At 67.2% G+C, this 54,523-nt stretch carries 53 protein-coding genes; 33 read left to right on the forward strand and 20 right to left on the reverse strand.

Annotated features, from left to right (window positions below):
- The coding region (locus tag ACI1US_RS11030) for an RCC1 domain-containing protein (RefSeq protein WP_461640432.1) at positions 1-2,352 on the reverse strand (2,352 nt) is incomplete at its 3' end.
- 176 nt (positions 2,353-2,528) lie between these two features.
- Here ACI1US_RS11030 and ACI1US_RS11035 point away from each other — a divergent pair.
- Entirely contained in the window at positions 2,529-4,250 is a 1,722-nt protein-coding gene (locus ACI1US_RS11035; protein ID WP_461640434.1) for a long-chain-fatty-acid--CoA ligase, read from the forward strand.
- A gap of 225 nt (positions 4,251-4,475) precedes the next feature.
- On the opposite strand, the gene ACI1US_RS11040 is transcribed toward ACI1US_RS11035, so the two are convergent.
- A complete protein-coding gene (locus ACI1US_RS11040) occupies positions 4,476-4,919 on the reverse strand; it encodes a TFIIB-type zinc ribbon-containing protein (protein WP_461640436.1) in 444 nt (147 codons plus the stop codon).
- A 112-nt stretch (positions 4,920-5,031) separates the two neighbouring features.
- Positions 5,032-6,222: a PucR family transcriptional regulator gene (locus ACI1US_RS11045; RefSeq protein WP_461640438.1), complete on the reverse strand. Its 1,191-nt coding sequence runs from the start codon at positions 6,220-6,222 to the stop codon at positions 5,032-5,034.
- A 213-nt stretch (positions 6,223-6,435) separates the two neighbouring features.
- Between ACI1US_RS11045 and ACI1US_RS11050 the strand changes: the two genes are divergently transcribed.
- The 6 genes from ACI1US_RS11050 (at position 6,436) to ACI1US_RS11075 (ending at position 13,153) form a co-directional block, all read left to right on the forward strand.
- Positions 6,436-7,788 carry an MFS transporter gene (locus ACI1US_RS11050; protein WP_416549933.1) on the forward strand — a complete coding sequence of 451 codons (1,353 nt, stop codon included), beginning with the start codon at positions 6,436-6,438 and terminating at the stop codon, positions 7,786-7,788.
- The gene (locus ACI1US_RS11055) at positions 7,785-8,186 is read left to right on the forward strand and encodes a RidA family protein (RefSeq protein WP_416549932.1); all 402 of its coding nucleotides are present in this window, start codon (positions 7,785-7,787) and stop codon (positions 8,184-8,186) included. The genes ACI1US_RS11050 and ACI1US_RS11055 overlap by 4 nt, the downstream gene beginning before the upstream one ends.
- A complete protein-coding gene (locus ACI1US_RS11060; protein ID WP_416549931.1) occupies positions 8,183-8,821 on the forward strand; it encodes an RraA family protein in 639 nt (212 codons plus the stop codon). Before ACI1US_RS11055 ends, ACI1US_RS11060 begins: the two co-directional genes overlap by 4 nt.
- Before the next feature lie 102 nt (positions 8,822-8,923).
- A complete protein-coding gene (locus tag ACI1US_RS11065) occupies positions 8,924-10,618 on the forward strand; it encodes a thiamine pyrophosphate-dependent enzyme (protein WP_416549930.1) in 1,695 nt (564 codons plus the stop codon).
- Between the two features lie 20 nt (positions 10,619-10,638).
- Complete coding sequence (locus ACI1US_RS11070) at positions 10,639-11,907, forward strand: M20 family metallo-hydrolase (protein WP_416549929.1); 1,269 nt, start codon at positions 10,639-10,641, stop codon at positions 11,905-11,907.
- Positions 11,908-12,067: 160 nt separating this feature from the next.
- Positions 12,068-13,153 (forward strand): FUSC family protein, encoded by a 1,086-nt coding sequence (locus ACI1US_RS11075; RefSeq protein WP_461640441.1) that lies wholly within the window; start codon positions 12,068-12,070, stop codon positions 13,151-13,153.
- Positions 13,154-13,365: 212 nt separating this feature from the next.
- On the opposite strand, the gene ACI1US_RS11080 is transcribed toward ACI1US_RS11075, so the two are convergent.
- Positions 13,366-14,721, reverse strand: coding sequence for a D-alanyl-D-alanine carboxypeptidase family protein (locus ACI1US_RS11080; RefSeq protein WP_461640443.1), 1,356 nt, complete (start codon positions 14,719-14,721; stop codon positions 13,366-13,368).
- A gap of 6 nt (positions 14,722-14,727) precedes the next feature.
- A complete protein-coding gene (locus tag ACI1US_RS11085; RefSeq protein ID WP_461640445.1) occupies positions 14,728-15,981 on the reverse strand; it encodes a hypothetical protein in 1,254 nt (417 codons plus the stop codon).
- A gap of 188 nt (positions 15,982-16,169) precedes the next feature.
- On the opposite strand from ACI1US_RS11085, the gene ACI1US_RS11090 reads away from it, so the two are divergent.
- The 3 genes from ACI1US_RS11090 (at position 16,170) to ACI1US_RS11100 (ending at position 20,148) form a co-directional block, all read left to right on the forward strand.
- On the forward strand, positions 16,170-17,339 hold the full coding sequence (locus ACI1US_RS11090; RefSeq protein ID WP_461640447.1) for an acetyl-CoA C-acyltransferase: 1,170 nt from the start codon (positions 16,170-16,172) through the stop codon (positions 17,337-17,339).
- Between the two features lie 560 nt (positions 17,340-17,899).
- Positions 17,900-18,874, forward strand: coding sequence for a quinone oxidoreductase family protein (locus tag ACI1US_RS11095; protein ID WP_416549928.1), 975 nt, complete (start codon positions 17,900-17,902; stop codon positions 18,872-18,874).
- A 71-nt stretch (positions 18,875-18,945) separates the two neighbouring features.
- Positions 18,946-20,148 carry a cobalamin-independent methionine synthase II family protein gene (locus ACI1US_RS11100; RefSeq protein ID WP_416549927.1) on the forward strand — a complete coding sequence of 401 codons (1,203 nt, stop codon included), beginning with the start codon at positions 18,946-18,948 and terminating at the stop codon, positions 20,146-20,148.
- Between the two features lie 248 nt (positions 20,149-20,396).
- Here the strand turns inward: ACI1US_RS11100 and ACI1US_RS11105 are convergent, their stop codons facing one another.
- A complete protein-coding gene (locus ACI1US_RS11105; protein WP_416549926.1) occupies positions 20,397-20,753 on the reverse strand; it encodes a VOC family protein in 357 nt (118 codons plus the stop codon).
- Between the two features lie 28 nt (positions 20,754-20,781).
- Complete coding sequence (locus ACI1US_RS11110) at positions 20,782-21,831, reverse strand: lipoate--protein ligase family protein (RefSeq protein ID WP_416549925.1); 1,050 nt, start codon at positions 21,829-21,831, stop codon at positions 20,782-20,784.
- Between the two features lie 166 nt (positions 21,832-21,997).
- Between ACI1US_RS11110 and ACI1US_RS11115 the strand changes: the two genes are divergently transcribed.
- Positions 21,998-23,206 carry an MFS transporter gene (locus tag ACI1US_RS11115; protein ID WP_461640500.1) on the forward strand — a complete coding sequence of 403 codons (1,209 nt, stop codon included), beginning with the start codon at positions 21,998-22,000 and terminating at the stop codon, positions 23,204-23,206.
- A 50-nt stretch (positions 23,207-23,256) separates the two neighbouring features.
- On the opposite strand, the gene ACI1US_RS11120 is transcribed toward ACI1US_RS11115, so the two are convergent.
- Positions 23,257-24,144 carry an alpha/beta fold hydrolase gene (locus ACI1US_RS11120; protein ID WP_461640451.1) on the reverse strand — a complete coding sequence of 296 codons (888 nt, stop codon included), beginning with the start codon at positions 24,142-24,144 and terminating at the stop codon, positions 23,257-23,259.
- Positions 24,145-24,184: 40 nt separating this feature from the next.
- On the opposite strand from ACI1US_RS11120, the gene ACI1US_RS11125 reads away from it, so the two are divergent.
- From ACI1US_RS11125 to ACI1US_RS11170, 10 genes are all read left to right on the forward strand, one after another.
- Positions 24,185-25,138, forward strand: a complete 954-nt coding sequence (locus tag ACI1US_RS11125) for an alpha/beta hydrolase (protein WP_461640453.1) — start codon at positions 24,185-24,187, stop codon at positions 25,136-25,138.
- A gap of 65 nt (positions 25,139-25,203) precedes the next feature.
- Positions 25,204-26,148 carry a 2-hydroxyacid dehydrogenase gene (locus ACI1US_RS11130; protein WP_461640455.1) on the forward strand — a complete coding sequence of 315 codons (945 nt, stop codon included), beginning with the start codon at positions 25,204-25,206 and terminating at the stop codon, positions 26,146-26,148.
- 156 nt (positions 26,149-26,304) lie between these two features.
- Positions 26,305-27,690, forward strand: coding sequence for a glycine--tRNA ligase (locus ACI1US_RS11135; RefSeq protein ID WP_416549922.1), 1,386 nt, complete (start codon positions 26,305-26,307; stop codon positions 27,688-27,690).
- Between the two features lie 12 nt (positions 27,691-27,702).
- Positions 27,703-28,848 (forward strand): lysostaphin resistance A-like protein, encoded by a 1,146-nt coding sequence (locus ACI1US_RS11140; RefSeq protein ID WP_461640457.1) that lies wholly within the window; start codon positions 27,703-27,705, stop codon positions 28,846-28,848.
- A complete protein-coding gene (locus ACI1US_RS11145) occupies positions 28,848-30,287 on the forward strand; it encodes a hypothetical protein (protein WP_461640459.1) in 1,440 nt (479 codons plus the stop codon). Before ACI1US_RS11140 ends, ACI1US_RS11145 begins: the two co-directional genes overlap by 1 nt.
- Before the next feature lie 109 nt (positions 30,288-30,396).
- Positions 30,397-30,762: a YtxH domain-containing protein gene (locus tag ACI1US_RS11150; protein WP_461640461.1), complete on the forward strand. Its 366-nt coding sequence runs from the start codon at positions 30,397-30,399 to the stop codon at positions 30,760-30,762.
- Entirely contained in the window at positions 30,759-31,277 is a 519-nt protein-coding gene (locus tag ACI1US_RS11155) for a phage holin family protein (RefSeq protein ID WP_461640463.1), read from the forward strand. Before ACI1US_RS11150 ends, ACI1US_RS11155 begins: the two co-directional genes overlap by 4 nt.
- On the forward strand, positions 31,274-31,537 hold the full coding sequence (locus tag ACI1US_RS11160; RefSeq protein ID WP_461640465.1) for a DUF3618 domain-containing protein: 264 nt from the start codon (positions 31,274-31,276) through the stop codon (positions 31,535-31,537). The genes ACI1US_RS11155 and ACI1US_RS11160 overlap by 4 nt, the downstream gene beginning before the upstream one ends.
- 197 nt (positions 31,538-31,734) lie before the next feature.
- Positions 31,735-32,517 (forward strand): uroporphyrinogen-III synthase, encoded by a 783-nt coding sequence (locus tag ACI1US_RS11165; RefSeq protein WP_461640467.1) that lies wholly within the window; start codon positions 31,735-31,737, stop codon positions 32,515-32,517.
- A gap of 2 nt (positions 32,518-32,519) precedes the next feature.
- Positions 32,520-32,939, forward strand: a complete 420-nt coding sequence (locus ACI1US_RS11170; protein ID WP_461640469.1) for a hypothetical protein — start codon at positions 32,520-32,522, stop codon at positions 32,937-32,939.
- 56 nt (positions 32,940-32,995) lie between these two features.
- Here the strand turns inward: ACI1US_RS11170 and ACI1US_RS11175 are convergent, their stop codons facing one another.
- Both ACI1US_RS11175 and ACI1US_RS11180 read right to left on the reverse strand, forming a co-directional pair.
- Positions 32,996-33,571: a nitroreductase family protein gene (locus ACI1US_RS11175; protein WP_461640471.1), complete on the reverse strand. Its 576-nt coding sequence runs from the start codon at positions 33,569-33,571 to the stop codon at positions 32,996-32,998.
- A gap of 81 nt (positions 33,572-33,652) precedes the next feature.
- Positions 33,653-34,552 (reverse strand): LysR family transcriptional regulator ArgP, encoded by a 900-nt coding sequence (locus tag ACI1US_RS11180; RefSeq protein WP_461640473.1) that lies wholly within the window; start codon positions 34,550-34,552, stop codon positions 33,653-33,655.
- 139 nt (positions 34,553-34,691) lie between these two features.
- Between ACI1US_RS11180 and ACI1US_RS11185 the strand changes: the two genes are divergently transcribed.
- Positions 34,692-35,255, forward strand: coding sequence for a LysE/ArgO family amino acid transporter (locus ACI1US_RS11185; RefSeq protein ID WP_461640502.1), 564 nt, complete (start codon positions 34,692-34,694; stop codon positions 35,253-35,255).
- Positions 35,256-35,497: 242 nt separating this feature from the next.
- Here the strand turns inward: ACI1US_RS11185 and ACI1US_RS11190 are convergent, their stop codons facing one another.
- A complete protein-coding gene (locus tag ACI1US_RS11190) occupies positions 35,498-36,544 on the reverse strand; it encodes a threonine aldolase family protein (protein WP_461640475.1) in 1,047 nt (348 codons plus the stop codon).
- Positions 36,545-36,722: 178 nt separating this feature from the next.
- On the opposite strand from ACI1US_RS11190, the gene ACI1US_RS11195 reads away from it, so the two are divergent.
- The 4 genes from ACI1US_RS11195 to ACI1US_RS11210 all read left to right on the forward strand — a co-directional run bounded on the left by ACI1US_RS11195 (position 36,723) and on the right by ACI1US_RS11210 (position 41,725).
- Positions 36,723-37,448, forward strand: a complete 726-nt coding sequence (locus ACI1US_RS11195) for an AAA family ATPase (RefSeq protein ID WP_461640477.1) — start codon at positions 36,723-36,725, stop codon at positions 37,446-37,448.
- 104 nt (positions 37,449-37,552) lie between these two features.
- Complete coding sequence (locus ACI1US_RS11200) at positions 37,553-39,730, forward strand: ATP-dependent Clp protease ATP-binding subunit (protein ID WP_461640479.1); 2,178 nt, start codon at positions 37,553-37,555, stop codon at positions 39,728-39,730.
- 74 nt (positions 39,731-39,804) lie between these two features.
- The gene (locus ACI1US_RS11205; RefSeq protein WP_461640481.1) at positions 39,805-40,710 is read left to right on the forward strand and encodes a glycerophosphodiester phosphodiesterase; all 906 of its coding nucleotides are present in this window, start codon (positions 39,805-39,807) and stop codon (positions 40,708-40,710) included.
- 43 nt (positions 40,711-40,753) lie between these two features.
- Complete coding sequence (locus ACI1US_RS11210; protein WP_461640483.1) at positions 40,754-41,725, forward strand: aldo/keto reductase; 972 nt, start codon at positions 40,754-40,756, stop codon at positions 41,723-41,725.
- A 595-nt stretch (positions 41,726-42,320) separates the two neighbouring features.
- On the opposite strand, the gene upp is transcribed toward ACI1US_RS11210, so the two are convergent.
- A complete protein-coding gene (gene upp, locus ACI1US_RS11215; protein WP_416549788.1) occupies positions 42,321-42,953 on the reverse strand; it encodes a uracil phosphoribosyltransferase in 633 nt (210 codons plus the stop codon).
- 56 nt (positions 42,954-43,009) lie between these two features.
- Here upp and ACI1US_RS11220 point away from each other — a divergent pair, with 56 nt between their 5' ends.
- Positions 43,010-43,444, forward strand: coding sequence for a nucleoside deaminase (locus ACI1US_RS11220; protein WP_461640504.1), 435 nt, complete (start codon positions 43,010-43,012; stop codon positions 43,442-43,444).
- A gap of 79 nt (positions 43,445-43,523) precedes the next feature.
- On the opposite strand, the gene ACI1US_RS11225 is transcribed toward ACI1US_RS11220, so the two are convergent.
- The 6 genes from ACI1US_RS11225 to ACI1US_RS11250 all read right to left on the reverse strand — a co-directional run bounded on the left by ACI1US_RS11225 (position 43,524) and on the right by ACI1US_RS11250 (position 49,099).
- Complete coding sequence (locus ACI1US_RS11225) at positions 43,524-44,666, reverse strand: ABC transporter ATP-binding protein (protein WP_461640485.1); 1,143 nt, start codon at positions 44,664-44,666, stop codon at positions 43,524-43,526.
- Positions 44,656-45,534 (reverse strand): ABC transporter permease, encoded by an 879-nt coding sequence (locus tag ACI1US_RS11230; RefSeq protein WP_461640487.1) that lies wholly within the window; start codon positions 45,532-45,534, stop codon positions 44,656-44,658. Before ACI1US_RS11230 ends, ACI1US_RS11225 begins: the two co-directional genes overlap by 11 nt.
- Positions 45,531-46,376, reverse strand: a complete 846-nt coding sequence (locus tag ACI1US_RS11235) for an ABC transporter permease (protein WP_461640489.1) — start codon at positions 46,374-46,376, stop codon at positions 45,531-45,533. Before ACI1US_RS11235 ends, ACI1US_RS11230 begins: the two co-directional genes overlap by 4 nt.
- Positions 46,377-46,436: 60 nt before the next feature.
- The gene (locus tag ACI1US_RS11240) at positions 46,437-47,564 is read right to left on the reverse strand and encodes an ABC transporter substrate-binding protein (RefSeq protein ID WP_461640506.1); all 1,128 of its coding nucleotides are present in this window, start codon (positions 47,562-47,564) and stop codon (positions 46,437-46,439) included.
- 288 nt (positions 47,565-47,852) lie between these two features.
- Positions 47,853-48,122, reverse strand: coding sequence for a DUF4031 domain-containing protein (locus ACI1US_RS11245; RefSeq protein ID WP_416549920.1), 270 nt, complete (start codon positions 48,120-48,122; stop codon positions 47,853-47,855).
- 14 nt (positions 48,123-48,136) lie between these two features.
- A complete protein-coding gene (locus ACI1US_RS11250; RefSeq protein WP_416549919.1) occupies positions 48,137-49,099 on the reverse strand; it encodes a cation diffusion facilitator family transporter in 963 nt (320 codons plus the stop codon).
- 135 nt (positions 49,100-49,234) lie between these two features.
- Here ACI1US_RS11250 and proC point away from each other — a divergent pair, with 135 nt between their 5' ends.
- Positions 49,235-50,086, forward strand: a complete 852-nt coding sequence (gene proC / locus ACI1US_RS11255) for a pyrroline-5-carboxylate reductase (RefSeq protein ID WP_416549918.1) — start codon at positions 49,235-49,237, stop codon at positions 50,084-50,086.
- Between the two features lie 6 nt (positions 50,087-50,092).
- Here the strand turns inward: proC and ACI1US_RS11260 are convergent, their stop codons facing one another.
- Together ACI1US_RS11260 and ACI1US_RS11265 are read right to left on the reverse strand one after the other, a co-directional pair.
- Complete coding sequence (locus ACI1US_RS11260) at positions 50,093-50,758, reverse strand: potassium channel family protein (protein WP_416549917.1); 666 nt, start codon at positions 50,756-50,758, stop codon at positions 50,093-50,095.
- Positions 50,751-52,118 carry a TrkH family potassium uptake protein gene (locus tag ACI1US_RS11265; RefSeq protein ID WP_416549916.1) on the reverse strand — a complete coding sequence of 456 codons (1,368 nt, stop codon included), beginning with the start codon at positions 52,116-52,118 and terminating at the stop codon, positions 50,751-50,753. The genes ACI1US_RS11260 and ACI1US_RS11265 overlap by 8 nt, the downstream gene beginning before the upstream one ends.
- Positions 52,119-52,259: 141 nt before the next feature.
- Between ACI1US_RS11265 and ACI1US_RS11270 the strand changes: the two genes are divergently transcribed.
- From ACI1US_RS11270 to ACI1US_RS11290, 5 genes are all read left to right on the forward strand, one after another.
- Complete coding sequence (locus ACI1US_RS11270) at positions 52,260-52,724, forward strand: ArsR/SmtB family transcription factor (RefSeq protein WP_416549915.1); 465 nt, start codon at positions 52,260-52,262, stop codon at positions 52,722-52,724.
- A gap of 101 nt (positions 52,725-52,825) precedes the next feature.
- Positions 52,826-52,924 (forward strand): 30S ribosomal protein bS22, encoded by a 99-nt coding sequence (locus ACI1US_RS11275; RefSeq protein ID WP_005504750.1) that lies wholly within the window; start codon positions 52,826-52,828, stop codon positions 52,922-52,924.
- Between the two features lie 288 nt (positions 52,925-53,212).
- Entirely contained in the window at positions 53,213-53,506 is a 294-nt protein-coding gene (locus ACI1US_RS11280; protein ID WP_461640494.1) for a glutaredoxin family protein, read from the forward strand.
- 91 nt (positions 53,507-53,597) lie between these two features.
- Positions 53,598-53,900: a Dabb family protein gene (locus ACI1US_RS11285; RefSeq protein ID WP_461640496.1), complete on the forward strand. Its 303-nt coding sequence runs from the start codon at positions 53,598-53,600 to the stop codon at positions 53,898-53,900.
- A gap of 2 nt (positions 53,901-53,902) precedes the next feature.
- On the forward strand, positions 53,903-54,523 hold a 621-nt coding region (locus ACI1US_RS11290; protein ID WP_461640498.1), incomplete at its 3' end, for a sugar diacid recognition domain-containing protein.

The raw sequence follows: 54,523 nt of genomic DNA on the forward strand, positions 1-54,523 counted from the left end.
ACCGGCCGTGAGGAAGACATCGCTCGTTACCGGGGAAGCAAAGTCGTATACGACGCCGTCGGAGGCCCAACCCGTAAAAGTGAAGCCCGCCCGCACCGGATCAGCGGGGCGCGAGACCGGTTCGCCGCTCGGGACCTCCTGAGTGAATGACTCACTGCCATTGTGGGGATCGAACGTGACTGTGTGCGTTTCAACAATGGCTTCGTGCCACCCTGCGACGAGCGATAGGTCCCGCTCGACGGGTGCGCCAAAGTCGTAGATCGCTCCGTCCAAGGTCCAGCCGGTGAAGGCGTAGCCGTCCCGTGTTGGTGTATCTGCAGGAAACACGACCTTCCCACCCGCCTCGATCGATTGCTGTGGGAAGGTGCCGGATCCTCCCGCAAGGTCGAAGTTCACTTCAAAGGTGGGCAGAGCCGCAGCCCTCCAATCGGCAAACACGATCGTGTCACTGACGATCGGTGCAGAAAAATCGAACGGGACGCCGCTCGTGTCTATCCACCCAACGAACTCGAACTTGCTCCGCTCCGGCGCGTTTTCGGGCTCAGTGACGGTTCCGCCGGACAAGACGGATTGCGCGTCAACCGGGCTGCCGCCGGTCGAGTCGAATGACACGGTGCGGGAAGGAACACGCAATTCTGCGGGGAGTGTACGTGCAGTCCCGAGCACATTTCTGGCGACTGCTCGGTAGAGCACTTGCTCGTGTTGTGGCGCCACAGACACCGAGAGCGTCTGCCCATCGTCTGAAACGCGCACCGCGGAGTCCTCGCTGGTTGGAAGCCAGGTTCCCCCGCCATCGAGTGAGAATTCCCATGCCAACTCAGGCGACGGGCTTCCGCTGGGGTGAGTGGAGAATTCCGCTTCTGCACCCAGCTGGGACTCCTGCGAAACGAGGGCTGTGACGTGGGGCGCATCCCCATACAGGTATGCCTGTGGGAGCGAGACGGGCTCTTGTCGATCGCCGTTGACAGTCCACTCGACCCCCACGTCGACTGGACCGTACTTCTCGCCTGCTGGGGTCTGAGCCGAGACAACGCCGGAATCACTCTCCGTGATGTGTGACCCAGGGCGATCGCCAAATGTGACTCCAGTGACTGTGCTCTTCATCTCCGGAGGGAGCACTGGCGAAGGGGCAGCGAGATCAGTGCGGGTGCCGTCACCAAGCTGGCCGAAGGCGTTGCTTCCCCAGCTGTAAGAGAGCCCGTCGCTCCCGCGTGCGAACGATGTGCCGGATCCGGCAGAGATTCCCACAAAGGTGACGCCGGTGGGAGCCTGGACCAGCACAGGAGTCGGACTACCGGAAGGCGAGGTCGTCCCATTGCCGAGTTCGCCGTGGCTATTTGACCCCCACGCGTATATCTGCCCGTCAACGGTCAGCGCTAACACGTGGCTCCCTCCTGAGACGACACGTTGAAACAGGACACCCGGTGGAGTGGCCGCACGCACAGGCACCTGGCTTTCCCACTCGTCGCTCCCATTGCCGAGCGTGCCTTGGTAGTTCGAACCCCAGGAGTAGAGCTTGCCATCTGTACCGAGAGCGACAGAAAACTCCCAGCCTGCGGCGACTTGGGTGTATTTCACGCCGGGTGGCGTTGCGACCTTGGTCGGACGATCCAGCGGGCGCGGCAGGCTTGATGTGCCGAGCAGACCTGCGCTGTTGGTGCCCCAAGCGTACGTATTGCCGTCGCTTCCGACGGCAAGGGTGTGTTCAGCGAGTGCGCTCAAATCGGTAAAGGTGACGCCCGCGGGCATGAGTACCGGAACCGGTGTGGCCCGAATGTACGTGAACGATCCATCGCCCAGCTGGCGACTCGCGTTGGTGCCCCAGGCGAACGCGTTTCCCGACTCGTCGATACCAAAGGCGTGATCCTCGCCCGCGATGACTCTGGTGAACTTCGTGCCGGTGGGGAGCTTGACTTCGGAAGGAGCCTGAGTGCTCCCGCTTGTCGAGCCATTGCCGAGCGCTCCGTGTTGACCGCTGCCCCAGGCGTAGGTCTTTTCATCGCTGCCGACGGCGTACGACGTGAAGCTGCCCACTGCGACGTCGTCGAACGTGACGCCCGCTGGTGTTTGGGAGCGTACCGGGACGACTTGTGACCCCGGTTCTGCTGAGCCAACCTCGCCGTCGCCGTTGCCGCCCCATCCGTAGATCTTGCTGTCGTCACCGATGGCAAGCGAAGAGTGGTTACCGCCGCTGATGCGCACAATCTTGGGTGGATCTGGCGGCGACGGTGCGTCGAACGTGACGGTCTGGCCGCCTCGGAGCGGGCCTTCGGCCGGCGCAAGCGCTGCGGAGGCAGCTGCCGGTGAGAAGGCGAGGAGTATCGAAAGTGAAGCCCCAGCCAGTGGTGTCATGACCCGTTGTCGTCGCATCCCCGCGCCCCAATTCCTGTTCAACAGACTCGCAATGCCAATCGTACCTTTGTGGATCTTCTGCCTCGGCTTTCGCAATGCCTGGTTGCTGTCGCATCGCGGATGCCGCCCTGGGGCTTCGGGGATCGCCGCCGGAAACCCCAGATACCCTTATACCTATGCACCTCAACGAAACACGTGCCTGGAATCGCTTTTACGCCAAGGGCACTCCGATCGACATCGAGCCGGTGACGGGCTCCCTCGTGGACCTGCTCGACGAGCGCTGCGCCCAGTGGGCCGACCGCGACGCGATCAGCTTCTTCGGCCGCACGGTCACCTACCGCGAGCTCGGTGAGCGCGTCTCCCGCGTCGCGCAGGGCCTTGCTGACCTTGGCGTCGGTGCGGGGGATCGCGTTGCCCTCATCATGCCGAACGCACCGCAGCACGTCATCGCGTTCTACGCGGTGCTGCGGCTCGGCGCGATCGTTGTGGAGCACAACCCGCTCTACACCCGCGGCGAGCTCGAGACACAGTTCGCAGATCACCGCGCAGAGGTTGTCATCGCCTGGGATAAGGTGGTGCCCACCGTGCAGTCGCTGCCACGGGAGCTCGGGATCCGCACCGTCATCGCCGTCGACGTGACCCGCGCAATGCCGTTCGCGACCCGGGCCGCGCTCCGCCTTCCGATTGCGAAGGCGAAGGCCTCGCGCGCGAAGCTCACGGGGCCAACGGAGGGTGCGATCCACTTCGCCGACCTCGAGAAGGCACCACCGATTGCGGCGAGCCACCCGCGCCCCGGCCGCGACGACGTCGCATGCCTGCAGTACACCTCGGGCACGACTGGTACGCCGAAGGGCGCGATGATCACCCACGGCAACCTCTGGGCAAACGCCCGCCAGGGTGCCGCGTGGATGCCAGACTTCACCCGCGGCGAGGGCAGCATCTACGGGTTGCTGCCGATGTTCCACTCGTTCGGCGTGCTGCTCTCCGTTATCTACTCGGTCGAGACGGGCTCGCGCGCCGTGCTGTTCCCGACCTTCGACCCCGAGCTTGTCTCGCAGGCGGCGAAGCGCTTCCCGCCGACGTTCGTGCCGGCGGTTCCCCCGATGTTTGACCGGCTCGCGCGCGTCGCCCGCGACGGCAAACTCGATCTCACGGGCGTTGTCTACGCGATCTCGGGTGCGATGACGCTCACTCCCGCGGTCGTGAAGCGCTGGGAGGCGCTCGCGGGCAGCATGCTCAATGAGGGCTACGGCCTCACCGAGACGAGCCCGGTCGCCCTCGCGAACCCTTTCAGCGACGCCCGCAGGATCGGCGCGATCGGCATCCCGTTCCCGTCGACCGACATTCGGGTGGTAGATCCCGAGGAGCCCACCCGCCAGGTCGCCCTCGGCGAGGTCGGCGAGCTGCTCATCGCGGGCCCGCAGGTGTTCAAGGGCTACTGGAACCGGCCCGAGGAGACGGCGGCGACGCTGCTCGAGGGCGGTTGGCTGCGCACGGGGGATCTCGTCGTCCAGGATGACGACGGCTTCGTGACCGTGGTGGACCGCAAGAAGGAACTCATCATCACGGGCGGCTTCAACGTCTCCCCGAGCGAGGTTGAGCGCGTCGTGAACACGGTGCCTGGCGTCGCGGAGTCCGCGGTCGTCGGGATCGCCCGCGGCGGCGGTGCTGAAGTGGTGACCGCAGTCGTCGTGCTCGAGGAGGGCGCCTCGTTTGATGAGGCAGCGGCACGCGAGGCCGCACACGAGCAGCTCACCGAGTTCAAGCGCCCGAGCAGCTACCTCGTGTGGGAGGAGCTGCCGAAGTCACTCATCGGCAAGGTGCTGCGCCGCACTGTGCGCGACACGCTCGTCGCCGATCGCAAGGCGGTACGCGCCGCGGTGGATCCGGACGCCTAGCCTTCCCGCCCAGCGAGCCTTCGGCCCCTCCGCCCCTCCTCCCCTCGCGTCAGCGTTCACCTGCCATGATCTCGGCGAGGTCATGCCTGTTTTGCAGCTGAAACACCCTGATCTCGCCGAGAGCATACTGTTTGGGCGCACGCGGTGGGCGCAGGGGAGGGGCGGGGAGGAGAGGGGCAGGGGCGGGGCAGGGAAGGGGCAGGGCAGAGGAGGGGCCCGCGGAGCCTAGGAGTCGAAGATGTCGCCCAGGAACTCGAAGGGGCTCTTCTTCTTGCGGTAGCGTGGGTCGCCGTAGCCGGAGCGGCCGCGGTCGTCGTAGCGGGGCTTCTTGCCGCGGTCGTCGTGCCCGCGGCCGTCGTGTCCACGATCATCGTAGCCACGATCGTCATAGCCGCGCTCGCCGTAGCCGTAGGGCTGCGGCGGGACAGGCTGGCCATAGTGGTCGGGCAGCGGCGGTGCGGCAGGCGGAACCATCGGCGGCTGCGGTGCTTGCGGAGCCTGAGGGGCCTGCTGCGCGACGAAGGCCTCCGACTCCGCCTGGGCGCGCTCGAGGATCTTGTCGAGCTCACCGCGGTCAAGCCAGATGCCGCGGCACTGAGGGCAGTAGTCGATCTCGATTCCCTGGCGCTCGCTCATGAGCAGGGTGGTTCCGTCACTAGGGCAGTTCATAACTTCAGCGTAGAGAACGCGGGCCGCGAATCTGCTGGGATCGGATGACTCCAGGCTGATTCAAAGCGACGGTGCGAGGAAGCCCGTCACAGCGACGGTGCGAGAGGGCCCGTCACAGCGAATGCGGTGGATCCCCGTGGGCGTCGGCGAGCGCGATGAGCGCGCGGGCGGCGTCGCGGGGAACTGTCGGATCCATTCCGGTGAGGTCGTGGAAGGCGCGCAGCCGGTTGACGACGGTGTTGCGGTGCACAAACCCGGCTTCGGCGGTCTGCTTGACCGAGCCGCTCTCGCAGTAGGACAGGAACGTCCCGATGATGCGCTCGCGGTCGCCCGCGGGCACCCCGTCGAGGCCCGCGAGGGCTCGAGCGCTCAGGCCGGGAAGGAGCGGCGCGAGCGCGGCTGCTGCGACCGGCGGCCAGAGCTCGTGCTCGTCGCTCAGTCGCCCGGCCGGTGCGTAGGGCACGAGCCGGTGGGCGATCCTGGCGGCGTCTGCGACCCCGGCGAAGCCAGTGATTCCGTCGATCACGACACCGCGGGTGCGCGCCAGCGGATGGCGCGCGAGGACCTCGGCGCGCGGCCGCACAAAGAGCACTCCGTCGTCGAAATCCCAGACGAGGAACCGGCCGCGCGTGTGCTGGATCGCCGAGACAAGCCGCCGTGCCTCAGCTGCGGCGGCGGAGGGCACGAGAATCACCTCGTACTCGGCGTCGGCGGAGACCCCGAGCTCGCGCGCGACCTCGGCCGCAACCTCTTCCGGGCTCTCGGCGGCGAGCAGCCGAGCGAAGGCGCGGGTCTCGTTCGCGCGAGTGTCGAGGGCGAGGATCTCGCGCTCGTTGAGAAACGCGACCTGCACCTCGCTGATGTAATCCTCCACGGTCGAGAGTACGACCTCGGCGTGGTCAACGAGCAGCCCGGCGTCGCCCGGCGCGACGACGCGGGTGAGCCCCGCCCAGAGCACGCGGTAGTCGAGCCGCACGGCCTCAAGGAGGCGGTCGCGATCGACGCCCTGCCTGGCGCGGCGCACGCCGAGTCGCTGCGGGAGATCCGCGAGGGAGTTGGGGATCGGCTCGCCCCGGAGCTCGGTGATGAGCAGCGTCAGGGTCTCGCGTGCGGTGGCGCGGACGTCTGCTTCGGAGACGTCCTCGTAGCCGCTGCCAACGGCGCGGAGCCGCTCGAAGAAGTCCTCGACGAGCGCGTCCATGTCATCGCGGAGATCGGCGAGGGTCGAGATCCACCACGGGTCTTTCGGTTGCGCCGGTTGCGCCGGTTGCACCGACTGAGCCGGCTGTGGCGTGCTGGTCACACTGATCCTCCCTTGGAAGCGGTCACTCCCATAGTATTGAGTATTCACACACCGTAGGTCACTGATTCGCGCATAATTTTCTCTATTGTTGTGCAGATGCCTATTGAATGGCGTTAACTGTGTGCGAATGTCGATTGCCGCTGAACCGGGAACAGGCGACCGTAGATAGGTGGGCCGAAGATGTGCCCAAAACGTATTTCCATGGAGGAAACAATGACTGCACAGCTAGCTACGGACGAGGCTGTCCCGAACGGACGAATCGACCAGTCGAAGATGCGGAAGATCGCTACCGCGAGTGTCATCGGCACCACGGTCGAATGGTACGACCTGTTCCTGTTCGGCACCGCATCGGCGCTCGTCTTCAACCAGGTCTTCTTCCCTGACCTGCCGCCCGCTGTCGGCACGATCCTCTCGTTCCTCACCTTCGCGGCCGCGTACGTCGCGCGCACCGTCGGCGCGATCCTCTTCGGCCACTTCGGCGACCGCCTCGGCCGCAAGTCGATGCTGCTCGTCTCGCTGCTCACCATGGGTGCCGCGACCTTCCTCATGGGGCTCATCCCTGACTACAACACGATCGGCGTCGCCGCACCGTTCATCCTGCTGTTCCTCCGCATTATCCAGGGCCTCGCGCTCGGTGGCGAGTGGGGTGGCGCGGTGCTCATGACCGTTGAGCACGCCCCCGAGAACAAGCGCGGCTGGTACGGCTCGCTCGTGCAGGTCGGCGTTCCCTTCGGCACGCTGCTCGCGAACGTCGCATTCCTCATCGTGACCGCATCGGTCTCGCAGGAGGCTCTGCTCAGCTGGGGCTGGCGCGTCCCGTTCATCGCCTCGATCCTGCTCGTTGCTGTCGGCATCTACATCCGCCTGAACATCGAGGAGACCCCGAGCTTCCAGCAGGTCCGCGAGCAGGGTGCGAAGGCCAAGCTGCCGTTTGTGTACCTCATGCAGAACTACTGGAAGCAGGTCGTCCTCGGCGGCATCGCGACGCTGTCGACCGGCTCGACCTTCACCCTCATGGTCGCCTCGGGCATGAACTACGGCACGAGCGAGATGGGCTTCTCGGCGAACATGATGCTCTGGGTCGTGCTGGTGTCGTGCATCGTCGCACTCGTGCTCATCCCGTTCTTCGGCCACCTCTCCGACCGCGTCGGCCGTAAGCCGATCATCGCAGCCGGCATCATCGGTGAGGTCGTCCTCGCGTTCCCGTTCTTCTGGCTCATCAACACCGGCAACACCGCCGCAGTGTTCCTCGCCTACGGGCTCATGATGGTCGCGTTCTCCGCTAACTTCGGTCCGATCGCAACGTTCCTGGCTGAGCTCTTCGGCTCGAAGGTGCGCTACTCGGGCCTGTCGATCTCGTACATGCTCTCGGGTCTGCTCGGCTCGGCGATCACCCCGGCGATCACCGTCTGGCTGCTGAGCATCACGGGCCAGAGCGACTCGATCGCCTGGTACGTTGCCGCCGCGGCTGCAGCATCGCTGATTGCGCTGTTCCTGCTCACCGACAACCACAAGCGTGACATCGACCGCGTCGAGGCCACGAGCGCGATTTCGGTCGGCAAGTGATTCAGCGGATCGACTCGGCGCCGGGGCTCGCCCCGGCGATCGGGCCCTACTCACAGGCGGTCGTGGCGAACGGCTTCGTCTTCACCACCGGTCAGGTGCCGTTCCACGCGGACGGCACCGCCCCGGCGGCCTTCGAGGACCAGGTGCGCGTCTGCATCGAAAACCTGCGCTCGGTGCTCGAGGCCGCAGGCTCAGGCCTCGACCTCGTCGTCAAGGTGAACGCGTACCTCACCGACGCAGGCCAGCGGGAGCCGTTTAATCGGATCTACGCCGAGTACTTCGGCGACGCGAAGCCAGCACGCACCACCGTGTGCGTTGACATCTGGGACATTCCGTTCGAGATTGAGTGCGTCGCCGTCGTTCGTACGGACGCCGTAACCGAGGAGGCCGGGGCATGAGTCGATCCACCGAAGAACTAATCGAGGCGCTGAAGACCGTCGAGATCCCGACCCTCGGGCACTTCCTCGAGGACGGGTTCTGCGACCAGGATCTGCGCCCGGTCAACAGCGGCCCCCAGCTCGTGGGTCGCGCGCGCACGCTCGACCTCACGAAGCCCGACGCGTTCGCGGTGAACCGCGCGCTGCTCGCGCTCGAGCCGGGCGACGTGCTCGTGATCCGCGTCGCGGGTCGCGGCCATGCCCCGGTTGGCGCGGTCACGGCGCACGCCGCCATCGCCCAGGGCGCGGCTGGCATCGTCGTCGACGGCCCGGTCACCGACCAGGCCGCGCTGCGCGAACTGCAGGACCAGCTGCCCGTGTTTTCCACGGGCCTCACCGCGCGCACCACCAAGCGCTCGGGCGAGCTCGCGAACGAGCCGGACGGCGCGCTGGATCGCGCGATCGAGATCGCGGGCCAGACTGTGCGGTCGGGCGACCTCGTACTGGGCGATGCCCAGGGCGTGCTGATCCTCCCCCCGACCGGCCCCGGCGACGACGTGCTCGACGCCGCGCTCGCATCGGACGCCGCAGAACCCGCGCTTGTCGCGCGCATCGCCTCGGGAGAGGCGCTCGCGGCGATTATCGCAACCGAGTGACGCGAGGGTCGGGCGGCTTGAACCGCGGCCCGGCCCTCACCCACCAGTGAGTACCCCCAGATTTCGCGGCCATGCGCCGCACCGCTTCACAAGGAGAACATCATGACTTCGCAGCAGGCACCAGACAGCGCCGTTCACTCGGCAGGCCACCTCATCGTTCGCACGCTCGAGGCGCACGGCATTGAGCGCGTCTACGCGGTGCCGGGCGAGAGCTACCTCGATGTGCTCGACGGGCTGCACGACTCTGGCGTGGAGACGGTTGTCTGCCGCCAGGAGGGTGGCGCGGGCTTCATGGCGCTTGCCGAGGCACGGCTCACCGGCCGCCCCGGCATCGCGATGGTGACCCGCGGCCCGGGTGCCGCGAACGCGATGATCGCGATCCATACGGCTTACCAGGACGCGACGCCGCTCGTGCTCTTCGTCGGCCTCGTGCCCGTCAACGACCGCGAGCGCGACGCGTTCCAGGAGTTCAGCCTGACCGGCTGGTTCGGGTCGACCGCGAAGCGCGTCATGACGATCGACGACCCGAACCGCGCCGGCGAACTCGTCGCTGAGGCGATGCGGATCGCGGCCTCCGGCCGCCCCGGCCCCGTCGTGATCGGCCTCCCCGAGGACGTGCTCGTGCTGCCGGCCGTCCCCACGGTTGCGCACCCGGTCGCGCCCCCCGCGCCGGCTCCCCACCCCGCTGAGCTTGACGCGCTCGTCGCGCGCCTCGCGAAGGCCGAGCGCCCCGCGATCGTCGCGGGCGGCGACGGCTGGCACGCCGGCGAAGGCCGCGAGCTGCTCGCGTTCGCCGAGGCCGCAGGCATCCCCGTGTTCTGCGACTGGCGCGCGTACGACGCCGTGCCGCACGAGGGCGAAGCGTGGGCCGGCTGGCTCGGCTACGGCCGCACGGACGCCGTTGCCGAGGGCTACATCAACTCCGATCTGCTCGTCTTCGTGGGCTGCGGCCGCGCCGACGTGCTCAGCGACGGCTACACGCAGGGCTTCGACGCCGAGACCGTGCTCGTCACGGCAGATCCCGGCGCGACGATGCACTCCGGTCGCACCGACCAGCACATCCTTGCCACCCCTGCGACGTTCGTGGAGGCGCTGCAGGGCGCCGATGCGAGCGCTGCGCGCGGCGACCGCGACAACGCATGGCTGGCAGGCCGTGCCGAAGCGCAGCGCCAGACCGCGGCACACCGCCCCGACGCCTCGATCGATGGTGTTGCTCAGCAGATGGACCTCGGCGTCGCATTCGGCGAACTCGACGACCGGCTCGCAGGCGACGCCGTGCTCACCTTCGGTGCCGGCAACGCGACCATCTGGGCGCACCGCTTCGTGAAGCACCTCGCGCCCGCGAGCCTTGTGGGTGCCCGCAACGGCGCGATGGGCCTTGCAGTGCCGGCGGCCGTCGCAGGATCCCTCATTTTCCCCGAGCGCAACGTCGTCGCAGTCTGTGGCGACGGCGACTTCCTCATGAACGGCCAGGAGATCGCGACCGCGGTCGCGCACGGATCCAAGCCCCTCATCATCGTCATCGACAACGAGATCTACGGCACGATCGTGCAGCACCAGGAGAACCACTACCCGGGCCGCCGATCGGGCACACGCATGGCAAACCCAGATTTCTCAGCGTGGATGCAGTCGTTCGGTGGCCACGGCGAGCGCGTCGAGCGCACCGAGGAGTTCGGCCCCGCACTCGATCGCGCGCTCGCGGCTGATGCTCCCGCGCTCATCCACGTGCTCATCCCCGACACCGTGATGCCCCCTGCGTCGAGCGACGTCCCCGCAACCGGCACCGCCCGCGCCTGAGCCCCTGGAAAGGACACACCATGACTGACCAGCAACTCAACGAAACCTTCCTCGCCGACTGGGCGATCCACTCGCGCTTCGGCGCGGTCGAGGGCACCAACGGTGTCGACCGGCAGGCCGCAAGCGCCGCCGACGGCGAGCAGCGCAAGTGGTTCCAGGAGCTCCTCGAGTCGCGCGGGTTCACCGTGCGCCGCGACGAGGTCGGCAACCAGTTCGGCCTGCTTGAGCTCGTTCCGGGCGCGCCCTACGTGCTCACCGGCTCGCACATGGACTCGCAGCCGACCGCTGGCCGCTTCGACGGCGCCTACGGCGTCATGGCGTCGGCACACGCCTGCTTCCGCATCGCGGACGAGCTGCGGGCGAACCCCGAGCAGGCACGCTTCAACCTCGCCGTCGTGAACTGGTTCAACGAGGAGGGCGCGCGCTTCAAGCCGTCGCTCATGGGCTCAAGCGTTGTCACCGGCAAGCTCGCGCTCGAGGAGGCGCTCGCGACGGAGGATCCGAAGGGCATCACCGTGCGCGACGCGCTCGACGCGATCGGTGAGCGCGGCGCTTCCCCCGTGTTCGGCGAGGGCGGCGACCTTGAAGTCGCCTCGTACGCCGAGATCCACGTGCAGCAGGGCCGCAGCATGGAGGAAGATGGTGTGACCATCGGCCTCGTGAACGCGACCTGGGCCGCGCACAAGTACGACTTCCGGGTGAAGGGTGAGCAGGCACACTCCGGCTCGACGCTCATGGCCGATCGCCGCGACGCGCTGCTCGGGGCCGCCCGCCTCGTCGTCGCCGCGCGCGAACTCGTCGACGCGTTTGAGCCCGAGGCGCTGCACACCGCGTGCGGCGAGCTCACGGTGTACCCGAACTCACCCGTGGTTGTCGCGAGCGAGGTGCGGCTGCTGCTCGACCTCCGCTCGCCGAGCGCCGAGGTCATCCGCGAGGCGCACGAGAAGCTCATGGCAGTGATCGAGCGCGTGCAGATCGAGGATCGCGTTGAGATCGAGATCGTCGCCGAGCACAGCTGGGATCAGAACCCGTACCAGGAGGAGGGCGTCGCGCTCGCCCGCGAGGTTGCGGAGTCGCTCGGGCTCACCCACGACCGCGTGATGACGGTCGCCGGCCACGACTCGACGAATATGAAGGATCTCGTGCCGACCGTCATGCTGTTCGTGCCGAGCGTCGACGGCGTCTCGCACAACCTCAACGAGTTCACGCGCGACGAGGACCTCCTCGCCGGCATCGACCAGCTGAGCGGCGTGGTCGGCAAGCTCGCCGGAGGTGCGCTCGTCGCGTAGGGCGGCGCGCACGCAGGCAGCCCTTGCAGGCTGCTTGTGTAGGTAGCCCACTGGCTCGCGAATCGGCGGCCCGGATACACTGAGGACTGAAAACCTCGGGTTCCGGGCCGCCGTGGCATTCCCGCGGCAGCAGCGGCCTTCGCCCTGGAGAGAGGAACGCGTGCGAGACCCCCACAGCGCAGGTAGCGAACTTGCGCGTGCGATCCGGAGCCTCGTCACGCTCAATCCTCGCCCCGGTCCGCGGTACGGGATCGCCACCCGCGCAGCCCTATCGATGGGTCTCCCGCTCGCCGCGCTGACGCTCGCGGGCAGACCCGACGTCGGACTGCAGATGAGCGCGGGCGCGTTTCTTGCGCTGTTCCTTGCGGGTCACCCGGCGGCGGAGCGGGCCCGCGGGCTCCCCGTCATCGCGGTCGTGTTGTTCTGCGCTGCGGGGCTGGGCGCGTGGGTTGCGCCCTCGCCGTGGCTGAGCGGGATCGGCCTCGTTGTTGTCGCCGTCGCGGTGAGCGCCTTCGCATTTGCCTATCGACTCGGGCCGCCCGGGCCCGTGTTCTTCGTGCTCACGTTCGGCCTCGCGGGCATGATCACCGGGCTGCGCGATGGCGAGCGCGGCACCGATCCTCTCCCGTTTCTTGCTGCCTTCGCCTCCGGGCTGCTGTTCTCGTATGCGGTGGCGCTGTTGCCGCTGCTGGTGCAGTCGGGGCGTGCCGCCGCACGCCCGCTGCGTGAGATCCTCCCCGGCCCCTGGATGGGGCCGGGGGAGTGGTGGCTCGTGCTGCGCGTCGCAATCGTCGCCGTGATTGGCACGGTCGTGAGCGTGCTCTGGATCGACCCCACTCGCGCATATTGGACCGTTGCCGCGGGCGTTGCCGTCGTCGGCTTGAGCACCGTGCCCAACCACTCCTTCGCCCGCGGACTCCATCGCACCCTCGGCACGCTCGTGGGCGCGGCCGTCTACCTCGCAATCGCGCCGCTGGCACAGTTGCCGTGGGTGTTCTTGCTGCTGCTCCCGGCGCTGCAGTTCATCATCGAACTCGTGGTCGTGCGCAACTACGGGCTCGCGCTCGTGTTCATCACCCCGCTCGTGCTGCTCATTGCGGGCGCGGCAACGGGCAGCTCAGACCACTTCGCGACAGCGCTCGAACGGTTTGTGGATACGGCGATCGGGTCGGCGCTCGCGATGGCCTCCGGCGTGCTGCGGGAGCGGCCGAAGCCGGGGCAGCCCTCAGCAGGAACTGGGGCATGAGCATCCCACTTCCGGGGTGAAGCGGGATGGCTCCGGCCTGAGCGCCGAGGGGACTCGCTCTTGATGCGGAGCACGCCCACCCTGAGCGGCGCTCAGAAGATATGTCCTCGGCGAAGTCAGGAGCGATGTGCAGTAAAAATGCCATGACTTCGCTGAGGTCATGGCTTGTCAGCGCTAGATCGCTGAGCGTCACCCCCGCGGTGAAGAGCCGGCTATGGCGAGAACAGTAGGTGTGGATGGGTGAGGCGCCACCACAGGGTGGGGTCGGTGAAGTGGCCTTCCAGCCTGACCGGGACCGGATGCGTGCCGCGGTGGCCGGCGACGGTGATGGAGTCTGCCACTGCGACGCCGTCGAGGGATCGCGTCAACTCCTCGCCGGGAACCAGCAGCTCCGCGTAGCTCTCGGCCGCCGTGACCTCGACGACCTGCCCATCGACCGAGGTGAACGACCCGACGGGCTCGCCTGCGGTGCTCGCGATGATCGTCTGGGGCTGCTGCGCGAGCACCCCGAGGAGACGTTCGGCGTCTTCGGTACGCGCCTCAACACTGTCGCGGCCGAGCACCACGGCGATGCGGGTGAGCTCGCGTTCGGCGGTGGTGTCGGCGGAGTCGGTGGCAGCGCCGTCGGAGGCGGCCAGGCCGGGAGCGGCGGCATCAATTGCGGCTGCATCGATTGCGGCCGTGCCGCGCGCTGCCGCGGCGAGAGAGTACCCCGCGAGCTCCGTGTGACCCGTCTTCACTCCGACGCTGTCCGGAGTCTCTGCCAGCAGCGGGTTCGTGTTCTCCACCTCGCCGATGCCCCACGGCAGCGTCGCCCGCTCGAGCGCAACGATCTCGGCGAGCGCCGGATCGGAGAGCGTGAGCCTCGCCAGCTGCACCACATCGGCGGCGCTCGCGACGTTCCCATCATCGATGCCGCTCGGCTCGGTCACCCGGAGCGAAGCAAGCTCGTGCCGATCCGCCCAGTCGCTTGCCGCCGCGACGAAGGAGGCCGTGTCTCCGAAAATGGAGCGCGCGTACGCGGTCGCGAAATCATTCGCGGACGGCACGAGCGCGAGGGTAAGGAGCTGCCGCTGCGAGACCTCGGTACCTGCCTCGACGGGGTACGCGATCCCATCGACCTCCGCGAGTGCTTCTTGAAACGCGGTGTCCTCATCTGTCCAGGTGTAGAGCGGGCCCTCCTCACCAGGCGCGAGGGGAGCTGCCTCCTGGCCGACGAGCGCCGTCACCAGCTTGGTGATGCTCGCAAGCGGGTGCGGATCGTCATCGTTTGCCCACACCTCGTCGCCGTCGAGCCACCCGACCGCTGTGGGGAGCGACTCTGCGTCGACCGCGGCCCGCACCCCGGCATCGTCGGCAGGGAAAGACTCTGTCGCGCCGACCGCTGCCGTGAACTCCGGCACCGGCAGCGGGACGAGCGCGCTCGCCGAGACATAGAGGCCGCCCGCGGCGAGCACCGCGACGGCCCCGCCGGTAGCGATAAACCGGCGGCGCTTGCTCGGGAACGTGCGCTTGGGCTGCGCTGTGCCCTCAGCCTGCTCGGTGTGCTTCGCCTGTTCCGCTGACATAACGCCCTAGCCGAACAGCAGCCCGGGGTTCGTGAGCCGCCACCAGAGGTCGGGGGTGGTGAGCGCCCCGTCGCGGCGGATGGGGACGGTGACCTCCCCGGATGGCGCGGCGACCGTGATGCTCCCTGCCGTGTCGGCGGTGGCCGCGCCCTCTGCGAGGGTGACTGTGCGCGTGGCGCTCTCTCCCGGGAGCAGCGTCGCGCTCGCCGAAACCTCGGCAACGAGCGGCACGGTGGTGCCGTCGATGCCTGTGAGCGTGCCCACCTGCTCGTCCTCGGTCACCACCTGGGCATCCTGCGGGAGCTGCGCGAGGGCTGCGAGCATGTCGCGGCCCGACTGCGCGCGATCTGCGATCGTGGGCCGCGCGAGCGTCACCGAGATCTTCACGACCTCCCGGTCGCCGGCGGTATCCTGCTGCGCCGCCAAGAAGTTGAAGCCAGCTGACGCGGACCTCCCCGTCTTCACGCCGAGCATGCCTGGCAGCTCACCGAGCAGCGGATTCGTGTTCTCAATCAGCCCGATGCCCCACGGCATGATCGCCGACTGCGTGCTTGTGAACTCTGAGATCGTGGGGTGCTGCAGCGCCATCCTGCCGATCTTGATGAGGTCTGCCGGGTTTGCGCGGTTCCCCTCGTCCATTCCGGTCGGCTCTACCATCTCGAGGGAGTCGAGGCCGTGCCGATCCGCCCAGTCACTCACCGCGGCCACGAAGCCGTCGTTATCGCCGAACACCGAGTATGCGTAGGCGGCCGCGAAGTCGTTCGCCGACGGAAGAAAAATTAGTGTGAGCATCTCGCGCAGCGACACCTCGGTTCCCACGGGGATCGGGTAGGCGACCCCGTCGAGCGAGAGGTAGTGCTCCTGGCGCTCGCGGTCAGCGGCGGTCCAGGCGTAGCTTGGGCCGTCCTCACCGGGGCCGAGCGGCTCGGCCTCCTGCGCAACGAGCACCGTCACGAGCTTCGAGATACTCGCAAGCGGGTACGCGGTGTCGTCGTTCGTCCACACGTCTTCGTCATGGAGCCAGCCGATCGCCGTCGGGAGCGCCTTCGCATCGACCGCGGCCTGCGCTGGAGCAGTGTCTGCGACGATCTCCGTGTCCGCGGTCGGAGCGAGCATGAGAGTCGGCTCGGGGAGCGGCACGGCGGCGGCCGCGGCGACATACCCGCCAGCGCCGAGCAGAAGCGCTGCGGGGAGCAGCCACGCGACCGCGCGGCTGCCGCGCCGCCTGCGAGGGGCTGCTGCCACCTGAGTTTCGTGCATGCAGAACAGCCTAGCTGCGTGGGGCCGTCCGCTCTCCCGCAGCCTGAGCATCCGCAGGGCAGAATTCACCCGGGGTCACTTTTGCCCAGCCGCACCGGAGCTTCCTGGGCAAGGTATGCGTGCGACCCGTCGTGAGACCGGGCACAATGAGTGGGAGAGACGACCGTCGTAATCGAGGAGGATTCCCCATGAACGCACTCATCGCAGGGTACGCGCGCACGCCGTTCACGAAGTTCACTGGCCAGCTCGCAGCCGAGACCGCCGTCGCGCTCGGAGCGCACGCGGCGAAGGCAGCCCTCGAGCGCGCTGGCGTCGCAGCGGATCAGGTCGACATCGTTGTGGGCGGCCAGGTGTTGCAGGCAGGCGCAGGGCAGAACCCCGCACGCCAGACCGCAGTCGGCGCGGGAATTCCGATGGGAGTCCCCGCAATCACCCTCAACGCGGTGTGTCTGTCGGGCACCGAGGCCGTGTCGCAGGCTGTCCGCCTGATCAACGCCGGCGAGGCCGAGATCGTGGTCGCTGTCGGTCAGGAGTCGATGTCGCTCGCTCCCCACGTCATGCCGCTGCGCGCGGGCACGAAGTACGGCCCGGCGACGATGATCGACACCGTCGACCACGATGGCCTCACCGACGCCTTCGACCAGGTCGCGATGGGCGCGCTTACCGAGAGCGGCAACGCCCCGCTCAAGCTCACCCGCGAGGAGCAGGACGAGTTCGCCGCCGCGTCGCATCAGCGCGCAGCCGCCTCGGCCGACTTCCTCGCCGGCGAGATCGCGCCGTACACGGTGCGCACCCGCCGCGGTGAGACCGTCGTCTCGACCGACGACGGCATGCGTGCCGACACGACCGCTGAGAGCCTCGCGGGGCTCCGCCCCGCGTTCGCGGAGGACGGCACCATCACCGCGGGCAATGCCTCGCAGATCACCGACGGCGCTGCTGCCCTCGTGCTCGTGAGCCCGGCCGCCGCCGAGCGGCTCGGTCTGAAGCCGCTCGCGAGCGTCGAGGCCACCGCGTTCGTCGCCGGCCCAGATGCGCAGCTGCACTCCCAGCCGTCGCGCGCGATCGCCGCGGCCCTCGCCAAGACCGGCCACGCAGCCAGCGAGCTCGCGGCTGTCGAGATCAACGAGGCTTTCGCTGCCGTGGGCATCCAGTCGACCCGCGAACTCGGCATCGATCCCGCGATCGTCAACCAGCACGGTGGCGCGATCGCGCTCGGCCACCCCATCGGAGCCTCGGGCGCGCGCATCGTCGGCACCCTCGCCCGCCAACTCGCTGAGGCCGGCAGCGGCTCCCTCGGCGCCGTCGGCATCTGCGGCGGCGGCGGCCAGGGCTCAGCGGTCGTGCTCCGCGCGCTGTAGGCGGCTGAGCCTACGCAACAGGGGTGTGCGCTGACCGAGACGGGCAGCGCACACCCCTTTGTGGCCTTTCACACTTGAGGGCGCGGGCCTCAGCGGCCAGGAGCGTTGACATGCCATGACCCCAGCGATCGGGGTGCTGAACAGTCATGACCTCAGCGATCGGGGTGCTGAACAGTCATGACCTCAGCGATCGGGGTGCTGAACAGCCATGACCTCAGCGAGGTCATGGGCTTTTTGCTGCCGATTACTCCCGACTTCGTTGAGGTCATGGGTTCTGAGCGCCATTTGAGGTGCTCGTCGCTCGGCCAGAGAGGGCACTGGCCGTGGCGAGCGCGCTTCGCTGCGGCCCCGCAGCCGGTAGAGCCCCGCCAGGCTGAGCGGTGCCCGGTATCCTCCCTGCCCCCATTAATTCGGACCGACCCCTGCACAGCCCAAACACGGCTCAGAATGGATGAGACGGGGCCTTAGGGCTCTCGAACGACGGGGTGCTGGCGCTCTGCAGTGGCGCGGGAACCGCTCGGAGCCGTGGGAAGCAGCCGGGCGAGGCGTAGGCTGGGGGAATGCGAGCGATCATTGCTGGAGCGGCGGGCGGACCCGAGGTACTGCAGTACACCGAGACGGGCGACGCCCAGGTCGGCCCCGGCGAGCTGCTCGTCGAGACCTCGGCGATCGGCGTGAACTTCATCGAGACGTATCAGCGCTCGGGGCTCTACCCGGTCGGCTTCCCGTTCATCCCGGGAGCAGAAGCCTCGGGTCGCGTGCTTGCGGTGGGCGAGGGCGTCTCCGCATTCGACGTCGGCGACCGCATCGTCACGGCCGAAGGGCGGGCAACCTATGCTGAGCGGTTCATCGTTGCCGCCATCGCGGCCGTCAAAGTGCCCGATTCGCTCGAAGAGATCCTCACCGATGAGGCTGCCGCCGCGCTGCCGCTGCAAGGCCTCACATCGCACTACCTCGCGACCTCGGCAGCGCAGTCGCTTGAGGGGGAGACCGTGCTCGTGCACGCCGGGGCCGGCGGGGTCGGACTGCTGCTCACACAGCTGCTCACCGCCCGTGGAATCCACGTCATCACGACCGCGTCCACGCCTGAGAAACGTGAGCTCAGCGTCGCGGCCGGCGCGGTCGAATCCTTCGCATACGAGGGCTTCCGCGAGCGTGCCCGCGAGCTGACCGACGGAGAAGGCGTCGCCGTCGTCTACGACGGAGTGGGCAAGGACACGTTTGACGAGTCGCTCGCCACCCTCCGGGTGCGCGGCCAGATGGTGCTCTTCGGCGGCGCGAGCGGCCCGGTGCCACCGTTTGACCCGCAGCGCCTGAACGCCGGGGGCTCGCTCTCGATTACCCGCCCGACCCTCGTCCACTTCCTGCAGACCCCGGGGGAGCGCGCCTGGCGCTACGGCGAACTCTTTGCCGGCATTGAGGCAGGAGTGCTGAAGCTTCGCGTCGGGAAGACCTTCGCGCTCGCCGAGGCCGCCGCTGCGCACCGCGCCCTCGAGGGGCGCGAGACCACGGGCAAAGTGGTGCTATTTCCGTAACAGGATGACACCCAGCGTCACCTGCCGTCACGCAACTGGGGCTGCCTCGCCGGCCGAGGTAGCTTCGGATTATGACCCGCATCGAAACTACCACCGCCGGCAGCCTTCCTCGTACTGAAGCGCTCATCGAGGCCAACGCGGCCCGTACCTTCGCAGACGATGGCTTCACGCTGCAGTCCACCCCGGAGTTTGAGGCGCTCGTCGCCGAGGCCACCCGCGACGTCGTCGAGCGCCAGCGCGCCGCCGGTATCACGCAGCCGGGTGACGGCGAGTTCGGCAAGGCAATGTCGAACGCAGTCGACTACGGCGCGTGGTGGACATACTCGTTCCAGCGCACCGCGGGTCTCGAGCTCACGGGCAAGGACATCTTCAGCCAGGAGCCCGTGCGATCCGCGCCAGGTGATGTGCGCCTCACGACGTTCCCCGACCGCCGCGACTGGAGCGCCTTCGCAGACGCCTATCAGGATCCCGATAGCGGGATCAGTGTCGGCAAGAACGCGACTGCGTTCCCCGCAACCACCGGCCCCATCAGCTACACGGGGCAGGCAGCGATCGCCGCAGACACCCGCAACCTCCAAGCCGCGCTGGAGCCCGGGGAGCAAGGGTTCCTCACTGCGATCGCGCCCGGATCCGCCGCGCGTATCGAGAACGAGTTCTACGGCAGCGAGCAGGAACACATCGATGCCTGGGTGGTGGCGCTGCGTGAGGAGTACCGCGCAGTGACCGACGCAGGGCTCATCCTGCAGCTCGACGATCCGTCGCTCGCCGAGAACTGGGATCAGATCAACCCCGAGCCGAGTGTCGAAGACTACCTCGCGTTCACGCAGATCCGCATCGACGCGATCAACGCCGCGATCGAGGGGCTCCCGAAGGAGCAGATTCGCCTCCACCTGTGTTGGGGCTCGTGGCACGGCCCGCACACGACGGACATCGAGCTGAAGCACATTCTGAAGACCGTGCTCGGCGCGAACGTCGGCCAGATCTCGTTCGAGGCGGCGAACGCGCGCCACGAGCACGAGTGGGTGGTCTGGTCGGAGAACGCGGCCCTTATCCCCGACGACCTCATCCTCGTGCCCGGGGTCGTGAGCCACGCAACGAACCTCGTTGAGCACCCTGATCTCGTCGCGCAGCGCATTGAGCGCTTCGCGAAGATCGTCGGCCCCGAGCGGGTCATCGCCGCAACCGACTGCGGCCTCGGCGGTCGCGTGCACCCGCAGATCGCCTGGGCGAAGCTCGAGTCGCTCGGCGAGGGCGCACGCCGGGCCCGCGTCTAGGCGGAGCGGCGTCGCCTGCCGGGGCCGCAGGTTGCGAGGCCGCCTCCGGTCAGGCGCATTCAGGCGCAGCCAGGTGCGGTCGGACCCGCCCAGGCGCATTCAGGCGCAGCCAGGTGCGGTCGGGCCCGTCCAGGTGCGGTCGGGCCCGTCCAGGTGCGGTCGGGCCCGTCCAGGTGCGGTCAGGCCCATTCAGGCCCGGTCAGGCGTGCGATTCGGCTGTGGCACCCGAACGGTCTGCGACCTGCGGTTTAGTGGGGGTCGCCGATGCAGAACTCGTTGCCCGCGGGGTCCGCGAACGTGTCCCACGAGAATTCGGACTCGCCACGCTGCCCAAGATGAGTCGCACCCGCGGTGATCCATGCCGTGATCATCGCCTCGCGGTCGACATCAGGGGTGCGGTCGAAATCAAGGTGGAGGCGGTTCTTGCCCGGGCTCGGGTGTTCGACCTTCTGGAAGCCGAGCGCTACCGGCACCTCGGGTGCCCGCACCATGCAAAACCAGCCGTCGGAATCTTGGACGATCTCCCCGCCAAGCCGTTCGGCCCACCACGCCGCGAGCGAGCGCGGGTCTGCTGTGTCGATCGTGATCATGCCGAGTCGGATCATGGGTCACTCCTAGCGTCGTGAAGAGTGGTTACGGCACCCGCCGCAGCCACTCCTCCGTTGAGAACTTCTGTTCGACGAGGCGCTCTGCGGCATCCCACTCGCCCTCGGTGACCTCGCCCATGACGCCGCCATGGCGGCGCTGGAACACCTCGATCATGCGCTCGACGATTTCCTCGCGGGTCTTGCCTGTCTGGCTGCGGAGCGGATCAACTCGCTTCTGCGCGCTCGTCGTCCCCTTATCGGAGAGCTTCTCGCGGCCGATGCGCAGCACCTGTGTCATGGCCGTCGGGTCCATGTCGTAGGCCATGGTGACGTGGTGCAGAATCGCGCCCGAGCCGAGCCGCTTCTGCGCCGCCCCACCGATCTTGCCCTGGGGGCTCGTGATGTCGTTGAGTGGCTTGTATACCGCGTCGATGCCGAGCGACTTCAGCGCCTCGAGCACCCAGTCGTCGAGGTACGCGTACGAGTCGGCGAACGACATGCCGCGCACGAGCTCGCCGGGAATGTACAGCGCGTAGGTGATGCTCGCCTCGGGCTCCATGTACATCGCACCGCCGCCGGAGATTCGCCTGACGAGGGTCGCATCGTGCGCGGCGGCGGCCTCCTCGTCGACCTCGTTCTTCACGGACTGGAAGCTGCCGATGATCACGGCGGGCTCGTTCCACTCCCAGATGCGCATGGTGGGGCCGCGCAGTCCCTCGCCGACGGCGGTCGTGAGTACCTCGTCGAGCGCGGCGTTGAGCATCGGCGTGACCGCTGGTTCGCGAACGATCTGCCAGTCGTAGTCGCGCCAGTGGGCCGCGCCCGTGACGCCGCGGCGGATCGCGATGCCTACCGAGTCCGGCGTGAATCCGAGCAGGTGCACCTCACTCGGGAGCGCGGTGCGGATCGCCTCGGCGAACGCGTCGATTGTCGAGTTTGGGTTCATCCCCTCGATCGCGCGGTTGATGTCGAGGAGCGCCTCGTCGGGCTCGAGGAAGAAATCACCGGAGAGCCTGAAGTCGTGGATCTTTTCGTCAGTGACCTCGAAATCGACGACGACGAGCTTGCCGCCGGGAACCTTATACTCGCCGTGCATGTCAGCCTCCTAGTGTGCGTCTATCCAGGGTACTCCGCGTCGCCGCCCGCGGCCATGGCCCGGCCGGCCGAGCTCGGCGAGGGAGCCGGCACGAGTACAGTGTGAACAATGAGCGGGAGACACAGTGGCTGAATCGATTTCGAAGTTTCTGCTGCGCCTCGCGCCGATGATCTACGGGCCGACGCTGCTGTTTGCGCTCGGCCAGGGCGCGATCATTCCGCTGATCCCGACGATGGCCACGAGGCTCGGAGCAGATCTTGCGACGTCCGGGCTCGTCGCCTCGGCGCTTGTGGTGGGGCAGCTCTGCGGGAATATCCCCGCAGGCTGGCTGGTGGCGAAGGTGGGCGAGCGCTACGCGATGGTGTTCTCCGGGCTGCTCGCGCTCGCGGGTGCGGTGATGCTGCCGTTCGCCGCGAGCGTTCCGGTGCTCACGATCGCGATCTTCATCAACGGGTTTTGCGCGGCGGCATTCGGTCTTGCGCGACACTCGTTCATGGCGGCGCACGTGCCCTTCCACTTCCGTGCGCGTGCGCTCGCGCTGCTCGGCGGCAGCTACCGCTTCGGAATCTTCCTCGGCCCGTTCATCGCGGCGCTGCTGCTGTCGGCGACCGGAAACGATGCGGCAGTGATCTGGTGCCTCATTATCTGTCTTGCGGCGACAGTGTTGCTCGTGTGGCTGGGCCCTGACCCGGAGCGTGAGTTTGTCGCGGGGGATCGCGAAGCGGTCACAGGTGCGGCCACCGCTGGCATGAGCCTGCCGGATGCGGAGGGTGCGAGCGAGGGGGTATTCCGTACGATGCTGCGCTTCCGCTCAGTGCTCGCCCGCCTCGGACTCGCCGCCTCGTCGCTGTCGGCGCTGCGTGCGGCCCGCCAGGTTGTGTTGCCGCTGTGGGGCGTCGCGATCGACCTTGACGCGCAGACAATCTCGCTGGTGGTCGGCATCTCGGGTGCGCTCGATTTTGCGCTCTTCTACGTGAGCGGTCAGGTGATGGATCGCTTCGGCAGGCTCTGGGCCGTCGTACCATCGATGCTGCTCATGAGTTTCAGCTTTCTCGTGCTCTCGATCACGGGAGACCTCAGCTCGGCGACCACCTGGTTCGTGGTGCTCTCCGGGGTGATCGGCGTCGCCAACGGGCTTTCGAGCGGGCTGCTGCTCACGCTCGGGGCTGACCTCGCGCCGAAGCAGAACCCCGCCCCGTTTCTCGGGTCTTGGCGCACGCTCACGAGCGCAGGGGCGGCGGTGGCCCCGCTCATCTTCTCGGGGCTCGTCGCTGTCTCGCCGATCGGCATCGCGACCGCGTCAATGGGGGCGATTGGGCTTCTCGGCACGGCGGCGTTCCTCCGCTGGATGCCGCGATCCTCTGGCCGCCGCTAGGTCACCGCTGGGCCGTCGCGAGCGCCCAATCAGGGCGGAGCAGCACCGGCTTAGTCGCTGAGCTGCTCGAGCAGCCAGGTCGCGACGTCGCTGAACACGGCGTCGCGGTTGGTTTCGTTGAGGATCTCGTGCCGCGCCCCCGGATAGATCTTCAGCGCGACCTCCCGCAGGCCGCGCGCCCGGTAGGCGTCGGCGAGCCGCTTCAGGCTGTCACCGCGGCTGAGCGGATCCTCGCTGCCCGAGACGATGAGTAGCGGAACGTCGACGGCGAGCCCAGCGGCGGGGGTGCCGAAGAGGCGCAGCCCGTCGCGCACGCCGAAGAGTTTGAGAATGTTGGCGTCGAAGCACAGCGGATCGGCTTGGAACGCCGCCACCGTTTCGGGGTCGCGGCTGAGCCATTCGAAGCCTGTCGCGCCCTCCTCGGCTGCCCAGTTCGCGTTGAGCTTGCCGCTCTCCATGTAGCGCGGCGTGCGCAGCGCGCTGCCGGAGAGCACGACCGCATCCCAGAGTCGCGGGCGCTCGTTGAGGATCCGCTGCGTCATCAGCGATCCCCACGAGTGACCGAACTGTGCGACCCGCAGACCCGGCTGCTCGGAACGGATGATTCCGGTGAGCTGGGTGATTACGCCCTCGGCTGCGCGCAGCCCTCCGGGCCCGAGCTTGCCGAGGAGCGAGAGGTCACCGTCGTGCTGCCGTCTTCCGGTCTCGCCGTGCCCGCGGTGGTCGTTGGCGTACACCACGAAGCCGGCGCGGGTGAGGAACTGGGCGAACGCCTCGTAGCGCAGCGCGTGCTCGCCAATGCCGTGCGAGATCTGCACGGCCCCGTGCGGCTCGGGGGTCACTGCGGCGTCGGGAAGCCACGCGTACGCGCTGATCTCAACGCCGTGCTCGTCGGTGTACGTGAAGTCGCGGCGACTGGGCGTGTGCTGGTCGTTCATGCCCCCATTGTCGCGCATCGCGCGCAAATATACTGGGGTCATGCGGAATCGTCTCGCTTGGGCACCGCTGCTTGCAGCGGGCGCACTGCTCGCACTGTCCGGCTGCGTGACAATCGAAGCAGAGGGGGAAGTGCTGGTGGTGGAAGAATTGCGGGTCACATCGTTTGAGGTGCCCGGGCCCGGCGGGCCCTCGGCCGCGGTGCCGAACCGCATGGGGTCTGCGCAGGTGCCGGTTCGCAGCTATGAGCCTGCTGCCGGGGTCACGCCGTGGGCGACGCTCGTCTGGGCGCACGGTGGCTCCTTCCTGCGGGGCACGCTTGACTGGCCCGAGGCCGACTGGGTATCGCGCAGCTTCGCAGAGGCAGGGATCCGGGTGCTCTCGGTCGACTACGTGCTCGCGAGTGACAGCGTGAAAGCGCCGGCACTGTCGAACGATGTCGCGGCGGTGCTCGCGTGGGCAGGTGCTGAGTATCCGGGCCCAATCGTCGCTGGCGGGGCGAGCGCCGGCGCACATCTCGCGGTTCTCGCGACGCTGGATCAGCGCGACGCGCACCCCGATCGCGCAGCGGACGCGCTGCTGCTCGAATACCCGACGCTGCACCGCGTGCAGCGCGCGGACCCGCAGATCGCCGACGCAGTGGCCGCGCTGCCCGAGGCCCGCCGCTTCCGAGCTGACCGCATCGCAGAGATGTACGACTTCTATCTGGGGGCCGAGCCGGCGGGTGTGCCCGTTGCAGGAGAATTGCCCGCCGGACGGCTCGCGCAGCTACCACCCACCATCATCGTGAACGCCGACGCCGACGAACTCCGCGCCTCTGGTGAAGAGTTCGCAGAGCAGCTTCGATCAGCCGATGTGCCGGTTGTAGAAGCGATTGAGCCAGACACCGTTCACGGCTACCTCAACCGGCCGGAAGAGTCACCGGCAGCGCGGGCTCAGGCTGCGGCCACGATTGGGCGGTTCGTGACTGAGCTGCAGCGCGTTCTCGCGGAGTGAGGCGAAGCCGCGACGGCGGGAGAGAGGCGGCCTGCCGTCCCCAGTGACACCCCTAGTATTGGGGCATGAGCGATTTCGTTATGTCACTGCCGACTGACCCGGGACTGCGTGAGGCCGTAGGAGAGATCGACGGCGTCGACATTGTCGAATGGGACCTTGACGGGCCCGCCCCTCGCGAGCAATTCGACATTGTGGTGCCGCCGTACTGGGGCGGCATTCGCCGCCTTGCCGTGCTCGATGACGTCGAGGTGCGCCTCGTCCAGTGGCAGTCGATCGGTTTCAACGGTGTCGACAAGTACCTGCCGAGCCGCTTCCCGCTCGCGAACGCGACGACCGTGCACGAGGCCTCGACCGCCGAGCTCACCCTCGCCCTCACGCTCGCGGCGCAGCGCGGCCTGCCGGCGTTCGTGCGCGACGGCCTCGAGGGGAAGTGGGATCTCCGAACGTTCCCCAGTCTCGCCGACCGCCGGGTGCTGATCGTCGGCTACGGCGGCGTCGGCAAAGCCATCGAGGCGCGTCTCGCGGGCTTCGAGACGCACATCACCAGGCTCGCGCGCTCCGCGCGGGACGAGGTGAACTCGGCGGGCGAGCTTGTGCACGTGCACGGCTTCGCAGAGCTGCACGAGCTGCTGCCGGAGGCAGAGATCCTCATCCTCGGTTTGCCGCTGAGCCCCGAAACACGCGGCCTCTTCGGTGCCGCAGAGCTCGCCCTGCTCCCCGATGACGCGCTCGTCGTGAATGTGGGGCGCGGGCCGCTTGTCGATACCGAAGCGCTTGTCGCGGAGTTGACGGCGGGCCGACTGCGCGCGGCGCTTGACGTCACCGATCCAGAACCGCTGCCCGCCGACCACCCGCTGTGGTCGCTTCCGAACGCGCTCATCACCCCGCACGCGGGCGGCGACTCGACGGCGATGCTGCCGCGGATGGTGGATCTGATCCGCCGCCAGATCGAGCGGCTGCGCGCAGGCGAAACCCCCGAGAACATTGTGCTCGGGGAGTGGGCTGAGTAGCGGCGCAGTAGCAAGACGTAAGGGGCGCGTCTGGGGGTGCCTCGCGAGCCCCCGGGCCCGCTCAGACGGGGCAGGCTAAACTAGATCGGTGTGCGCGTGATTCACGCTGCTGCACATTACCAAGATCCCCGTCTGCCCCTTGGAGTGAAATTCACAATGGCTGAACAGTCCCGCCTCGATAAGGTCATCTCTCTCGCCCGCCACCGCGGCTTCGTCTTCCAGGCGGGTGAAATTTATGGTGGATCGCGCTCCGCGTGGGACTACGGACCGCTCGGCACCGCGCTCAAGGAAAACATCAAGCGCCAGTGGTGGAAGGCGATGGTGCAGCGTCGCGACGACGTCGTCGGTATCGACTCGAGCATCATCCTGCCCAAGCGTGTCTGGGAGGCTTCTGGCCACGTCGAGGTCTTCAGCGACCCGCTCGTTGAGTGCCTCCAGTGCCACAAGCGCTACCGCGAAGACCACCTCATCGAAGAGTTCGAAGAGAAGAAGGGCCGCGAGCCCAAGGACGGCCTCGCAGAGATCGTCTGTGTTGCCTGCGGCACCCGCGGCCAGTTCACCGAGCCGCGCGCCTTCTCCGGCCTGCTCAAGACCTACCTCGGCCCAGTCGACGACGAGGCCGGGCTCCACTACCTCCGCCCCGAGACCGCGCAGGGCATCTTCGTGAACTTCGCGAACGTACTGCAGGCGGCGCGCATGAAGCCGCCGTTCGGCATCGGCCAGATCGGCAAGAGCTTCCGCAACGAGATCACGCCGGGTAACTTCATCTTCCGCACCCGCGAGTTCGAGCAGATGGAGATGGAATTCTTCGTCGAGCCCGGCACCGACGAGGAGTGGCAGGAGTACTGGATGAAGGAGCGCATGGATTGGTATGTCGGTCTCGGCATCGATCCTGACAACCTGCGCTTCTACGACCACCCCAAGGAGAAGCTCTCCCACTACTCGAAGCGCACCGCCGACATCGAGTACAAGTTCGGCTTCCAAGGCAGCGACTGGGGCGAGCTCGAGGGCATTGCGAACCGCACCAACTTCGACCTCACTACGCACTCGGAGCACTCGGGCAAGGACCTGAGCTACTTCGACCAGACGAAGAACGAGCGCTGGATGCCCTACGTCATCGAGCCCGCGGCGGGCCTCACCCGCTCGCTCATGGCGTTTCTCGTCGACTCGTACCGTGAGGAGGAGGTGCCGAACGCCAAGGGCGGCACCGACACCCGCACGCTGCTCGCGCTCGACCCGCGCCTCGCCCCCGTGAAGGCCGCGGTGCTGCCGCTCAGCCGCAACGAGAAGCTCTCGCCGCTCGCACGCGAGATTGCCCAGGAGCTCCGCGAAGACTGGAACATCGACTTCGACGACTCGGGTGCGATCGGCCGTCGCTACCGTCGCCAGGACGAGATCGGCACGCCGTTCTGTGTCACGGTCGACTTCGATTCGCTCGACGACGACGCCGTCACGGTGCGTGAGCGCGACACCATGCAGCAGGAGCGGGTGCCCCGCGCCGAGCTGCACGCCTACCTCGCCCAGCGCCTGCGCGGCGCGTAACCAGGGAGCACGATGACGCAACCCCCGATCGACGGCCACACACCAGACACCGGAGGGTCGCAGCCTCCGGGTGAGCAGGTCCCGCCAGTGGATCCCGCTCACCCGGCGGCACCCGTACCCGGCACCCCACAGCAGTGGGCCTGGGTGCAGCCGCAGCAGCCGCTCGTGCTCACCGAAACCGAGCCGCTCGAGTACCACCGCCTGTACCGCGGTGTGCCGAAATACGCGTGGTGGAAGCCCCTCGCAGTCGTCGGGCTTGCCGCGAGCATCTATCTTGCGTTCAACATCGGGTTCTCGCTCGCGTTGATGCCCCTCCTGGTGGCGTTTGACCCCGACTACGTGAACAACGCAGTCGTATTGCAGGTTGCGCCGCTGCTCGACACGCAGCATCCGCTGTCGATCGTGCTGAACCTTGGCACGGTCGCGCTCATGATCCCAGCGGTGATCCTCGCGATGCTCGCGGTCGGGATCCGCCCGACGGGCCGAATCTGGTCGGTCGCGGGGAAGATTCGCTGGGGGCTGCTCTGGCGCACCACCGGTGCCGCAGTGCTCGCGGTTATTGTGATGAACGGCGTCGGGATCTTCGTCGGCATGGTCATGTCGGTGTTCTCCGGACCAGGCGAGTCCGCCGCGATTGCGGCGGATAGCCCAGACTTCAACACGAACGCGGCAATCGCCTCGTTCGTGATCGTGCTGCTGCTCGTGCCGTTCCAGGCGGCCGCGGAAGAAGTGGTCTTCCGTGGGCTCTTTCTGCAGGTGCTCGGCTCGTGGATGCGCTCGCCGTGGCTCGCCATTGGCATCTCGTCGGTCGTCTTCGCCCTCATGCACATCTACGACATCTGGGGGCTGCTCGCGGTCGGGCTCATGGGCCTCACCGCCGCCTGGGTGACCTGGAAGACCGGCGGGCTCGAAGCCGCCGTCGCAATCCACGTCATCAATAACATCGCGGCCTTCGGGTTCATGGCTGCGGGGCTGAGCCCGGACACGGGGCAGGTCGAAAGCTCCGGCGGCCCGGAGTCGGTGGTTGGCGAGGTCGTCGGGCTCGCGCTGTTCCTCTGGCTGACGGTGCGGATCTTCCGCAAGCACGGTTACGGCCGCGAGCGGGTTGACTCGGTGTGGCGCCCCGGCGCGGTCGCGCCTGCGGGGAACGGAGCCTAGTGAGTCGCGTACTCGTACTCGGCGGCGACCTCTCGGTCTTTGCCGCTGCGCTTGATCTGGCTGAGGTCGGAGTCGAGGTCTGGATCGCCGACGCGACTGTTCGCGTGCCGCAGTATTCGGTGCGCGACGCCGGCGGGCAGGTATCTGGCCTGCTTCGCGAGCTCGCTGCGCCCCTGACCGCGGCCGTCCCCGATAACCCGGGCGCGGCCCCGGAACAGTTCACCCCGCGAGACACGCAGTTGCGTGCCCGCTCGGGCTCCTGGCGACCGGTGCCAGAATCGGCTGTCTGGGGAGTGCCGACCTTCCCGCTTGCCAAGGCGTGCATTGATCTTGTCGGGATGCGTGCCGCGTTCCGGGGATACCTTGACCGGCTGAAGCCGGTGCTCACGATTGGCAAAGAACAGAACTTCGGCAAGCTCATCGAAACCCGTCTCGGATCGGCGATGCGTGAAACCGTGGTCGAGCCGCTGCTGTTCGAAGGGTTCGGGGTGCCCGCCCACGAGGCAGAGGTCGCGCTTGTTGAGCCCGGCCTGAACGAAGCGCTCACGCGCGCGGGATCGCTCAGCGGCGGGGCACTCCTCCAATACCCAGAGCACGTTGTACGTGAAACCGCGGTCGAACCGGCTCGCGGCTGGATCGCGCTGGGCGAGCTGCTCGTAGGGCGCCTTGAGCTTTACGGAGCCGTGCGTTTCGCAGGTGAAGTGCGCTCGCTCGAGCTTGCCGGTGCTGGCGCGGAGGGCGCACACACGGCATCGCCCAGCTGGCGAGTGACAGACGAGCACGGCACCACCCACGAGTTCGATGCCGTGCTCGGCGAGCACGCAGCTGTCGCAGCGGTGACTGCCGCGGCGCACGTGGCCGGTGCGGCGGCGGCGGGAGCAGCGGATCGTGCAACGCTCTCGGAGCAGCTGGCACAACTGGCGCCCACGCGCTTGCGGCAATATGCCGAGATTGGAATTCAAGGTGAGGTGGGAACCGCCGGCGGATCCGGCACCACCGACCTGCTCGCGATGGTCGCCGCCCCAGTCAGCGGCCCCTGGGCTGTGCGCCTCACGAGGGTCGCAGCCGACACCGGAAGCGACACCGGGGGCGACACCGAATCGGGGCGGCTGCTGTTCTCCGGTCCGGTCGTGAATGCGCCCGGTCAGCATGCGGAGCACCTCGCATCCCCGCCTGTCGCCGAGGCCCTTGAGCAGTTCGGCGTCTCCGCCGCAGGCGACACCTCCTCCAGCGCCACGAGCACGATCCGCGCCGCTGCGTTTGCCACATCGGCGCAGCGCTCGGCGCAGCAGGAGGCGCGAGACGCGTGGGCTGCGGAATACCCCAGCCTGCTCGTGCTCGGAGAGGCGCTCCACGGCGGCAATCTCGGCGAAGCCATCGAAGATGCCCGGCAGTGGGCCGTACGACTCCGGCGCAAGCTGACCGGCATCTCCGAATAGCTCAGCAGACGTTGATAGCCTCGCAAGAGGTATGTATATTTCGAAAAAGGAATGTATTGAACCCGGCCGCGAAGAGTAGGCTGGAAGCACGACGGTCGGGAGGCACCATATGAGGGGCAAAGTAGGTTTCGTTCTCGGAGCCGCACTCGGGTATGTGTTGGGCACCCGTGCGGGGCGGGCGCGCTATGAACAGATCAAGCGCGGCGCTATCGCCGTGTGGGAGACGCCACTCGTGCAGCAGGGCGTAACGACGGTGAAAGACTCCGTCGACGACCGTGTGCAGGCTGCAAAGGCCGCGGCATCTCGCGCCGCTAAGTCCGCCTTCGTTGCAGCGACCCAGCCGCGCGCCGAGGCCGCAGCGGTGAAGCCGGCGGCAACGAAGTCCGCCACCCAGCCGGCGGCGACTGAGCGCTCGAAGGGCGAGCAGTCCGAAACCGGGCAGAAGCAAGCATCGGCGGAGGAGACAACGGCATGAGCCGCAAACGCGATGAAGCTGGCACTTTCGAGCTCCTAGCCAGGCTTCCGCAGCAGATCGTTTCTCTCGCGAAGATCGAGTACGACAACGCGAAGCGGGAGGCGCTCGGTGCCGCGAAGAAGGCAGGAATCGGCGCGGCCGGAGTCATTGTCGCGCTGTTCTTCGTGTTCTTCATGCTGCAGGCCCTCGTGATCGCCGCGATTGCGGCGCTCGCGATCGTCTGGCCCTGGTGGTTGGCGGCGCTCACGGTCGCTGTAGCACTCCTGCTGCTTGCAGCCGCCGCGCTATTTGCGGGGTTCAAGCTGATGCGACGGGGCAACCCCGTGCCCGAGGCGACGCTGGGTCGCGTGAGCGGCGACATCGCTGCCCTGGGAGACGTCCGGTTCAACAATGGGGGTCAGGCGTCGGCTACTCAGCGAGCTGAGCCGGCAGGCACGCAGAACGCGCCTGGTCGTGCGCAGTCCACACGCGAGACGCCAGACACCGAAACCTACGGATACGGAGGAGACCGATGAGCCAGCACGATCCACGGGCGCTCGGTGTCGCTGATGCGCAGGCAGCCAGGGCGGAGCTGTATGACACGCTCGGGCAGCTGAGTGAGCGATTGAACTACGCGAAGCGCATTGATGACGCAACCGCGCGCGTGGGGGAGCGTATCCGCGAGGAACGACGCGCCCGGCCGCTCGTGTTCGTGGCGGGCGTGGTCGCCGTTGCCGCGACTGCCGGGGTGCTTGTCTGGTCGATCGCAAGAAAAGCGGGTCGCAATCTGCGTTGACACTTTTGCGCCGTTCTCGCCTGATTATCCCCGCGGAAGCTCGTAACAGCTCGGTTTCGATCCGTGGGAAGCGGGGCTCAGTTTTGCGTCTTGACCTGCGCAGAGCGAGAATAGGTGAACACGCGGCTCCGAGCGGGCCGTATCTTTAAGAAGTCGCCGTTGGGCGGCTCTTGTTCGTTTCGAGTGATGTGGGGTGTATGTCGGATCAGGCTAAGCTGCTCGGCGGCCTCCGTGTGCTTGTTCCGCGCGGTGGGATTTGGGGAGACCTCGTCTCGCAGGCGCTGCGTGACCGGGGTGCCCAGACAGTAATCGCGCCACTCGTGGATTTTTCGCACACCAGCGAGGAAGACAAGCTTGTCGACGCACTGAAAGCCCTTGCCTCTGGCGAGTTCGACTGGATGACTGCGACGAGCGCCACGGTAGCTGACGTGCTCAAGCACCACAGCGCAGAGTTTCACGAGCGTACGAAGGTCGCGATCGTCGGAGAAGCTACGGCGGTCGCGTTTCGCGAAGCCGGATACCCGGTGACGCTTACCCCCGACGAAGACAACAACACCACCTTTCAGCTACTGAAGGAGTGGACGGAGATCGACTCGGGCGAGGTATTGCGTGTCCTCACGCTCCGCTCAGATGTGGCGACTCCCGTGCTCACGACGGGTCTGATCGAGCGGGGCCACAACGTCACCCAGGTGCTTGCATTCCGCACGATCGGGGTGCCCGCATCGGTGCACATTCGCGAGGACATCGACTCGGGGCGCATTAACGCGATCCTCGTAGCCTCCCCGAAGATTGCTGAAGAAGTGCGCAAGCAGTTCCCGCAGCTCCCCGCAGACACGCTTGTCGTCTGTGTGGGCGAGAACACGCTCGGTTCCGCGGAGCAGCTTGAGCTCGCCGTGAACGGGGCCGATCGCCAGGCAGAGGTCGACGCGATTGTTGAGGCCGTCGAGTCAGCCATCGACCACAGCGACATGCTGGACTGATCATGGCGCGGATTGAGGTGCACGCAGACCGGATGGTCATTCGCCTGACCGCGGCAGAGAAAGCCGTCACGCTGCGGCGGCGCGATATCGTACTCGACCGTGCGGCAATTCGATCAGCGATGATCACCGAGGACCCGTGGGTGTGGATCCGCGGGATCCGCTCACCCGGTGCACTCCTGCCGCGCGGCCTGGCCTACGGCACCTGGCGTACACGCGGCGGGCGCGACTTCGTGCTCGCGCGCAGGGGTCGCGAGGCTGTGGTGATTGACCTTGACGTGCCAGAGAACGCGGATGAGAACCGAGGCTGGGTCGGAGAGTTCGACACGTTCTCCCGGGTGATCCTCTCTACGGTGCACGCCGCCGAGCTCGTGCGTGCGCTGCGCCTTGACGGTGCCGCGTTCGAGGCGGAAACCGACGCCTAGCGCGTGCGCACGCGCCGCCCGTGTGCCGGGACGACGCGTGCGAGCCGCAGCGCAGGCTAGTCGTTGACGAGAATGAGCTCGTCGACGCTGAGGCGTGAGCGCGGTGCCAGCTCGCGCTCCTTGAGTGGCTCAGCCAGCTGCTCGGGAACGCCAAGCTTGCCGATGGTCATCACGGAGACCGGCAGGAGGTCCTTGCCGAGCCCGAACGACTCCTTGATCTGAGCGCCATCAAAGCCGCCCATCTGGTGCACGTAGAGGCCCTCGCTATGCGCCTGCACCGACAGGTGCGCGACTGCCTGCCCGAGGTCGTACTCGGCCCAGCGCTGCGGCTCGCCGGTCGCGGTCTCGACCGCGGCGAGGTTCACAACGAGGGCGGAAGCTGATCCTGCCCACTGCGCGTTGAAGCCAGCAAGCGTCGCCTCGATCTTGCGGAACGACTCGCTGCCACGGCGGGCGACGATGAAGCGCCAGGGCTGCGTGTTGCTCGCGCTCGGTGACCAGCGAGCTGCCTCAAACGCGCCGAGCAGGGCGTTCTCGGGGAGAGCGTGATCTGTATCAAAGGCCCGCGGGCTCCACCGCTCAATGAGCGTGCTGAGAATGGGGGTGCTGGTCGTTGCGTGCTTCGCAGACATGAATCTCCTGGATGAAACGAAAATCGGGGGCGAGCGCCCCGCCAAGAGGGTGGAACGCGCGTCACGCGCGCCGTATTCCAGCTAGCTGAAATCGAGCGCGTCCGAGGCTGCAGCCGCGATGATTTCGGAGAGGGTGTCGAGCACGGGCGAGTGCAGATTCCAGCGCTGCCAGTAGAGCGGAAGCGCGAGGGAATTACCCGGTGTGATCTCGACGAGTGTGCCGCCAGCGAGAGGCGTCGCGCACTGGACTGCAGGGACCATGCCCCAGCCCATCCCGAGTTCGATTGCCGTCACAAACTCGGCCGAGGACGGTATGAAGTGCCTGGGCGGGTTGCTCGGCGGCAGCGGGGCACCTGCGTACTCGCGGAGAAAGCGATCCTGGAACATGTCGTGGCGATCGAAATCGATGCGGGGCGCCGCCGCGAGTGCACCCGGCGTCGGCCCGTCAGGCAAGTGGGCTCGAACGAAGGCAGGCGAGGCGACCGCGTGGTAGCGGTCGACCCCGACGCGGGTGGAGACGCAGCCTGGCACGGCCTCCTCAGTCGCGGTGAGCGCCGCCATTGCCTCGCCGCTGCGTAGTTTGACGGTTGAGACGGTCTCGTCGGCCCTGAGTACCTCAAAGCGCGCCCCGGTCGCGGTCGCCGCGCGCGCGAGTGCCGGGACGAACCAGGTGGCGAGGGAATCGGCGTTGATGACGAGTCGCACAAGCGCGCCCTGCGTGCTGCCCTGACCGAGCTCGGACGAGGCATCGTCAATGATCCTGGCGATTTGTCTCGCCGCCCGCAGCACGGTGGCACCAGTCGCCGTCACGGCCACCGGGCGGCTGCGGGTGAGCAGCACGGAACCGGTGCGTTCCTCCATGCTGCGGATTCGTTGGCTGACGGCTGAGGGCGAGACATGGAGCAGGCGTGCGGCGCCCTCAAGCGAGCCTTCGTCGACGACGGCGGCGAAGGTTCGCAGGTGTTCGAGGGGGAGATCCACGTTCCCATCTTAAGCAGAGCTAATGGGGCTTGAGAAAGTTTCGTGACGCTGAAGTAGCGGGTCGGCCACGTCAACCCGTAACGTCGACTCCGTGATCCTCCCTTTTTTCGTCGGTATTGGTAGCGGCCTGTCCCTCATCATGGCGATTGGTGCCCAGAACGCATTCGTACTGCGACAGGGGATTCGGCGCGAGCATGTGCTGCCGGTCGTACTCATTTGCGGGCTCACCGACGCGCTGCTTGAGACCCTCGGGGTTGCCGGTATCGGGCTCGTCATCGAGCGTGCGCCGGTGCTGCTCGAGGTGGTGCGCTGGGGCGGTGTGGCGTTTCTTGTCTGGTACGCCTGGTCTGCTGGGCGGCGCGCGCTGCGGCCCGACGTGCTGGTGGCCGCGGAGGGGGGTGAGCCTCGCCCCCTCAAGAGTGTCGTGCTCGCCTGCCTCGCGATCACCTATCTCAACCCGCACGTGTACCTCGACACGATGGTGCTCATGGGATCGATCGGAAACGCGCAGGGCGACCCCGCGCGCTGGTGGTTCGCGGCAGGCGGCGCGCTCGCGAGCATCGGCTGGTTCTTCGTACTCGGGTATGGGGCGCGTGCGCTCACGCGGTTCTTTGCGACGCCGCGCTCCTGGCAGATCCTCGACGGCGTAGTTGCCGCGGTGATGCTCGTGATCGCGGCACGCCTCGCCTTCGGCGGCATCTAGCGCGGCCTGCCTTTGGCAGCACAGAGCGCGGCCTGCCGGCTCACCCCGCTCGCCCCACCACCCCCGTTTAATCTAGTCCGACCCTTATTTGCCCCACAGAAGGGTCGGAAAGGATTATTGGGGGGAGTGGGAGCTGAGCCAGGGGGAGTGCCGGGAGAGGCGCGCATCCCGAAGGCGGGTGTGCCGCCCGCTGCGCCGCCCGCTGCGCCGCCCGCTGCTTCACGCGCTGCGCTACCCGCCGGCTAGCCGCGGATCAGCGCGAGCAGCTCATCCACGTCGGCCTCCGTCGTGTCGAACGCACACATCAACCGATAGAGCCCGGGCCTGGTAGGCCACGCCCCGAAAGCGAATTGATCCTGCGCGCGGCGCGCGACCTCTTCGGGCAACTCGACAAATACCGCGTTCGACTCCACGGGAAACGCAATCCTGACCGCCGGATCCTCAACCGCGCGAAGCCCCGCCGCGAGCCGGGCCGCCATCGCGTTCGCATGCTGCGCGGTCCTCAGCCAGAGATCCCCGCCATAGAGCGCATTGAGCTGCGCAGACGCGAAACGCATCTTCGAGGCGAGCTGCAGATTGATCTTGCGCAGATATTCAATCCCGGGGGTAGCGTCGGGCCGCAGTACGACCACCGCCTCAGCGCCGAGGGCCCCACTCTTCGTCGCCCCCAGGCTGAGGATGTCGGCACCCGCCTCGCTCGAGATCGCCGCGAGGCTCGTCCCCAGGTGTGTAGCCGCGCCGCCGAGGCGAGATCCATCGATGTGCAGCAGCATGCCGCGCTCGTGGGCGTGCTCGGCGAGCGCGCGAATTTCCGCCGGCGTGTAGCAGGTGCCAAGCTCAGTCGTCTGCGAGATCGTCACCGCGAGAGGCTGGGCGCGGTGCTTGCTGCCCCATCCCCACGCCTCGCGCTCTACGAGCTCGGGCGTGAGCTTGCCGTCGGGGGTGTCGACAGCGAGCAACTTCAGGCCACCCGTCTTCTCGGGGGCCCCGGTCTCGTCGGTGTTCACGTGCGCGGTCGCCGCGCAGATCACGGCTCCCCAACGCGGCAGCGCGGCCTGGAGCGCGAGCACATTCGCGCCGGATCCGTTGAACACCGGGAAGGCCACAGCCTCGTCGCCGAAGATGCGGCGTGCCGTTGCCTGGAACTCGAGCGTCCACGGGTCGCCCCCGTACGCAACCGTGTGCCCGATGTTTGCAGCAGCGAGCGCCGCAAAGATTTCGGGGTGGATCCCTGCCCAGTTATCTGAGGCGAAGGCGTGCGGGTGGGCAGCAGCGTTGTTCTCGGTCACCGTTTCAGCCTAGACCTCCTCGTGGGCACGGAGGAGTGCCCTGGCCGCGGTGGTTGTCGAATCGGGATCCCTCCGCGCTCACTCACGCGACGCCGATGTCAGTGTCGCAAGGTATCGTCAAGCCGAGGCCGAGTTCGGCCGATGGCCGGTTCACGAGGATGGTGCGGGAGGTGCCCGGATGAAGCTCAGTGTGCTGCCGCTGCGGTGGGTGGAAGAGGATCCGGAAGCGCCGGCCGACCGCAGCGCCTGGTTCGCGCAGATCCCCGCGGTGCGACAGCTGCTCGAGGGGCGGCTCGAGTTCGGGTCGATCACGGTGTTCGTGGGCGAGAACGGCGCGGGCAAATCGACAATCGTCGAGGCGATCGCGGCGGCCTACGGGTTGAACCCCGAGGGCGGCACCCACAATGCGCGGCACTCGACCCTGGTGAGCGAGTCGCCCCTCGACGGGCACCTGCAGCTTGCGCGCGGTGCCGGATCCTCTCGCAAGGGCGTGTTCTTGCGCGCCGAAACGATGCACGGGCATTTTGGGTACCTCGAGGAGATAGAGAACGCTCCTCCGGGCGTAGCCGGGCAGTACAACTACCAGAGCCATGGGGAGTCGTTTCTTGACTTTATCGAGTCGCGCGCCCGCATCCGGGGCCTCTGGGTGTTTGACGAGCCAGAATCGGCGCTGTCGTTCATGAGTTCACTCAGGCTGCTTGCGCATATGAGCGCGCTCGCCGCAGCCGGGTCGCAGGTGATCCTGTCGACGCACTCGCCGATCCTCGCCGCCGTTCCCGGTGCCGATATCTACGAGCTCGGTGAGTGGGGAATGCGCAGGAGCTCGTACGAGGAGCTGGAGATGGTCGACAATTGGCGGCGCTTCATGGACGCACCCGAGCGATACCTGCGGCACCTGGAGTAGCGCAATTGCGGGTTTCGTTCTAAACTTGAGTCACATGCACTCAAGTTTGTGATTCGGTGTCAACGCCACCGAATCGCACAGCCCGCTCATCACGAAAGGACATCATGCAGGCAAATTGGCAGCCCGCCGAAGGCGAAGGTAAAGAAAGCGCCCTTGAACAGTTCGGCGTGAACCTCACTGAGGTCGCCCGTTCGGGCAAGCTCGATCCGGTGATCGGGCGCGATAGCGAGATCCGCCGCGTGAGCCAGGTGCTCACCCGTCGCACGAAGAACAACCCCGTGCTCATCGGCGAGCCCGGCGTCGGTAAGACCGCCGTCGTCGAAGGCCTCGCCCAGCGCATCGTCGCGGGCGACGTTGCCGAGTCACTCAAGGGCAAGGAACTCATCTCACTCGACATTTCCGCGCTGATCGCGGGCGCGAAGTATCGCGGCGAGTTCGAGGAGCGCATGAAGGCGGTGCTCGCGGAGATCAAGGAGTCTGACGGTGAGATCATCACCTTCATTGACGAGTTGCACACGCTCATGGGCGCAGGCGGTGGTGAGTCCTCGGTCGCGGCCTCGCAGATGCTCAAGCCGATGCTCGCTCGCGGCGAGCTCCGTCTCATCGGCGCGACCACGCTCGACGAGTACCGCGAGTACATCGAGAAAGATGCCGCGCTCGAACGTCGCTTCCAGCAGGTGTACGTCGGTGAGCCGTCGGTTGAAGACACTGTGGGGATTCTCCGCGGACTCAAGGAACGCTACGAAGCGCACCACAAGGTGACAATCGCCGACTCAGCCCTGATTGCTGCTGCCTCGCTGTCGAATCGCTACATCACTGCGCGGCAGCTTCCCGACAAAGCAATTGACCTCATCGACGAGGCCGCGAGCCGTCTCCGTATGGAAATCGACTCGGCTCCGCTCGAGATCGATGAGCTGCGCCGCGCGGTCGACAGGCTAAAGCTCGAGGAACTCGCGCTGAAGAAGGAGAAAGACGAGGCCTCGAAGGAACGCCTCGCGAAGCTGCGCGAGGACCTCGCCGAGAAGCAGACCGAGCTCGCCGGGCTCGAAGCGCGGTGGGAGAAGGAGCGCGCGACGCTCAACCGCGTAGGCGCACTCCGCGAGAAGCTCGACCAGACGCGCATGGATGCCGAGCGCGCGCAGCGCGAGGGCAACCTCGAGCGCGCCTCGAAGCTGCTGTACGGGGAGATCCCCGTCATCGAGAAAGAGCTCGCCGAGGCAGAGAGCGCGGAGCAGCAGAGTGCTGAGAGCCCCGACGGCGAGCCCCGCATGGTGAACGACCAGGTCACTGATGAAGACATCGCCGGAGTGGTCGCGGCCTGGACGGGGATCCCCGTCGGCAGGCTCATGCAGGGCGAAACCGAGAAGCTGCTCGCGCTCGAACGTGAGCTCGGGAAGCGCGTCGTGGGCCAGGAGGAGGCGGCGCGGGCCGTCGCGGACGCCGTGCGGCGCACTCGGGCGGGGATCGCGGATCCGAACCGCCCGACCGGCTCCTTCCTCTTCCTCGGACCAACAGGGGTCGGCAAAACGGAGCTCGCGAAGGCACTCGCCGAGTTCCTCTTCGACGACGAGCACGCGATGGTGCGCATCGACATGAGCGAGTACGGCGAGAAGCACTCGGTCTCGCGGCTCGTAGGTGCGCCTCCCGGGTACGTCGGCTACGAGCAGGGCGGGCAGCTCACGGAGGCCGTGCGGCGTAGGCCGTACTCGGTCGTGCTGCTTGACGAGGTCGAAAAGGCACACCCCGAGGTGTTCGACGTGCTGCTGCAAGTGCTCGACGACGGCCGCCTCACCGATGGGCAGGGGCGCACGGTTGACTTCCGCAACACGATCCTCATCCTCACCTCGAACCTTGGTAGCCAGTATCTTGTCGACCCCGACATGGAGTGGCCCGCGAAGGTGTCTGCCGTGCAGGAGACCGTGCGGCGGGCATTCAAGCCCGAGTTTGTGAACAGGCTCGACGAGATGGTGATCTTCCACCCGCTCTCTGTCGACGCGCTCGCGCAGATCGTCGAGATCTCCATCGATCGGCTGCAGGCGCGGCTCGCGGAGCGCAGGCTCACGCTCGCTGTCACCCCAGAGGCGCGTGCCTGGCTTGCGCAGCGCGGCTACGACCCGATCTACGGCGCGCGTCCGCTGCGCCGCCTCATGCAGCGCGAGATCGACGACCGGCTTGCGCGCGGTATTCTCGGTGGCGAGATCCGCGACGGCGACGTCGCCCGGATCGACGTGGCACCCGGTGGGGAGGAGCTCGCGCTGCTGCCTGCCACGCCGATCCAATAATTATCACAAAACGGTAACGCAGTCAGATAGGGTGAGGGGCACCGCGCGAAGTTGCGCGGAGTGAGGAGCCCCCTATGCATCGCATTTCACGCACTCAGGCAGTGCCCCTCCCCAACCATCGAGGCCGACTCGCGCTCTACGCTGCGTTCTTCGTGCTCGCCCTCATCGCCAGCATTGGCTCGAACCCCTACGCCGCGAACGCGAGTGTCCTCCAGCTGCACGGCGCCCTCAGCCGAGTCGAGAGCTTCGGCATCATCTCGCACCGGGGTGCCGCGGCCCTCGCCCCCGAAAACACGCTCGCCGCGATGCGCCTCGCATTCGACCAGGGCGTCGACTTTGTCGAGGCCGACATGCATCTCACGGCGGACGGGGTGCCGGTACTCATGCATGATTCAACGCTCGACCGCACGACTAACGGCACGGGCGAGGTATCCGCGTACTCGCTCGAACAGATCAGGCGTCTCGACGCTGGCTCGTGGTTTGGGCCGGAGTTCGCGGGCGAGCCGGTACCGACCCTCGAAGAATTTCTTAACGAGCTCGCGCCGACGAACAGTCGTGCACTGATCGAGCTCAAGGGGGAGTGGCACGACGAGCAGATCGCGGGGGCGGTCAAGATGCTGGGCGAGCGGTACCTGGTGGATCGCGTCGCCTTCGAATCATTCGAGCTCGCCAACCTCGAACGGCTCGCGATCCTCGCCCCCGAGTACGCGCGGGTGATGCTCACCCGCGATTGGAATCGCGCGACGCTCGAAACCGCCGCCGAACTCAAGGTGTCGGCGATCGGTGCTCGCAACCAGGTCTTCGAGCGCGACTTCGGGCTGGTAGCGGACGCCCGCGTGCTCGGCATCGGAACCATGGTCTACACGCTGAACACCGAGAAGCAGTGGGCGAAGGCCCGCTCGTACGGAATCGACCTCGTCATCACCGATGACCCGGTATCGCTCGCGGCGTGGCGTGGAGATCCCAGCGGCGAGGTGTAGCGTCGAAACGGGTGCGCCTCGGCACCGTTGACGAAGGAGTTACATGTCGAACAGGGTTCAGATCGGTCGAAGCGAACTGGCAGTAGCGCCGCTCTCGCTTGGGGCAAATGTGTTTGGCTGGACGGCTGACCGCGACACCTCGTTTGCGGTGCTCGATGGCTTCGTGGCGGGTGGCGGTGACTTTGTGGACACGGCCGACGGCTACTCGGCGTGGGTGCCGGGAAACTCAGGCGGCGACTCCGAGAAGATCATCGGCGAGTGGTTGACGGCGCGCGGATCCCGCGACGCCGTCACGATCGCAACGAAGGTGTCGACCCATCCAGACTTTCCGGGTCTTGCCGCGGAGAACGTGCGCACCGCCGCCGACGCCTCGCTCGCCCGACTGCAGACCGACAGGATCGACCTCTACTACGCCCATTTCGATGACGCGGAGACCCCGCTCGCTGAGACGGTCGCGGCCTTCTCTGATCTCGTGGATGCAGGCAAGATCCGCGCGATCGGCGTCTCGAACTACACCGCCGAACGCGTCGCAGAGTGGTTTCAGATCGCTCGTGAGGGCGGATACCACCTGCCCGTCGCACTGCAGCCGCACTACAACCTCATGGAGCGCGGCTTTGAAGTGAACGGGTTGCGGGCGGTCGCGGAGGCCGAGGAGCTCTCGGTGTTTCCCTACTTTGGGCTCGCGAAGGGCTTTCTCGCGGGCAAATACCGTGACGAGGCTGCGGCCCAGGCCGAGGGTGCCAGCCCGCGTGCGGGTCAGGCGATCGGCTACCTCGACGATCGGGGGCGCCGTGTGCTCGCAGCGCTCGATGCCGTGGCTGTAGAGCACGGCGCCCAGGTCGTGAGCGTGGCGCTCGCGTGGCTGCGGCTGCAGCCGACGGTCGGCGCGCCGATCGCGAGCGCGCGCTCCACGGAACAGCTCCCGGCGCTGCTCGCATCGATGGAGCCCGACCTGTCTCCTGCGGAGCTCGCCTCCCTCACCGAGGCCGCTGGCGTGCCCAGCAGGGTCGAGTAACGCCCGGCAGCGCTCGGCTCGGTACGGCTCGGTACGGCTCGGTCCGGCCCCGCCGCATCTCAACAGCCCCGTTTTATCTAGTCCGACCCTTGCGCAGCGTGGGTTCGGGTCGGAATAGATGAAACGGGGGCTTCAAGCCTTGAATCGTGTCGGCGTTCCGGGTGGTTGCACGGTGCGCGGCTGCCGCGGGCGCTTCGCGCCCTTGCTGTTCACGCAGCCGGGCCCGGGATGAACACATTCCGAAGCTCCTGCGGTCGGTCACGTGCCGCGGTCGCAAAGGCCTCGCCGAGGATGCTCACTGCGCGTGCACACGCCACAGCCCTGTGCGGCTCTCCCAGCTCGGCACCCCTCCCCTGAACCCCTGAACGTCGAAAACATATCGTGTCAGCGAGATCGGGTGACTTCCACGGTTGAACGTATGTCAGCTCGCGGAGGAGGTATCTACTGGCGAGAATGGGCGCGGGAGCGGGTGTCTCGCACGCGCGAAGGTACCCACCGTCGCAGCGTCAGGGAATCCAGCGCTGCAGCGTGAGCGGCCCAGCAGCACCGAACGTCCAGCAGCACTGAGCGGCTCAGCAGCACCGAACGCTCAGGCTTAGGCCGTGCCGTACAGGCGGTCGCCCGCGTCGCCGAGGCCCGGCACAATGTAGGCCTGCTCGTCGAGTCCCTCGTCGAGCGCGCCGAGCACGAGCGTCACGTTGCGGTCGCCCGCGGCCTTCTTCATGAGCTCAACGCCCTCGGGCGTGCCCAGGATGCAGATCGCGGTGATGTCGTCCGCACCGCGCTCGAACAGGAAGTCGATAGCGGCGGCAAGCGATCCACCGGTCGCGAGCATCGGATCGAGCACGAAGCACTGCCGGCCCGCGAGCGAATCGGGGAGCCGCTCTGCGTAGGTGGTGGGCTCGAGGGTCTCCTCGTCGCGCACCATTCCGAGGAAGCCGACCTCGGCGGTCGGAATGAGCGTCACCATGCCCTCGAGCATGCCGAGGCCCGCGCGCAGGATCGGCACGATGAGCGGCAGCGGCTCACTCAGGCGTACGCCCGTGGTCTGGGCAACGGGCGTCTGGATCTCAATCGGATCGACCCGCACCTCGCGGGTGGCCTCATACGCCAGCAGCGTCATGAGTTCCTCGACGAGGAGGCGGAACGTGGGCTGCGGCGTCTTCACGTCGCGCAGCACCGTCAGTTTGTGTGTGATCAGTGGATGATCTGCAACGAAGACTCGCATGGGCCTATTCTATTGCCGTGACCACCATCCCTCCATCCTCAGAAGAACTTGCCGCGATGGCGACCGCCCTCGGCGAGGCTCGTCTGGCGGCTGCGGAGGGCGAAATCCCTGTTGGGGCGGTGGTGCTCGGGCCCGACCGAGGCGTGATTTCGACCGGGCGGAACGCGCGCGCGTCGAGCCTGGATCCGACCGGGCACGCCGAGATCCGCGCGATTCGCGGTGCGGCGAAGGCCGTGGGGGATCGCTTCCTCGAAGACTGCACCCTCGTCGTCACCCTGGAGCCCTGCGTGATGTGCGCGGGCGTGATTCTCGCCGCCCGCGTGCCGCGCGTCGTGTTCGGCGCGTGGGATGAGAAGGCCGGCGCGGTCGGCAGCGTCTACGACCTGCTGCGCGACGGTCGGCTCCCGCACCCGGTGCCGGAGGTTGTTGCGGGTGTGCGCGCGGAGGAGTGCGCGGAGCTCCTCGCCGAGTTCTTCGCCGAGCGCCGGTAGGCCTGGCCACGGGGCCTCACCGTCTAGCGAGGTGAGCTCCGGCGAGCAGGTGGTGTTCCTGCCTGGGCCGCGGGCATCGTTAGGCCGCCGCCACGACAGCGACCGGTTCTTGCGCGAACGAGACGCTGACCGCCTCGCCCGGCCTGAACATCGCCTCTGCTCCGTGCTGCGAGGCAAGCGTCGTACCATCGGCGAGCTGGACGACTGTGCGTCTGATCGAGCCGAGAAAGCCGCTCGAGATGACCACGGCGGTGGTGGCCCTGTCGGGCGTTCCCAGGGCAGGAGCGCTCGCGTGGTGACCGGTGGTGCCGCCCGCGCTCGCGCCTGGGCCTGCGCCGAGCCGCACGTGTTCCGGCCGCACGTACGCGGTCACAGGGTCCCCTGGTGCGAGGCCGGTATGCGGAAGCACCGGGATCGTCACTCCTTGCACGCGAACCACTGAGGCGTCGGCCGCGGAGCCATGCGTCAGGACCCCGGCGACCCTGTTTGAGAGTCCGACGAAGTCAGCAACGAACGGTGAGGCTGGCCTGCGGTAGAGCTCTTCTGGTGTGCCGAGCTGGGCAATTCTGCCGCCCTCCATCACCGCGACCCTGTCGGAGATCGCGAGCGCCTCTTCTTGATCGTGTGTGACGAACACTGTGCTGATGCCGAGTTCTGTTTGGATCGCCCGGATCTGCTCGCGCAACCGGACCCGCACCTTCGCGTCGAGCGCAGAGAGCGGCTCGTCGAGCAGGAGCGCGCGCGGCCGAGTCACGAGCGCACGGGCCAGCGCAACTCGCTGCTGCTGACCGCCCGAAAGCTCATGCGGAAAACGCTCGGCGAGATGCTCGAGACCCACAATCTCGAGCATCTCGCCGATGCGGCGTTCGCGTTCGGAGCGGGCGACCTTTCGCATCTGCAACCCGAACTCGACGTTTCGGGCCACCGTCAGGTGTGGGAACAGGGAGTACTGCTGGAAGACCATGCCGATGTCACGGCGGTTGACTGGCACATTCGTCACGTCGTCGTCGCCGAGGAATATCCTGCCGCCCGAGACTGGTTCGAGCCCCGCGATCGCTCTGAGCGCCGTCGTCTTCCCGCAACCCGAGGGGCCGAGCAGGCACACGAGCTCGCCTGGCTCAAGCGCGAGGTCGACTCCGTGCAGCACCGTGTTCGACCCGTAGGCTTTGGTGACGGCTTCGAGCCGGACGGCGGAGCTTGGCTGAGGGGTCTTATCGGCCATCGCTGGCCTCCTTCTGAGTGGCGGGAACAGGAAGTGTCGCCGGGGCCGCGGCCGGGCGTCGTGCGCGCGGTGCCCGCCCGGTGGCACTCACGAGCATGAGCAGCACAAACGCGCCGATGAGCGAGAGCAGCGAGACAGCGACGGCGACGAACGGGTCGGACTGCGAGATCTGCAGCAGCGCCGTTTGGAGCGTCACTCGGTTGAGGAGCGACGACACCGTGAACTCGCCGAGCACGATCGCGAGTGTGATGAGGGAGGCGGCGAGCAGGCCGCGGCGGACGCCGGGCGCGATGACCCGGAGCAGCACGATGGGCCATGACGCCCCGAGGGAGCGTGCGGCCTCGGCGCGCACGCGGGCGTCCATGCCGGTGAGGTCTGAGGCGATCGCGCGGTACGCGAACGGCAGCACGAGCACACCGTAGGCGAGCGCGAGGGTCCAGGCACCCGAGCCGACCGTCTGGCCGATGACACGGTAGATGGGTGCGAAACCGACGACGAGCACGATCGCGGGGATCGCGATCGGCAGCACCGTGAGCAGGTCGAGCGCGCGCTGCAGCCGCGGGAAGCGCAGGTGCACGAGCACGATCGTTGGGAAGAACAGCAGGAGCACGATGCCGAGCGTGATGAGCGCGAGGACGAGCGAATTCTGCAGCCCCTGGTACAGCACGCGGTAGCCGCGTTCGTTTTCCGGGGCAAAGAGCGCTGTCCAGTGATCGAAGCCATAGCCGCCCGTCGTGGATCGGAGCGTGAACTCGAGCATCGCAATGAGCGGGACGAGGAACACCGCGCCAATCGCGATCACCACGGTGCGGGCGACGCCGGGCGATGGTCGGCCGGGTACGCGGGCGCTCACCCGCGCGCGCGTCATCCCTGCCACCTCGCGGTCCGGGCCATGAGTCGGCCGTACGCGAACATCACGACGGTCATTACGAGGATCATGCCGAGGGCGAGGACGCCAGCGTTCGCGGCGAGTGCGCCGCCGGTCTCGCCGATGAGCGCCGCACGGATCTTCAGGGGCACGATCTGCGAGCCCTGGCTGATGAGGGCCGCGGCGGTGGCGTACGACGAGAAAGCGTTCGCGAACAGCAGCAGCAGGGACCCGAGGAATGCCGGGGCGAGCACGGGGATCCCGACGCGGGTCCAGTAGCTTGCTGCGCCGCCGCCGAGGGTTGCGACGGCCTCCGCCCAGCCCTGCCGAAGCGCGAGCACCGCGGGGAGAAACGTGATCACCATCAGGGGTACCTGGAAGTACAGATAGGGCAGCACTAGTCCTGGAAGCTCGTAGAGCCACACGCCGTTCGCGAAGATGTCAACGCCGAGGCGTTCGCGCAGGAGCACGGTGATGAGGCCCTGGCCGCCGATGGTCGCGATGAACGCGAAGGCGAGCATTACGCCGCCGAACTGGGCGAGTACCGAGCTCGCGGAGTCGACTGCCCGGCGCAGCGCGCCACCCTCGGGGAGCCCTGCGAGCGCCCAGCAGAGGATCGCGCCGACGACGGCGCCGACTGCCGCAGTGAGTGCGCTGAGCCAGATGCTCGCCCAGAATGCACTGAGCGTTTCGGGGGAGCCGAGTACGGCGAGGTTCGCGAGTGTGAAGCCGTCTGGGCCGGTAAAGCCACTGCCGACGGCGATGATCGTCGGCACGAGGAGAAACACGAGCACATACGCCGCGAAGGGTACGAGGCCGAGGGCCTGGAGTACACGATTCATGGGAGGAACGCGAGTGGCCCGTTCACCCCGCGGTTGCGCGGTGAACGGGCCACCGAGGCGCTACTTGACGACCGCTGCCCAGCGCTCGGTGAGCAGCGCGTTGGCCGCGTCCACCTGTGCCTGGTCAGGTGACACCCAGTCATCGGAGTCCGTGCCGAAGGTCGCCTGCTCCACGAGCTTCTCGTCGACCGCGCCGCTCTCGGTCAGCGCATCGATGCGGACGGGAACCGCGTTCGCTTCGAGGTAGAGCGCCTGTACCTCGTCCGAGAAGATCCACTCCTGCCACAGACGTGCCGCTGCGGGGTTCGGGGCATCCTTGTTGATCGCCTCGTTGTAGAACGAGACGTAGACCGCACCGGGAATGACGGTTGTCTCCCAGCTCGGCTTGTCGGCGGCGGCCGCGATGTTGTTGAACGACCAGTCGAGAACTGCGGGGGTCTCACCGGAGGCAATCGTCGCGGGTGTCGGGTCGAGCGTCAGGAAGTTGCCTGCGTCGCGCAGCTTCTGTGCGAAGTCGACGCCCGGGCCGAAGTCGTCGACGCCGCCGCCGTTGAGCGCCGACAGCCAGCCGACCGCTGCGAACGCTGCGCCTGCCTGCGTCGGGTCTCCGTTGAGCGCGACGGCTCCCTTGTAGTCGGCGCCGAGCAGGTCGTCGAGCTTCGCCGGCTCCTGGAGCTTATCCGAGTCGTACCCGAGCGACATGATGCCCGAGTAGTTGTTGACCCAGAGGCCCGAGGCCTCCTTGTTCTCAGCGGGAATGTCGTCCCAGTTCTCGACCTGGTATGCCGCGAACTTGTCGGTGTTCGTGAGTGCGACTGCCGCGCCGAGGTCGAACACATCGGGTGCGGTGTCCTGGCCCTTGAGGTTCTCGGCGGCCTGAATCTCTTCGGCGCTTGACGCGTTTGGCGATGCCGAGTTTACGGTGATGCCGTACTTGTCTTCGAAGCCGGCGATGATCTTGCCGTAGTTTGCCCAGTCTTCGGGGAGTGCGACGACGTTGAGCTCGCCCTCCTGCTTCGCTGCTTCGACGAGGCCATCGATGCCACCGAAGTCTGCGGCGCTTGTTGCGGTCGCAGCGTCAACCGTCGAGCCCTCATCGCCCGTGCCAGGCTCGGCTGCGCCTGAGGAGCACGCGGCGAGTGTGCCGGTGAGTGCGAGAACGCCGGCAACGAGAGCGGCTTTGCGCATGGGTACGCGTGAAATCACAGTGAACCTTTCGTCGGAACACCGGGGCGCGGTCTCACCGGCAAGGACGCCGGCCACCACACATCATCCCCGATGCTGCCAACGATAGAAAGCCGCCGCGAACTCCGCGCGACTCCGCAGTGTCCGGTGGGCGAAGCGCGGGTAAACGATCGCTGAACTCGGATCGGGCCCTGAGTAGAATCGCATGCGGCTCTCGGGTACGCCAGCTGTGCACCTCGCAATCACCCCCACGACAGGCTCGGGCCGCGCCGCACTAGCGACCGCGCCGCACTAGCGACCGCGCCGCTCCCGCGTCGTCACCCTGAGCCCCGACGCGATGAGTCTGCGCACGAGCTCGCGCCCGCCCACATGGGTCGCCCCTGCCGCCACGAGCGCCGCGTGCATGTCGGCGGGTACGTCGTAGTGGTCGACATCGAAGCCGCGGCTGGGGATCCCGTTTGCTGCCGCAAACGCGTGCAGCTCATCGAGGCTCTCGTCGCTCACCAGGTGCGCCCACAGTCGCCCGTGGGCGGGCCAGCTGGGGTCGTCAATCAGCACCATGTGCGCTCGAACGGCTAGTCGCTCGACAGCATGACGATTGAGCTCGTCGTCGGCGTCGGTAGGTCAGGATCGAGCCACACATCGGGCTCAATGTAGATGACGCGTGCGGCGGGCACGGCCTCCCGGATCCTCCGCTCGGCCATGTTGATGATCACCGAGACCTCGCCCATGGTCGTCGACGCGGGCAGCGATACCTTTGCGCCCACCATGAGCTCGTCAGGCCCGAGGTAGAGGGTCTTCATGTGGATGATGCGGTTGATCTCCTTCGCATCCCCGAGCGCCAGCTGGATCTTCTTCACATCGTCGGCGGTCGCGCCCTCGCCCACGAGCAGACTCTTGGTCTCGATCCCGATGATCACTGCGACTGCGATGAGCAGTGCGCCGATGAGGATCGTCGCTGCCGCGTCAAAGAACGTGTTGCCGGTGAGGGCGGTGAGACCGACGCCGAGGAAGGCGAACACGAGACCCACGAGCGCCGCAAAGTCTTCGAGCAGGATCACGGGCAACTCGGGCGACTTTGAGCGCTTGATGAAGGTCAGCCAGCTCGAAGCGCCCTTATGCGGGCGGCTCTCCCTGACCGCGGTGCGCAGCGACAGACTCTCGAGGACGATCGCGATCGCGAGCACCACGAGCGGCAGCCACCACATCTCAAGCGTGTGCGGGTTGCGGATCTTGGAGATACCCTCCCAGATCGAGAAGAGACCACCGATCGAGAACAGCACAATCGCGACGATGAACGCGTAAATGTAGCGTTCGCGCCCGTAGCCGAAGGGGTGCTCGCGGTCGGGCGCGCGCTTCGCCTTCCGGCCGCCGAGGAGGAGCAGGAGCTGGTTGCCGGAGTCCGCGAGCGAGTGCACGCCCTCTGCGAGCATCGCCGACGAGCCGGAGAGCGCCCACGCGATGAACTTCGTAATGGCGATACCAACATTCGCGAGGAGCGCTGCGATGATCGCGCGCTTTCCGCCTTCACTGCTCATTGTGCCTCCTGGATCGATGTCCTCGGCCTCAAGTGTATGCGGCAGCGCATGCATTACTAGGGGGAGTCGCTCCGGCTTCGCGAGAACGCCGCCGAGTCTTCCCTGTCACAGCGTGATCTCCGGCAGACTGGAGACATGACGACCCAGCCTGAGACCACCCAGCTTCCTCGCACCGCCATGATCGGCGTCGGATCGATGGGAGGCGCGATCCTCGCGGGCCTGCGCAGCCCCGCGGTCGACATCGCGCTGCCGATTACGGTGACGACGAACTCGGCGGCAAGCGCTGCGGAGTTCGCCGGTGCCGAGGATGTCGTCGCCTACGCCGCCGAGACCGAGCCCGACGCAAACCGCATCGCGGTGCGCGACGCTGAGCTCGTGATGCTCGCGGTGAAGCCGTGGATGATCGCTGATGTGTCGCGCGGAATCGCTGCCGATCTTGCGCCCGGCACGATCGTCGTCAGCGTGGCAGCCGGGGTTTCGTGCGCGCAGATCGAGGCGGAGCTGCCGGGCGCGCAGGTCGTGCGCGCCATGCCGAACACGCCCTCGCACATCGGGCGCGGTGTGACGGGCGTGGCTGGGGGATCCTCCGCGTCAGCCGAGGCCGTGGAGACCGTGCGCAGGCTGTTCGAAACCGTCGGCGACGTGATCGTCGTGCGTGAGGACCAGATCAACGACGTCGCTGCGGTATCGGGATCGGGCCCCGCCTACGTCTTCCTCTACGTGGAAGAGATGACGGCGGCCGCGATCCGCAGGGGCTTCACCCCCGAGCAGGCGCGGGTGCTGGTGAACGGCACCGTCTCGGGTGCCGCAGAGCTGCTCGTGCAGAGCGGCGAGGAAGCCGCCCAGCTGCGCCGCAACGTCACGAGCCCCAAGGGCACCACCGAGCAGGCCGTCATCGAACTGCAGGGTGCCGCGTGGGGTGAGCTCTTCGACCGGGCGCTCGCCGCAAACGTGCGCCGCTCTGAGGAGCTCGAGCGCGGGGAGTAGCTCCCGCTAGCCGATCGTTGCGAAGCGCTCCACGTCTGCCGCGGTGCCCGAGACAATGATGAGGTCGTGCGGGGAGATCACGGTCTCCTGCGTCGCGTGCGTGAAGGGCTGGCCCGGGGTCTTCACCCCGACCACGGTGACCCGGTAGCGGGTGCGCACACCGCTCTCGCGCAGCGAACGGCCCCGCACCGAGCGGGGCGGGTACATCTTTGCGATGACGTAGTTGTCGTCGAACTGGATGAAGTCGAGCATCGATCCCGACAGCAGGTGCGCGACGCGCTCGCCGGCCTCCCGCTCGGGGTAGATGACGTGGTTCACGCCGATCCGCTCCAGGATCTTGCCGTGCGAGTGCGAGATCGCCTTCGCCCAGATCTGCGGGATGCCGAGATCCACAAGGTTCGCGGCAATGAGCACGCTCGACTCAATCGAGGCGCCGGTCGCGACGACCGCGATCTGAAACTCGTCGGCACCGATCTGCTGCAGCGCCTCGATCGACCGCGCGTCGGCCTGGACCGCGTGCGTCACGCGATCCGACCACTTCTGCACGAGATCGGCGTTGCTGTCGACGACGAGCACCTCGCGGTCCTGCCTGTCGAGCTGGCCGGCCGTTGACGCGCCAAACCGGCCGAGCCCGATCACGATGACGGGGGCATCACTTCGAATATCAACCAACGATCGGCCTTTCCTCGGGGAACCTGAACAGCTGCGACTTGCTCGTCGCCGCGACGGCCGCGGCGAGGGTGACGGTGCCGACGCGGCCCGCCCACATCGTCGCAGCAAGAATGTATTTGCCGGAGTCCGGCAGCGCTTCGGACAGGCCCGTGCTCAGGCCACAGGTGCCGAACGCCGAAATCACCTCGAAGAGTGTCTCGTCGAGCGTCGTGCCCGAGATGTGCATGATCGCCGTCGTCGAAATGAGCACGATTGTCGCGCCCCAGATGAGCACGGAGACGGCGACGCGTAGCACTTCGGTCGGGATCCTCCGCCCGAACGCCTGCATGTCTTTGTAGCCGCGAGCCTCCGCGTAGGCGGCGAGGAAGAGCACCGCGATCGTGGTGACCTTGATGCCGCCTGCGGTTGACGCCGATCCGCCGCCGACGAACATGAGCATGTCGAGCACGAGCCTGGTCGAGCCGTTCATCTCCATCGGGTCGATGATCCCGAGCCCACCCGAGCGGGTCATGATCGACATGTACCACGCGTCGAACAGCGTGCGGCCAACGTCTTCGCTGCCGAGCGTCGACGGATTGTTCCACTCGAGCGACGTGATGAGCAGCCAGCCGAGGATCACGAACAGCAGCGTCGTCGCCAGGGTGAGCTTCGCGTGGAGGCCGAGGTGGCGGCGCTTTTCGGTGCCCTTGACGACGTAGCGGTAGAGCGCGAAGATCACGGGAAAGCCGATGCTCCCGAGAAACACGCCGATCGCGAGCACGCTGAGCAGGTAGTAGTCGCCGAGGTAGGGCTCGAGGCCGTCTGCGAGCGGCACGAAGCCGGTGTTCGTAAAAGCGGAGGCGGCGAGGTAGAAGCCGTTCCACAGCGCCGGCCAGAACGCCATGCCGTCTGCCACGAGCCGCGGGGTGATGAGCAGGGTGAGTGCGGCCTCGATGACGAGCAGGCTGATCGCCACAGCCGACAGCAGTCCGCCGATGTCGCCGAGGCCGACAGCCTGGCTCTCGGAAGCGCCGCGGGTTGTGCGGTTCGGGTTGGTGTCGCTCGCGACGAGCAGCCGCTGGCGGAGGCCGAGCCGGCGGGTGACCGTGAGCCCGAGGAGGCTCGCGATCGTGAGCACGCCGACGCCGCCGATCTGGATCCCGAGCAGGATCACGACCTCACCAAACATCGACCACTGCGAGGCCATGTCCACGGTGGAGAGACCGGTCACGCAGATCGCGGAGACCGCGGTGAACAGGGCGTCGGCGAGCTGCACCCCGGTCCCCGTCGCGCTCGCGATGGGGAGGGAGAGCAGGGCGGTCCAGATCGCGACCAGGCTCGTGAAGACGAGGATCGCGAATCGTGCCGGCGTGGTGTGCACGAGCGCGTGGAACCACGACGGGCGATTACCCTGAAAGGGAGCCCTATTGGCTAGTGCGCTTGAGCTCACTTCTCCTTCTTTCAGCGAACGGTGAGGGGCAATGTTGTCATGCTACACACCGGGCGGGATACCCTGGTGTCTATGCCAGACATTTTCGGAGTGATCGCAGACGCGACGAGACGTGACATCCTGCAGGTTCTACTGCAGCGTCACGCCGACGACGCTGAGATGAGTGTCTCGGAAATCGTCAATCAACTTGAGATCAGTCAGCCTACAGTTTCGAAGCACCTGAAGGTGCTTCGCGACGCCGAGTTGGTCACGGTTCGCGAGGAGGGGCAGCACAGGTTTTACTCGCTGAACCCTGAGCCGCTCGAAATGGTTGAGGACTTTGTCATCCCATTTCTCTCGGTCGGATTCGACACAGAGGTCACCGTTGAGTACCTCGACGGCAACGGCTCCACGCTCACCGGCCCCGCTGGTCTGCAAGACGCTGAGCCAGTTATCCCAGAGGAAGCCGCGGTTGCGGCAGAGCGGTTTGGTCGCGCGGCGGCGGTCGCCGAGCATCGGGTAAAGGAACTCGTCGCTCGGTTTAAGCTGCGAGAGTAACGTTTCGGTTCGCGCGAGCCAGCCAGGCGTTGTAGACTATTGATCTTGTGGGCCACGTTACGGTTAGGCCCCGTACGGCCCCTAGAGACGTGAGGTAACTGATGGGTTCAGTAATCAAGAAGCGCCGCAAGCGTATGTCCAAGAAGAAGCACCGCAAATTGCTTCGGAAGACGCGCCACCAGCGCCGCAACAAGAAGTAGTCACCCTGCCGCATTCGCGGTGCAGTGACTGGGCATCGAGCTTCGGCTCGGTGCCCTTTTCTTGTTTCTGGGGCGGGGGAGCCCACTCCGGCCCGCCTGCCCCGTGCGACCCGCACATCGATTCCGCCCCGAGTTATCTGCGGTGAGCCTATTTCGGCCTGTGTAGCACTCGGAATAGAAAACTCGGGGTGGTGGGGATCGGGGTGGTCGGGAGCCGGGGTCGCGGGGCGGGGCAGCGGAGTCGGGCGGGCCGCCGGGCCGTCGGTGCCCGCGCTCTAGACTGAAGCTGTGGATCCCATACGCATCACCCTTCTCGGAAAGCCCGGCTGTCACCTCTGCGACGACGCACGCGCGGTCATCGAGCAGGTTCGCACCCAGCTCGCAACTGATGAGATCGCGACTGAGCTCATCGAGCTGAACATCCTCGAAGATGAGGCGCTCGCGAGGCTCCACTCTGAGGAGATCCCGGTCGTGCGCATCGGAGAGAAGCGCCACGCGATCTGGCGGGTCGACCCCGAGAAATTCGAGGCCGCGCTTCGCCGCGCCGCACAGGGCCCTAAGCTGTCGTTCTGGCGGCGCTAACGCGCTGCCGCCAACGCCCGGACCACCATGCCAGCCCGGCCCTAGCAAGCCGTCCGGCCCAACAACCCCACCCGAACCCAGAGGAGTCACCGTGACCGTACGCCACATTGTCAGCTGGAAGATGAACGGCGAGACCGCCGAAGACCGCGCCCGCCAGGCGCAGGAGGTCTCTGACGCCCTCACCCCGCTGCGTGACCTCGTGCCCGGCGTGCTCGCACTCAACGTGCACCTCAACGAGTACAACGCCGACGCGAACTGGGACGTCGTCCTCGTGAGCGACCACACCGACAAGGCGGCGCTCGACGTGTACGCGACGCATCCCGACCACCTCGCCGCTGCGGCCCGCGTGAAAGAGCGCGCGGCAGCACGGGCCGGGGTCGACTTCGAGGTCTAACCGTGCCTGCGGAGCCGCACCCGGAGCGGATCCAACCGCAGCAGATCCACCTCGGTTCAGCGCTCGCGCAGCGCATCGTAGATGAGCTTGCGCCCGCGATCCAAGAGAACTTGAATCTCATGGACTCGCAGGGCTTCATCATCGCCTCGAGCGACGTGAGCCGGGTCGGAACGCTGCACCCTGGCGCGCGCGAGGCCGCCGCGACGAACGAGGTCGTGGCGGTGCACGCCGATACCGCCAGGCCCGGCGAGCGCCCCGGAGTGAACCTTCCGCTCGAGCACCGTGGCCGGGTGATTGGCGTCGTCGGCGTGACGGGCAAGCCCGCGAAGGTGCGGTCGCTCGCACCCGTGCTGGTGCTCACGATCGCGCTCTTGTTCGAACGCGAGGCCGAGTTGGTCGGAGAGTCTCGTCGTGACGCAGCTGACCGAGACGTGCTCGCGCGACTCGTGTTTGGATCGCGTCCAGAGGACGCCCTCACCCTATTGCAGCAGCGCTCGCCTGCGCTCGATGGCCCGTGGGTCATTGTGGCGGGAATTGTGTCGACGCTTGGTGAGGGCGTGCTCGACGCGGGGGCCGTCGCCAGGCTCCGTCGCACGCTCGGGCCCGGCGCAGTTGTCGGTGCG

Source organism: Leucobacter sp. BZR 635 (assembly GCF_048061935.2).
Classification (GTDB): domain Bacteria; phylum Actinomycetota; class Actinomycetes; order Actinomycetales; family Microbacteriaceae; genus Leucobacter.

What these genes read in the sequence shown, in the direction of transcription:
- ACI1US_RS11035 (WP_461640434.1), top strand. Translation starts at nt 2,529, where the DNA reads ATGCACCTCAACGAAACACGTGCCTGGAATCGCTTTTACGCCAAGGGC.
- ACI1US_RS11040 (WP_461640436.1), bottom strand. Translation starts at nt 4,919, where the DNA reads ATGAACTGCCCTAGTGACGGAACCACCCTGCTCATGAGCGAGCGCCAG.
- ACI1US_RS11050 (WP_416549933.1), top strand. Translation starts at nt 6,436, where the DNA reads ATGACTGCACAGCTAGCTACGGACGAGGCTGTCCCGAACGGACGAATC.
- ACI1US_RS11060 (WP_416549931.1), top strand. Translation starts at nt 8,183, where the DNA reads ATGAGTCGATCCACCGAAGAACTAATCGAGGCGCTGAAGACCGTCGAG.
- ACI1US_RS11065 (WP_416549930.1), top strand. Translation starts at nt 8,924, where the DNA reads ATGACTTCGCAGCAGGCACCAGACAGCGCCGTTCACTCGGCAGGCCAC.
- ACI1US_RS11070 (WP_416549929.1), top strand. Translation starts at nt 10,639, where the DNA reads ATGACTGACCAGCAACTCAACGAAACCTTCCTCGCCGACTGGGCGATC.
- ACI1US_RS11080 (WP_461640443.1), bottom strand. Translation starts at nt 14,721, where the DNA reads ATGTCAGCGGAACAGGCGAAGCACACCGAGCAGGCTGAGGGCACAGCG.
- ACI1US_RS11085 (WP_461640445.1), bottom strand. Translation starts at nt 15,981, where the DNA reads ATGCACGAAACTCAGGTGGCAGCAGCCCCTCGCAGGCGGCGCGGCAGC.
- ACI1US_RS11090 (WP_461640447.1), top strand. Translation starts at nt 16,170, where the DNA reads ATGAACGCACTCATCGCAGGGTACGCGCGCACGCCGTTCACGAAGTTC.
- ACI1US_RS11095 (WP_416549928.1), top strand. Translation starts at nt 17,900, where the DNA reads ATGCGAGCGATCATTGCTGGAGCGGCGGGCGGACCCGAGGTACTGCAG.
- ACI1US_RS11100 (WP_416549927.1), top strand. Translation starts at nt 18,946, where the DNA reads ATGACCCGCATCGAAACTACCACCGCCGGCAGCCTTCCTCGTACTGAA.
- ACI1US_RS11105 (WP_416549926.1), bottom strand. Translation starts at nt 20,753, where the DNA reads ATGATCCGACTCGGCATGATCACGATCGACACAGCAGACCCGCGCTCG.
- ACI1US_RS11110 (WP_416549925.1), bottom strand. Translation starts at nt 21,831, where the DNA reads ATGCACGGCGAGTATAAGGTTCCCGGCGGCAAGCTCGTCGTCGTCGAT.
- ACI1US_RS11115 (WP_461640500.1), top strand. Translation starts at nt 21,998, where the DNA reads ATGATCTACGGGCCGACGCTGCTGTTTGCGCTCGGCCAGGGCGCGATC.
- ACI1US_RS11120 (WP_461640451.1), bottom strand. Translation starts at nt 24,144, where the DNA reads ATGAACGACCAGCACACGCCCAGTCGCCGCGACTTCACGTACACCGAC.
- ACI1US_RS11125 (WP_461640453.1), top strand. Translation starts at nt 24,185, where the DNA reads ATGCGGAATCGTCTCGCTTGGGCACCGCTGCTTGCAGCGGGCGCACTG.
- ACI1US_RS11130 (WP_461640455.1), top strand. Translation starts at nt 25,204, where the DNA reads ATGAGCGATTTCGTTATGTCACTGCCGACTGACCCGGGACTGCGTGAG.
- ACI1US_RS11135 (WP_416549922.1), top strand. Translation starts at nt 26,305, where the DNA reads ATGGCTGAACAGTCCCGCCTCGATAAGGTCATCTCTCTCGCCCGCCAC.
- ACI1US_RS11140 (WP_461640457.1), top strand. Translation starts at nt 27,703, where the DNA reads ATGACGCAACCCCCGATCGACGGCCACACACCAGACACCGGAGGGTCG.
- ACI1US_RS11150 (WP_461640461.1), top strand. Translation starts at nt 30,397, where the DNA reads ATGAGGGGCAAAGTAGGTTTCGTTCTCGGAGCCGCACTCGGGTATGTG.
- ACI1US_RS11155 (WP_461640463.1), top strand. Translation starts at nt 30,759, where the DNA reads ATGAGCCGCAAACGCGATGAAGCTGGCACTTTCGAGCTCCTAGCCAGG.
- ACI1US_RS11160 (WP_461640465.1), top strand. Translation starts at nt 31,274, where the DNA reads ATGAGCCAGCACGATCCACGGGCGCTCGGTGTCGCTGATGCGCAGGCA.
- ACI1US_RS11165 (WP_461640467.1), top strand. Translation starts at nt 31,735, where the DNA reads ATGTCGGATCAGGCTAAGCTGCTCGGCGGCCTCCGTGTGCTTGTTCCG.
- ACI1US_RS11170 (WP_461640469.1), top strand. Translation starts at nt 32,520, where the DNA reads ATGGCGCGGATTGAGGTGCACGCAGACCGGATGGTCATTCGCCTGACC.
- ACI1US_RS11175 (WP_461640471.1), bottom strand. Translation starts at nt 33,571, where the DNA reads ATGTCTGCGAAGCACGCAACGACCAGCACCCCCATTCTCAGCACGCTC.
- ACI1US_RS11185 (WP_461640502.1), top strand. Translation starts at nt 34,692, where the DNA reads ATGGCGATTGGTGCCCAGAACGCATTCGTACTGCGACAGGGGATTCGG.
- ACI1US_RS11195 (WP_461640477.1), top strand. Translation starts at nt 36,723, where the DNA reads ATGAAGCTCAGTGTGCTGCCGCTGCGGTGGGTGGAAGAGGATCCGGAA.
- ACI1US_RS11200 (WP_461640479.1), top strand. Translation starts at nt 37,553, where the DNA reads ATGCAGGCAAATTGGCAGCCCGCCGAAGGCGAAGGTAAAGAAAGCGCC.
- ACI1US_RS11205 (WP_461640481.1), top strand. Translation starts at nt 39,805, where the DNA reads ATGCATCGCATTTCACGCACTCAGGCAGTGCCCCTCCCCAACCATCGA.
- ACI1US_RS11210 (WP_461640483.1), top strand. Translation starts at nt 40,754, where the DNA reads ATGTCGAACAGGGTTCAGATCGGTCGAAGCGAACTGGCAGTAGCGCCG.
- upp (WP_416549788.1), bottom strand. Translation starts at nt 42,953, where the DNA reads ATGCGAGTCTTCGTTGCAGATCATCCACTGATCACACACAAACTGACG.
- ACI1US_RS11220 (WP_461640504.1), top strand. Translation starts at nt 43,010, where the DNA reads ATGGCGACCGCCCTCGGCGAGGCTCGTCTGGCGGCTGCGGAGGGCGAA.
- ACI1US_RS11225 (WP_461640485.1), bottom strand. Translation starts at nt 44,666, where the DNA reads ATGGCCGATAAGACCCCTCAGCCAAGCTCCGCCGTCCGGCTCGAAGCC.
- ACI1US_RS11230 (WP_461640487.1), bottom strand. Translation starts at nt 45,534, where the DNA reads ATGACGCGCGCGCGGGTGAGCGCCCGCGTACCCGGCCGACCATCGCCC.
- ACI1US_RS11235 (WP_461640489.1), bottom strand. Translation starts at nt 46,376, where the DNA reads ATGAATCGTGTACTCCAGGCCCTCGGCCTCGTACCCTTCGCGGCGTAT.
- ACI1US_RS11240 (WP_461640506.1), bottom strand. Translation starts at nt 47,564, where the DNA reads ATGCGCAAAGCCGCTCTCGTTGCCGGCGTTCTCGCACTCACCGGCACA.
- ACI1US_RS11245 (WP_416549920.1), bottom strand. Translation starts at nt 48,122, where the DNA reads ATGGTGCTGATTGACGACCCCAGCTGGCCCGCCCACGGGCGACTGTGG.
- ACI1US_RS11250 (WP_416549919.1), bottom strand. Translation starts at nt 49,099, where the DNA reads ATGAGCAGTGAAGGCGGAAAGCGCGCGATCATCGCAGCGCTCCTCGCG.
- proC (WP_416549918.1), top strand. Translation starts at nt 49,235, where the DNA reads ATGACGACCCAGCCTGAGACCACCCAGCTTCCTCGCACCGCCATGATC.
- ACI1US_RS11270 (WP_416549915.1), top strand. Translation starts at nt 52,260, where the DNA reads ATGCCAGACATTTTCGGAGTGATCGCAGACGCGACGAGACGTGACATC.
- ACI1US_RS11275 (WP_005504750.1), top strand. Translation starts at nt 52,826, where the DNA reads ATGGGTTCAGTAATCAAGAAGCGCCGCAAGCGTATGTCCAAGAAGAAG.